General features: G+C 69.3%; 56 protein-coding genes and 1 riboswitch (1 of these 57 only partly in view). Of the genes, 25 read left to right on the forward strand and 31 right to left on the reverse strand.

The window, feature by feature from the left end:
- From AOM45_RS18270 to AOM45_RS18280, 3 genes are all read left to right on the forward strand, one after another.
- Window positions 1-715: transposase (locus AOM45_RS18270; RefSeq protein WP_174517916.1), on the forward strand; the 715-nt coding region annotated here is incomplete at its 5' end.
- Window positions 716-1,030: 315 nt separating this feature from the next.
- Entirely contained in the window at window positions 1,031-1,891 is an 861-nt protein-coding gene (locus AOM45_RS18275) for a patatin-like phospholipase family protein (RefSeq protein ID WP_030466487.1), read from the forward strand.
- 197 nt (window positions 1,892-2,088) lie between these two features.
- Window positions 2,089-3,792 (forward strand): discoidin domain-containing protein, encoded by a 1,704-nt coding sequence (locus AOM45_RS18280; protein ID WP_051782990.1) that lies wholly within the window; start codon window positions 2,089-2,091, stop codon window positions 3,790-3,792.
- Here the strand turns inward: AOM45_RS18280 and AOM45_RS18285 are convergent.
- Genes AOM45_RS18285 through AOM45_RS18300 form a run of 4 tightly spaced genes read right to left on the reverse strand, consistent with a single transcriptional unit; the run spans window position 3,789 to window position 6,829 of the window.
- Entirely contained in the window at window positions 3,789-4,646 is an 858-nt protein-coding gene (locus AOM45_RS18285; RefSeq protein ID WP_030466485.1) for an ABC transporter ATP-binding protein, read from the reverse strand. The two genes, AOM45_RS18280 and AOM45_RS18285, sit on opposite strands and share 4 nt — an antisense overlap.
- Entirely contained in the window at window positions 4,643-5,041 is a 399-nt protein-coding gene (locus AOM45_RS18290; RefSeq protein WP_201780010.1) for a GntR family transcriptional regulator, read from the reverse strand. Before AOM45_RS18290 ends, AOM45_RS18285 begins: the two co-directional genes overlap by 4 nt.
- A gap of 46 nt (window positions 5,042-5,087) precedes the next feature.
- On the reverse strand, window positions 5,088-6,086 hold the full coding sequence (locus tag AOM45_RS18295) for an ABC transporter permease (protein WP_030466483.1): 999 nt from the start codon (window positions 6,084-6,086) through the stop codon (window positions 5,088-5,090).
- The gene (locus AOM45_RS18300; protein WP_051782974.1) at window positions 6,083-6,829 is read right to left on the reverse strand and encodes an ABC transporter ATP-binding protein; all 747 of its coding nucleotides are present in this window, start codon (window positions 6,827-6,829) and stop codon (window positions 6,083-6,085) included. Before AOM45_RS18300 ends, AOM45_RS18295 begins: the two co-directional genes overlap by 4 nt.
- 226 nt (window positions 6,830-7,055) lie before the next feature.
- Here AOM45_RS18300 and AOM45_RS18305 point away from each other — a divergent pair, with 226 nt between their 5' ends.
- From AOM45_RS18305 to AOM45_RS18315, 3 genes are read left to right on the forward strand one after another with little or no spacing between them, the layout of a single operon-like run.
- A complete protein-coding gene (locus tag AOM45_RS18305) occupies window positions 7,056-7,634 on the forward strand; it encodes an RNA polymerase sigma factor (protein ID WP_030466481.1) in 579 nt (192 codons plus the stop codon).
- Window positions 7,631-8,485 (forward strand): hypothetical protein, encoded by an 855-nt coding sequence (locus tag AOM45_RS18310; protein ID WP_030466480.1) that lies wholly within the window; start codon window positions 7,631-7,633, stop codon window positions 8,483-8,485. Before AOM45_RS18305 ends, AOM45_RS18310 begins: the two co-directional genes overlap by 4 nt.
- Window positions 8,486-8,528: 43 nt before the next feature.
- Window positions 8,529-9,443: an alpha/beta fold hydrolase gene (locus tag AOM45_RS18315; RefSeq protein WP_051782973.1), complete on the forward strand. Its 915-nt coding sequence runs from the start codon at window positions 8,529-8,531 to the stop codon at window positions 9,441-9,443.
- Here the strand turns inward: AOM45_RS18315 and AOM45_RS18320 are convergent.
- Window positions 9,353-9,886, reverse strand: a complete 534-nt coding sequence (locus tag AOM45_RS18320) for a hypothetical protein (RefSeq protein WP_030466478.1) — start codon at window positions 9,884-9,886, stop codon at window positions 9,353-9,355. The genes AOM45_RS18315 and AOM45_RS18320 overlap by 91 nt on opposite strands.
- A gap of 20 nt (window positions 9,887-9,906) precedes the next feature.
- Window positions 9,907-11,346 (reverse strand): WS/DGAT/MGAT family O-acyltransferase, encoded by a 1,440-nt coding sequence (locus AOM45_RS18325; protein ID WP_236703736.1) that lies wholly within the window; start codon window positions 11,344-11,346, stop codon window positions 9,907-9,909.
- Between the two features lie 221 nt (window positions 11,347-11,567).
- Between AOM45_RS18325 and AOM45_RS18330 the strand changes: the two genes are divergently transcribed.
- The gene (locus AOM45_RS18330) at window positions 11,568-12,386 is read left to right on the forward strand and encodes an esterase/lipase family protein (protein WP_035909544.1); all 819 of its coding nucleotides are present in this window, start codon (window positions 11,568-11,570) and stop codon (window positions 12,384-12,386) included.
- 15 nt (window positions 12,387-12,401) lie between these two features.
- Here the strand turns inward: AOM45_RS18330 and AOM45_RS18335 are convergent, their stop codons facing one another.
- Both AOM45_RS18335 and AOM45_RS53505 read right to left on the reverse strand, forming a co-directional pair.
- Window positions 12,402-13,763, reverse strand: coding sequence for a glycoside hydrolase family 28 protein (locus tag AOM45_RS18335; protein WP_030466475.1), 1,362 nt, complete (start codon window positions 13,761-13,763; stop codon window positions 12,402-12,404).
- 67 nt (window positions 13,764-13,830) lie between these two features.
- Window positions 13,831-14,895 (reverse strand): helix-turn-helix domain-containing protein, encoded by a 1,065-nt coding sequence (locus tag AOM45_RS53505; protein WP_030466474.1) that lies wholly within the window; start codon window positions 14,893-14,895, stop codon window positions 13,831-13,833.
- A 19-nt stretch (window positions 14,896-14,914) separates the two neighbouring features.
- Here AOM45_RS53505 and AOM45_RS18345 point away from each other — a divergent pair, with 19 nt between their 5' ends.
- Both AOM45_RS18345 and AOM45_RS18350 read left to right on the forward strand, forming a co-directional pair.
- Window positions 14,915-15,868: an alpha/beta hydrolase gene (locus AOM45_RS18345; protein ID WP_308202534.1), complete on the forward strand. Its 954-nt coding sequence runs from the start codon at window positions 14,915-14,917 to the stop codon at window positions 15,866-15,868.
- Window positions 15,865-16,824 carry a serine hydrolase domain-containing protein gene (locus tag AOM45_RS18350; protein ID WP_035909542.1) on the forward strand — a complete coding sequence of 320 codons (960 nt, stop codon included), beginning with the start codon at window positions 15,865-15,867 and terminating at the stop codon, window positions 16,822-16,824. Before AOM45_RS18345 ends, AOM45_RS18350 begins: the two co-directional genes overlap by 4 nt.
- Here AOM45_RS18350 and AOM45_RS18355 read toward each other — a convergent pair.
- Window positions 16,815-17,783, reverse strand: coding sequence for a DUF2332 family protein (locus tag AOM45_RS18355; RefSeq protein ID WP_051782971.1), 969 nt, complete (start codon window positions 17,781-17,783; stop codon window positions 16,815-16,817). The genes AOM45_RS18350 and AOM45_RS18355 overlap by 10 nt on opposite strands.
- 59 nt (window positions 17,784-17,842) lie before the next feature.
- On the opposite strand from AOM45_RS18355, the gene AOM45_RS18360 reads away from it, so the two are divergent.
- On the forward strand, window positions 17,843-18,601 hold the full coding sequence (locus AOM45_RS18360; RefSeq protein ID WP_030466470.1) for an enoyl-CoA hydratase/isomerase family protein: 759 nt from the start codon (window positions 17,843-17,845) through the stop codon (window positions 18,599-18,601).
- Window positions 18,602-18,605: 4 nt separating this feature from the next.
- Here AOM45_RS18360 and AOM45_RS18365 read toward each other — a convergent pair whose 3' ends face one another.
- The 3 genes from AOM45_RS18365 to AOM45_RS50925 all read right to left on the reverse strand — a co-directional run bounded on the left by AOM45_RS18365 (window position 18,606) and on the right by AOM45_RS50925 (window position 20,233).
- Entirely contained in the window at window positions 18,606-19,343 is a 738-nt protein-coding gene (locus tag AOM45_RS18365; protein ID WP_030466469.1) for a thaumatin family protein, read from the reverse strand.
- 43 nt (window positions 19,344-19,386) lie between these two features.
- A complete protein-coding gene (locus AOM45_RS18370; RefSeq protein WP_030466468.1) occupies window positions 19,387-19,854 on the reverse strand; it encodes a MarR family winged helix-turn-helix transcriptional regulator in 468 nt (155 codons plus the stop codon).
- 217 nt (window positions 19,855-20,071) lie between these two features.
- Window positions 20,072-20,233, reverse strand: a complete 162-nt coding sequence (locus AOM45_RS50925; RefSeq protein WP_156093689.1) for a hypothetical protein — start codon at window positions 20,231-20,233, stop codon at window positions 20,072-20,074.
- Window positions 20,234-20,290: 57 nt separating this feature from the next.
- On the opposite strand from AOM45_RS50925, the gene AOM45_RS18375 reads away from it, so the two are divergent.
- Entirely contained in the window at window positions 20,291-21,433 is a 1,143-nt protein-coding gene (locus AOM45_RS18375) for a helix-turn-helix domain-containing protein (protein WP_030466467.1), read from the forward strand.
- Entirely contained in the window at window positions 21,393-22,379 is a 987-nt protein-coding gene (locus AOM45_RS52355; RefSeq protein ID WP_051782970.1) for a helix-turn-helix transcriptional regulator, read from the forward strand. Before AOM45_RS18375 ends, AOM45_RS52355 begins: the two co-directional genes overlap by 41 nt.
- A gap of 100 nt (window positions 22,380-22,479) precedes the next feature.
- On the opposite strand, the gene AOM45_RS18385 is transcribed toward AOM45_RS52355, so the two are convergent.
- The 11 genes from AOM45_RS18385 to trxA all read right to left on the reverse strand — a co-directional run bounded on the left by AOM45_RS18385 (window position 22,480) and on the right by trxA (window position 31,025).
- Complete coding sequence (locus tag AOM45_RS18385) at window positions 22,480-22,872, reverse strand: cysteine/serine endopeptidase inhibitor (protein ID WP_030466465.1); 393 nt, start codon at window positions 22,870-22,872, stop codon at window positions 22,480-22,482.
- A 55-nt stretch (window positions 22,873-22,927) separates the two neighbouring features.
- Window positions 22,928-24,907, reverse strand: a complete 1,980-nt coding sequence (locus AOM45_RS18390; protein WP_030466464.1) for an alpha-L-arabinofuranosidase family protein — start codon at window positions 24,905-24,907, stop codon at window positions 22,928-22,930.
- Between the two features lie 2 nt (window positions 24,908-24,909).
- Window positions 24,910-26,421, reverse strand: a complete 1,512-nt coding sequence (locus AOM45_RS18395; protein ID WP_030466463.1) for a sulfatase family protein — start codon at window positions 26,419-26,421, stop codon at window positions 24,910-24,912.
- A 69-nt stretch (window positions 26,422-26,490) separates the two neighbouring features.
- Window positions 26,491-27,090 (reverse strand): MBL fold metallo-hydrolase, encoded by a 600-nt coding sequence (locus tag AOM45_RS18400; protein ID WP_030466462.1) that lies wholly within the window; start codon window positions 27,088-27,090, stop codon window positions 26,491-26,493.
- Window positions 27,090-28,178, reverse strand: coding sequence for an S-(hydroxymethyl)mycothiol dehydrogenase (locus AOM45_RS18405; RefSeq protein WP_030466461.1), 1,089 nt, complete (start codon window positions 28,176-28,178; stop codon window positions 27,090-27,092). The genes AOM45_RS18400 and AOM45_RS18405 overlap by 1 nt, the downstream gene beginning before the upstream one ends.
- 13 nt (window positions 28,179-28,191) lie before the next feature.
- Entirely contained in the window at window positions 28,192-28,710 is a 519-nt protein-coding gene (locus AOM45_RS18410; protein WP_030466460.1) for a VOC family protein, read from the reverse strand.
- A 38-nt stretch (window positions 28,711-28,748) separates the two neighbouring features.
- Complete coding sequence (locus tag AOM45_RS18415) at window positions 28,749-29,609, reverse strand: chorismate transformation FkbO/Hyg5 family protein (RefSeq protein WP_030466459.1); 861 nt, start codon at window positions 29,607-29,609, stop codon at window positions 28,749-28,751.
- Between the two features lie 74 nt (window positions 29,610-29,683).
- Window positions 29,684-29,953 carry a DUF4235 domain-containing protein gene (locus AOM45_RS18420; protein ID WP_030466458.1) on the reverse strand — a complete coding sequence of 90 codons (270 nt, stop codon included), beginning with the start codon at window positions 29,951-29,953 and terminating at the stop codon, window positions 29,684-29,686.
- Window positions 29,950-30,237 (reverse strand): DUF3618 domain-containing protein, encoded by a 288-nt coding sequence (locus tag AOM45_RS18425; protein ID WP_030466457.1) that lies wholly within the window; start codon window positions 30,235-30,237, stop codon window positions 29,950-29,952. Before AOM45_RS18425 ends, AOM45_RS18420 begins: the two co-directional genes overlap by 4 nt.
- Window positions 30,234-30,623 (reverse strand): phage holin family protein, encoded by a 390-nt coding sequence (locus AOM45_RS18430; protein WP_030466456.1) that lies wholly within the window; start codon window positions 30,621-30,623, stop codon window positions 30,234-30,236. The genes AOM45_RS18425 and AOM45_RS18430 overlap by 4 nt, the downstream gene beginning before the upstream one ends.
- 33 nt (window positions 30,624-30,656) lie before the next feature.
- A complete protein-coding gene (gene trxA / locus AOM45_RS18435; RefSeq protein WP_030466455.1) occupies window positions 30,657-31,025 on the reverse strand; it encodes a thioredoxin in 369 nt (122 codons plus the stop codon).
- A 134-nt stretch (window positions 31,026-31,159) separates the two neighbouring features.
- On the opposite strand from trxA, the gene AOM45_RS18440 reads away from it, so the two are divergent.
- From AOM45_RS18440 to AOM45_RS18465, 6 genes are all read left to right on the forward strand, one after another.
- Entirely contained in the window at window positions 31,160-32,065 is a 906-nt protein-coding gene (locus AOM45_RS18440) for an ABC transporter substrate-binding protein (RefSeq protein ID WP_030466454.1), read from the forward strand.
- Complete coding sequence (locus AOM45_RS18445) at window positions 32,055-32,882, forward strand: amino acid ABC transporter permease (RefSeq protein ID WP_035909539.1); 828 nt, start codon at window positions 32,055-32,057, stop codon at window positions 32,880-32,882. Before AOM45_RS18440 ends, AOM45_RS18445 begins: the two co-directional genes overlap by 11 nt.
- The gene (locus tag AOM45_RS18450; protein WP_030466452.1) at window positions 32,869-33,627 is read left to right on the forward strand and encodes an amino acid ABC transporter ATP-binding protein; all 759 of its coding nucleotides are present in this window, start codon (window positions 32,869-32,871) and stop codon (window positions 33,625-33,627) included. Before AOM45_RS18445 ends, AOM45_RS18450 begins: the two co-directional genes overlap by 14 nt.
- 1 nt (window position 33,628) lies before the next feature.
- Window positions 33,629-35,290 (forward strand): aminotransferase class V-fold PLP-dependent enzyme, encoded by a 1,662-nt coding sequence (locus AOM45_RS18455; RefSeq protein ID WP_030466451.1) that lies wholly within the window; start codon window positions 33,629-33,631, stop codon window positions 35,288-35,290.
- 191 nt (window positions 35,291-35,481) lie between these two features.
- Complete coding sequence (locus tag AOM45_RS18460) at window positions 35,482-36,549, forward strand: trypsin-like serine peptidase (protein ID WP_156093687.1); 1,068 nt, start codon at window positions 35,482-35,484, stop codon at window positions 36,547-36,549.
- A 9-nt stretch (window positions 36,550-36,558) separates the two neighbouring features.
- Window positions 36,559-36,789 carry a hypothetical protein gene (locus AOM45_RS18465; protein WP_030466449.1) on the forward strand — a complete coding sequence of 77 codons (231 nt, stop codon included), beginning with the start codon at window positions 36,559-36,561 and terminating at the stop codon, window positions 36,787-36,789.
- 65 nt (window positions 36,790-36,854) lie between these two features.
- Here AOM45_RS18465 and AOM45_RS18470 read toward each other — a convergent pair whose 3' ends face one another.
- Together AOM45_RS18470 and AOM45_RS18475 are read right to left on the reverse strand one after the other, a co-directional pair.
- Window positions 36,855-37,037: a DUF397 domain-containing protein gene (locus AOM45_RS18470; protein WP_030466448.1), complete on the reverse strand. Its 183-nt coding sequence runs from the start codon at window positions 37,035-37,037 to the stop codon at window positions 36,855-36,857.
- Window positions 37,012-37,851, reverse strand: a complete 840-nt coding sequence (locus tag AOM45_RS18475; protein ID WP_030466447.1) for a helix-turn-helix domain-containing protein — start codon at window positions 37,849-37,851, stop codon at window positions 37,012-37,014. The genes AOM45_RS18470 and AOM45_RS18475 overlap by 26 nt, the downstream gene beginning before the upstream one ends.
- A gap of 155 nt (window positions 37,852-38,006) precedes the next feature.
- Here AOM45_RS18475 and AOM45_RS18480 point away from each other — a divergent pair, with 155 nt between their 5' ends.
- From AOM45_RS18480 to AOM45_RS18500, 5 genes are all read left to right on the forward strand, one after another.
- Window positions 38,007-40,280, forward strand: coding sequence for a pectate lyase-like domain-containing protein (locus tag AOM45_RS18480; RefSeq protein WP_301313435.1), 2,274 nt, complete (start codon window positions 38,007-38,009; stop codon window positions 40,278-40,280).
- A 70-nt stretch (window positions 40,281-40,350) separates the two neighbouring features.
- Window positions 40,351-40,740 (forward strand): PPOX class F420-dependent oxidoreductase, encoded by a 390-nt coding sequence (locus AOM45_RS18485; RefSeq protein WP_030466445.1) that lies wholly within the window; start codon window positions 40,351-40,353, stop codon window positions 40,738-40,740.
- Complete coding sequence (locus AOM45_RS18490; RefSeq protein WP_030466444.1) at window positions 40,721-41,902, forward strand: bifunctional cobalt-precorrin-7 (C(5))-methyltransferase/cobalt-precorrin-6B (C(15))-methyltransferase; 1,182 nt, start codon at window positions 40,721-40,723, stop codon at window positions 41,900-41,902. Before AOM45_RS18485 ends, AOM45_RS18490 begins: the two co-directional genes overlap by 20 nt.
- Window positions 41,899-42,639, forward strand: a complete 741-nt coding sequence (cobM, locus tag AOM45_RS18495; RefSeq protein WP_030466443.1) for a precorrin-4 C(11)-methyltransferase — start codon at window positions 41,899-41,901, stop codon at window positions 42,637-42,639. The genes AOM45_RS18490 and cobM overlap by 4 nt, the downstream gene beginning before the upstream one ends.
- Window positions 42,636-43,406: a cobalt-precorrin-6A reductase gene (locus AOM45_RS18500; RefSeq protein WP_081901941.1), complete on the forward strand. Its 771-nt coding sequence runs from the start codon at window positions 42,636-42,638 to the stop codon at window positions 43,404-43,406. Before cobM ends, AOM45_RS18500 begins: the two co-directional genes overlap by 4 nt.
- On the opposite strand, the gene AOM45_RS18505 is transcribed toward AOM45_RS18500, so the two are convergent.
- The 5 genes from AOM45_RS18505 to AOM45_RS18525 all read right to left on the reverse strand — a co-directional run bounded on the left by AOM45_RS18505 (window position 43,347) and on the right by AOM45_RS18525 (window position 53,106).
- Window positions 43,347-46,160: an AfsR/SARP family transcriptional regulator gene (locus AOM45_RS18505; protein ID WP_051782967.1), complete on the reverse strand. Its 2,814-nt coding sequence runs from the start codon at window positions 46,158-46,160 to the stop codon at window positions 43,347-43,349. The genes AOM45_RS18500 and AOM45_RS18505 overlap by 60 nt on opposite strands.
- Window positions 46,161-46,480: 320 nt before the next feature.
- Complete coding sequence (locus AOM45_RS18510) at window positions 46,481-48,577, reverse strand: ATP-binding protein (RefSeq protein ID WP_051782966.1); 2,097 nt, start codon at window positions 48,575-48,577, stop codon at window positions 46,481-46,483.
- Window positions 48,577-50,919, reverse strand: coding sequence for an ATP-binding protein (locus AOM45_RS18515; protein WP_030466439.1), 2,343 nt, complete (start codon window positions 50,917-50,919; stop codon window positions 48,577-48,579). The genes AOM45_RS18510 and AOM45_RS18515 overlap by 1 nt, the downstream gene beginning before the upstream one ends.
- Window positions 50,920-51,037: 118 nt before the next feature.
- Window positions 51,038-52,489 carry a precorrin-2 C(20)-methyltransferase gene (locus tag AOM45_RS18520; RefSeq protein ID WP_030466438.1) on the reverse strand — a complete coding sequence of 484 codons (1,452 nt, stop codon included), beginning with the start codon at window positions 52,487-52,489 and terminating at the stop codon, window positions 51,038-51,040.
- A complete protein-coding gene (locus AOM45_RS18525) occupies window positions 52,486-53,106 on the reverse strand; it encodes a precorrin-8X methylmutase (RefSeq protein ID WP_030466437.1) in 621 nt (206 codons plus the stop codon). Before AOM45_RS18525 ends, AOM45_RS18520 begins: the two co-directional genes overlap by 4 nt.
- 62 nt (window positions 53,107-53,168) lie before the next feature.
- Between AOM45_RS18525 and AOM45_RS18530 the strand changes: the two genes are divergently transcribed.
- On the forward strand, window positions 53,169-54,395 hold the full coding sequence (locus tag AOM45_RS18530; RefSeq protein WP_030466436.1) for an RNA-guided endonuclease InsQ/TnpB family protein: 1,227 nt from the start codon (window positions 53,169-53,171) through the stop codon (window positions 54,393-54,395).
- Here AOM45_RS18530 and AOM45_RS18535 read toward each other — a convergent pair.
- Window positions 54,377-55,417, reverse strand: a complete 1,041-nt coding sequence (locus AOM45_RS18535; RefSeq protein WP_030466435.1) for a ferredoxin-like domain-containing protein — start codon at window positions 55,415-55,417, stop codon at window positions 54,377-54,379. The genes AOM45_RS18530 and AOM45_RS18535 overlap by 19 nt on opposite strands.
- 26 nt (window positions 55,418-55,443) lie before the next feature.
- Window positions 55,444-55,584: riboswitch (adenosylcobalamin (AdoCbl) riboswitch) on the forward strand.
- Between the two features lie 8 nt (window positions 55,585-55,592).
- Between AOM45_RS18535 and cobN the strand changes: the two genes are divergently transcribed.
- Window positions 55,593-55,659, forward strand: the start of a protein-coding gene (cobN, locus tag AOM45_RS18540) for a cobaltochelatase subunit CobN (RefSeq protein WP_030466434.1). It continues 3,497 nt past the right edge of the window; the window shows 67 of its 3,564 coding nt (coding positions 1-67); its start codon is at window positions 55,593-55,595; its stop codon lies off the right edge, out of view.

Consider the following 55,659-nt stretch of genomic DNA (forward strand, 5'->3'; position numbering starts at 1 on the left):
CGCCGACTCCGGCGGATGTTCCCAGGCGCTGCTGCACTATCTCACCGAGCTGGGCCTGGAGTACTCGATCGGGTTTCCCGCCCAGGACGGGGTCAAAGCGGCGATCGACGCGATCCCGGCGCAGGCCTGGCGCGCCGCGATCGACAGCGACGGCGGCCCGCGCGACGGCGCCCAGGTCGCCGAACTCACCACCTGGATGCCCACACCGAGCCGGGCAAGCCATTCCGCCGCGCGGACCTGGCCGCCCGGGATGCGGGTGATCGCCCGCCGTGAACGCCCGCATCCCGGCGCGCAACTACGCCTGACCGACCGCGACGGCTGGCGGATCACCTGCTTCGCCACCAACACCCGCGCACCCGGCTGGACCCTGCCCGATCTGGAGGTCCGTCACCGCCAGCGCGCCCGCGCCGAAGACCGCATCCGCGGCCAGAAAGACACCGGGATGCGCAACCTGCCCTTCCACGGCTTCACACAGAATCAGATCTGGCTCGAGATCGCCGCCCTGGCCGCCGACCTGCTCGCCTGGACCCAGACCCTCGCCTTCGACCAACACGAACCGGCACGGCGCTGGGAACCCAAACGACTACGGCTACGCGTCCTCACCGTCGCCGGACGCATCATCCACAGCGGACGCCGCCACCGACTCAGGCTGCCACGCGACTGGCCCTGGAACCATCTCATCCACACCGGCTACACCGCGCTGCACACCAGCTGAACCCAGCACCCCGACCCCACGACAAGGACCAGGAGAACCGGCGGCCCAGCGCCGGAAACCACCCCTGCCCAACACAATCGAGCACAGCACCCCGTCCACCGGCACCTCAACTAGGCGCCACGTGAAAGATCGAGGTTAGTGCCGTGACCGGCAGCCTTTGCCCCGTATTTCGACGTCCAGACGGGTGCATCGTGGTGCCGGCCCCGCGTCCTCATCCTGGTTGGCTTCGGACGTGGGGCCGGTGCCGCGAGGCGCCCTGCTGGGCGCCGGAAGACGCGGCGAAGGCTGCCGGTCACGGCACTAGGATCATCCGACGTGACGATCTCATTGCCCGGACCGGTCGCCTTCGTGCTCGGCGGCGGCGGAAGCCTCGGCGCCGCGCAGGTCGGCATGCTGCGCGCGTTGCAGGAGCACGGCGTGCGCCCGGACCTCGTCGTGGGCACCTCGGTCGGTTCGGTCAACGGTTCGCTGCTCGCTTTGGATCCGGAGAAGGCGGCGTCCAGGCTGGCCGTGCTGTGGGAGGGCATGACCCGCCAGCGCGTGTTCCCCGGTGGCCCGATCGCGCAGCTCCGTTCGTTGCGCACCAACAAGACCTACCTGTTCCCGAACACCGGCCTCGCGGACGTGCTGGCGGAGGGGCTGGACGGATGTGCCTCGTTCGACGGCCTGACGCTGCCGTTCGGCGCGGTGTCGGTCGACTGCGTGACCGGTGAGGCCGTCAACATCACGTCGGGCTCGCTGATCCCCGCGATCCTGGCCAGCGCGGCGATCCCGGGCGTCTACCCGCCCGTGCGGATCGACGACCGCGTCCTCTACGACGGTGGTGTGCTCGCCAACGTTCCGATCCGCCAGGCGCTGGCGATGGGCGCGAAGTCGTTGGTGGTGCTGGACTGCGCGTTCCCCGGCCACCTGCCTGGAGTGCCGGAGACGCTGGCCGAGACGCTGCTGTTCTGGGCCACGCTGGGCATGCGCAACCAGGCCGTGCTGGAGGTGGAGCTCGCGTCGCAGCAGGCGCCCGTGCTGTACCTGCCCGGTCCGCCCGTGCAGGCCGTGACGCCGCTGGACTTCTCGCACACCGCGGAGCTCGTCGAGGCCTCCTACGCGGCTTCGGCGGCGTTCCTGACGACGCTGGAGATCACGGGGGCCGGCCTGTACGGCCACCCCTCCCACGGCTGAGACATCGGCTCATTTGGAGCCTTTATCGATTCGGTTGGCCATGTAACGCCCTCATACCTCCGATGACCTCTTGAGTGCGGCCGCGAATTGGCGTAGACCTTTCCGCGGTAACACCGAGCACGTCTTCCTCCCGCCGCAGGAGGCGTCCACCAGGAGGCTGGCTCGTGCGCAAAACGTTGCGTCGTCTCGGCGTGTTGATGACCGCCGCTCTACTCGTTGCAGGCGTGAGCTCTCCGGCGCGCGCCGAGGTGCTGCATCCCCGTCAGGACTGGCTGCGGGCGTCCACGTCGGGGCTGTTCCTGCACTGGGGGATGCGGACGAATCCGGGCTACACCAGTTGCAGCGCTTGGGAAGCCGCGGTGACCGGTGGTGGCTGGTCCGCCAAGTACTGGGTGGACGAGGCGAAGAAGCTGCACGCGCAGTACCTCGTGCTGGCGTCGTTCCACTCCCGGCTCGGCTACGCGCGCGCGTGGCCGTCGGCGATTCCCGGCAGCTGCTCGACCAAGCGCGACTTCCTCGGCGAGCTGATCGACGCGGCGTCGGCGCAGGGGCTCAAGGTCATCAACTACATGACCGACGACCCGAAGTGGCACGACGAGGGCGGGCACGAGTGGCTCGACTCGGCCGCCTACTCGAAGTACAAGGGCAAGACGGTCGACCTCCAGGAACGGCCGGGGTTCGGGCAGTTCAGCTACGACAACTTCGTCGAAGTCATGCAGCGCTACCCCAAGCTCGCGGGGTTCTGGATCGACAACGACAACGCGTACTGGGAGCAGAACGGCCTGTACGAGCGGATCCGGCGGGAACGGCCGGACATGGTCCTCAGCAACAACAACGAGGACACGCCGATCATGGACACGATCAGCAACGAGCAGAAGACCGGCATGACGCCGTCGTACGACTACCCGCAGGCGGTGTACACGGCGGCGCCGCGGTTGATCGAGGCGTGCTTCAAGCTGCCGAGCGGCGGGGCGTGGTGGTACTCCGGCTCGAACTCCACCGTCGACTACAAGCTCACGCTGGGCAGGCTGATCACCAACGCCGGGTCGGACGTCAAGGCGTTGATGGCCGAGACCGCGATGGTCAACGGCAAGTTCCCGTCGAACCAGGCTTCCTTCAACAACTTCGCTTCGGGGTACCTCGGCGACATCTGGGAGTCGATCGGCGGCACGTACGGCGGCGGCTACCTGCACGACGGGTTGAAGCCGGGGTTCTGGAACGACGGCGCGCACGGCGTCACGACCGTGTCCAAAGTGGATCCTGATAAGCACTACGTCCACGTGCTGACGAAGCCGTCGGGCACGACGTTGAAGGTGCGGGACAACGGGTACAAGGTCTCGCGCGTGACGAACCTGCGCACCGGGGCGGCCGTGTCGTGGGCGCAGTCGGGTGGAACGCTGACCCTGAACGGGATTTCGTCGTGGGACCAGTACGACACCGTGTTCAAGGTCGAGACCGCGGGGCGTGAGGGGATCATCCCGGCGTCGTCGTACACGATGAGCGCGTCGGCGTCCGGGTCCGGCCACCCGGCCTCTGCCGCGGCGGACGGCAACTACCAGACCTACTGGGACGCAACGGGTGCGGGCACGGTGTCGTTGCGCTTCGACCTGGGCTCGGCCCGGCAGGTCTCGTACGTGGCGTTGAACCAGCGCGAGGACTCGACCACCTATCCGGCGTCCGGTTCCGCGCGCATCAAGAACTACAACGTCTACACGTCCAGCGACGGTTCCAACTGGACGAAGGTGAAGTCCGGGTCGTTGGCGAACCACCGCGGGGTGCAGTTCATCGACCTGCCCGCGAACACGACCGCACGGCACGTCCGGGTGGAGAAGACGTCCACGCAGGGCAAGGCGCAGCTGCGGGTCGACGAGGCGTGGCTCGGGTCGGCGTATCCCAGCTAGGTCGACGAGCGTCGTTCGCGCGACGCCCGCAGGTAGCCCATGACCAGGGATTCGAGGTCAGGTTCGGTGCCGGCCCAGCCTTTCGGCGCCGGCCTGGCCTCGCGCACCAGCAGGGTGGCCTGGCGTTCGGTGCGGGTCGCGTTGATCAGCGTTCCCTCCACAGCGGACTCGTCGGCGGCCGGGCCGACCAGGATCCGGTGCTGTGCAAGGACTTCCTCGATGTCACCGTCGACCTGGACCCGGCCCTCGTCGATCAGCAGGAGGTGGTCGCACACCTCGCGCAGGTCGCTGAGCAGGTGCGAGGACATCACGACCGTGGTGCCGCGCTCGGCGACCTCGGTCATGATGATCCGCAGCGTCTCGTCGCGGGCCAGCGGGTCCAGGTCGGACAGCGGTTCGTCCAGGAGCAGCAGCCGGGGGAGCCGTCCCAGCGCCATCGCGATGGCGACCTGGGTGAGGGCGCCCGCGGACAGCGTGCCGACCTTCGCGTCGTGGTCCACGCCGGCCAGCAGCCCGAGCACCTCGCGGACCCGGTCGGCCGACCAGCGGTCGTTCATGGCCGCGCAGGCCCGCGCCAGTTCGCGCACCGTGAGATCGCGGTAGAGGGAACGGTCCTGCGCCAGGAACGACACGTCCGGGTGGATCCGGCCCCGCACCGGAGTGCCGAAGGCGCTGATCTCACCGGTGGTCGGCCGGACGATGCCCGCCGCCATGCGCAGCAGGGTGCTCTTGCCCGCGCCGTTCGGGCCGACGAGCGCGACGACCTTCCCCCCGGGGACGGTGAAGTCGCAGTCGCGGACGGCCCAGCGGGCGCGGTACCGCTTGCCCAGTGCGGTGGCGGTCAGGGGATTCATGATCGTTCCTCGGCGGGGTAGTGCTCGTCGCGGACCGCCACGTACAGCGCGTCGACGTCCTCGACGACGAGCCCGCCTTTCTGGGCGCGGTCCATCCAGCCCGACAGTTCCTGGCGCAGCGGTGCGTCGTCGCCGGTGGTGGCCTCGGACGACAGCGACTTGGTCACGAAGGTGCCCAGACCGCGGCGGCCCTCCACCAGTCCGTCCCGTTCGAGCTCGCGGTAGGCCTTGAGCACGGTGTTGGGGTTGATGGCGGTCGCCTCCACCACCTCACGCGCCGCTGGCAGCCGGTCGCCGGGGTTCAGCAGTCCCAGTCGCATGGCTTGTTTGACCTGCTGGACGATCTGCATGTAGGTGGAGACCCCGGAGCGCCGGTCGATCCGGAACTCGATCACGTCGGTCAGCATAGGTGCTCGCGCGGTTGGAGGACCTGCGCAGTCCTCAGCTCTGACGCCGCAGCGCCCAGGTGGTACCGGCCAGCAGCAGGACGGCGAGCGCGCCGAAGATCGCCGCGTCGACGAGGTGCACCTGCCACGCCTGGCTCTCCGGGATGAAGTCCGCGTACCGCTTGGCGAGACCGGACTTCGGCAGGCACGCCAGGAACTCCTGTTGCGACTCCGCCGTCCCCGAGCCTTGCGGCACGCTCTTGCACGCCGCGGTCAGAGCGTTGACCTTGTCTTGCGCGACCGGTTGCCCGGCGGCGTCGAGATAGCCGTGGTCGAGCACGAGGCTGCCGTCCGTGTACACCGTCAGTTCCTTGTCCGGCGACACCTCCACGCGCTGGGCGGGAACCAGCCGGTCCACCAGACCGGCCAGGGCGAAGCGCACGACGACGAACGCGCCGAGCCCCGCGGTCATCGCCACCAGCGTGCGGCGCGACATGACACCGATGAAGGTGCCGAGGGCGAAGGCGAACAGCGCGTACCCGGCCGGGGAGACGTGCCCGATGCTGAAGTTCAGGGCCGTGAACGGACCGTTCATGAGCGGGCCCAGCGTGCCGGCCGCGGACAGCCACCACGAGACCATGGACTGGAGCACGGCCAGCACCACCAGCGCGGGCACCAGCGCCATCACCAGTTTGCTGACCATCCACCGGGTACGACTCACCGACTGGGTGAAGGCGAGCACGTGGGTGCCCTGTTCCAGCTCGCGGGCGAACAGGGGAGCCCCGATGAAGACACCGATCAGTGCAGGTCCGAAGAGGATCGACATCCGCGCGATGTCCAGCGGGTTCGCCCACGCCTCCGCGAAGCTCTTCGCCGCCGCCGCCGGTGCCGTGCACTGGTCGAGAGGCACCGACACGCAGCCGGTGAGCCCCGCGGAGGTGAGGGAATCGATCATGCTCGACCGCAGCAGCGTGATGACGCCCGCGCCGACGACCAGCAGGCCGAGCAGAGTGAGCAGCTGCGCGCGCTGCCGCCGCCAGGAAACCCAGATCATGCCGCTTCCTCCAGTGCTGCCTGACGCATGCGGTTCAGCACCAGCTCGCCGAGCGGGGTGCCGTTGGGGCTCAGCCGGTCGACGTCCCCGGCCAGCAGGATCCGGCCTCCGTGGAGCAGGACGAGGTGATCGCACACGCCTTCCAGCTCCGCCAGCACGTGCGACGACAGCACCACGGTAATGCCCTGGGTCCTCGCCTCGATCATCAGCGCGCGCAGCACGGCCTCGCGGGCCAGCGGGTCCAGATCGGCCAACGGCTCGTCGAGCAACAGCAACCCGGGCCGCTTGCCCAGCGCCAGCGCCAGCGCGACGCGGGTGCGCTGCCCGCCGGAGAGGGTGCCCACCCTGGCGTTCATCGGCACCTGAGCCTGCCCGACCAGGTACTCGGCGTAGCCCTGGTCCCAGGTCGGGTTGGTCCGCGCCCCGAACGTGAGCGTCTCGGTCACCGTGAACTGCGGGTACAGCGGCTTCTGCTGAGCCAGGTAGGACACCGCGGGGTGCAGCCCTTTGCCGGTCGGACGGTCGCCGAAGACGGAGATCCGCCCGGTCGTCGGGCTCAGCAACCCGGTGATCAGCCCCATCAGCGTGCTCTTGCCGGCGCCGTTCGGGCCGACGAGGGCCACGACCCGGTTGCTCGGGATCACCAGGGACGTCTCGCGCAGGGCCCAGCCGCGGCGGTACTTCTTGCCCAGGCCCTCGGCGATGACCGGAGGTGCCTGGTCAGGGTGCCTTCGCAGGTTCAAGGCAGTCTCCTTTCCGTCGTGGGATACGGCGCCAAGGTAACACCTTTCACTAGTGAAGTAGTGAACCGGTGATCAGTGCCTCGGGCGCGCAACCCGGCGGCGGGATGGGAGTCCGGGGGCGCGGTATCAGCTGTGTCGGCTGGGGAGGTCCGCCACGCTCCGCCCGCTGGAGCGGGGTGCGTGAAACTGGTGCCAACACCGACGGGGCGAGCGGACACGAACAGGTATGACGAGCGAAGACCCTGACGACCGCTCCCTGTGGTCGCAGGCCGCTGGGGGCGGTGCGCACGCCTTCGGGGTGCTGTTCGACCGGCACGCCAAGGCGGTTTACAACCACTGCTTCCGGTTGACGGCTTCCTGGGCCGAGGCCGAGGACCACCTGCAGGCCACGTTTCTGCTGGCCTGGCGCAAGCGGGCGGAGGTGCGGCTGGAGCGCGAGTCGGCGCTGCCGTGGCTGCTCACGGTGGCCACGAACGTCGTGCGCAACGAGCAGCGGTCCCTGCTGCGCAGGCTGAAGAACCTGCGGCGCGTCGGTGAGGAGCCGGCCGTGCCCGACCACGCGGATCTGGTGGTGGAACGGCTGGACGACCAGCGGCGGATGAAGGAGCTGCTCCGGGCGGTGGCGCGGTTGCCGCGCAACGAACGTGAGGCGCTCGCGCTGTGCGTGTGGTCCGAGGTGTCGTACGCGGATGCCGCCGCGGTCCTCGGGATCGCCGAGGGCAGCGTGCGGGCTCGGGTCAGCAAGGCCAAGTCGAAGCTCCAGCAGCAGCACCGCGAGCTCGTGCACACCGGGGAGGACCGATGACCAGCATGCTTCCGCCCACTCGCGACCTGCCGCCCGGCCGGCAGACCCGGATCCGCGCCGAGCTCGAACGGGCCGTCGCCGGACGCCGCAGGACCTCGCGCCTCACCGTGCCGCTCCTCGCCGCGGCTGCCGCGGTGGCCGTCGTCGCCACGGGCGTGGTGCTGCTGCGGCCCGCCCCCACGGACCCGACGCCCGCCATCTACACCACCACCTTGCCGCCGACAACGACGACCAGCATCGACTTCGGTGTGTCGCAGGAGACGGTCGCCGCCATCGAGGAGGGCTGCGCCAAGTCCGCGGGCGTGGGCAAGGCGAAGCTCTACCAGCTCCGGCACGAGGACACCCGGTGGGCGCTGCTCTACACCGACAAGGAGGCGCTGACCTGCAGCATCGGAGTGGGCGGCATCGAGTACAACTCGGGTTTCGGGCAGACCAGCGTGCCGTGGCTGCCGGGGCACTTCTCCATCGACACCATGGGGGCGAGGGCCGGCGGTGAGAAGACCATCGATCCCGCCTCCGCTGGTACGCGCGGCTACCGCCAGGTCGTCGGCCGGGTCGACAGCAGGGTGGCGCGGGTGACGTACACGGCCGACGGGGAGACCGTCGACGCCAAGATCGCCAACGGCACGTACGCCGTGCGCATGTACAAGCCGCCGAACTGGGCTCCGAGCTTCGACCCGAGGCAGGACCCGCCCGAGTTCGTGCAGGCCTACGACTCGGCGGGCAACCTGCTCGGCAGCAGCGCCGACACCGCGACCAACTGCTACTACGAGCCGTCGAGCCGCACGATCGTGTACGGGGACCGGCGGCTGGACCCCAGCACGTGCAAGCCCGCCCAGCCGTGGCGCTGACAGCGGCTACCCATCGGTAGCGTCAACCGACATACTGGTTGGTATGACGACTGTGGCGAACTTCGGCGGCACCAGCCACTACGCGGACCTCGACGGGCCCGTGCACTGGGTCGACTTCGGCGGACCTGAGGACGGGCCGTGGGTCGTCCTCGTGCACGGGCTCGGCGGGTCGCACCTGAACTGGGCGCTGCTGGCGCCGTTGCTCGCGGAGAAAGCCCGTGTCACGGCCGTCGACCTCGCCGGGCACGGCCTGACGAACCCGGAGGGCCGCGAGACCACGGTCCAGGCCAACACCCGGTTGCTGGGCCGGTTCGTGCGAGACGTCGTCAGGGAACCTGTGGTCCTCGTCGGCAACTCGATGGGCGGGCTGATCTCGCTCTTCCACGCCGCCTACAGCCCGGAGCTGGTCAAGGGCCTGGTGCTGGTCGACCCGGCCCTGCCGATGGTGTTCGGCACGCGGCCGGACCCGACCATGCTCGCCACGTTCTTCATGTACTCGGTGCCGGGCCTGGGCGAGCGGTTCCTCGCGAAGGCCCGGGCGGTGCCGGCCCGCAAGCAGATCGACCGCCTGCTCGAGATGGTGTGCGCGGATCCGTCGGGCATCCCCGAGGAGCTCAAGCTGGCCAGCGAGCACCTGATCGACGAGCGCGCGAAGGTCGACGGCCTGGACAAGGCGTTCCTCGCCGCCGCCCGCAGCACCGTGTTCACGACGTCGCGGCGCGGCGCCTACTACGCGGCGATGTCCAAGGTCCGCGTGCCGGTGTTCCTGATGAGCGGCGACCGGGACCGGCTGGTCAACGTCGCCGCCGCCCGGTTCGTCGCGCGCAGGCACCCGCACTGGCGCTACGACGAGTACGCGGGCATCGGTCACGTGCCCCAGATGGAGATCCCCGAGGTCGTGTCCGAGCGGGTCCTCGACTGGATGGATGCCAACCGTTTGAGCACCTCCGCGAGCTGACCGAGCGTGAGCCGCTCCCGCAGCACGGGGGCGGCTCCGGTCAGCACGAAGTGGTCGTCGAACTGCTCGACGCCGGTGAGCTCGATGCCGCGCGGCAGCTCCGGCACGGCGAAGACGCGCGCCGGCAGCCACCTGTGGAGCTTGACGTGCAGCTCCGAGCCGACCAACTGGACGGTCAACGGCAACCAACTGACCCGTTGGTACTCCGGAATGTCCGAGAAGTTCACCTCGACCCGGAACTCGACGGGGGACGTCACCAGCGTCGCGGGCGGGTTCACGTGCACGTCCCGGCACACGACGGTCGCGCGGCGAGCACGCCAGCGCGACCACCGCACGTTCTCGAGCTCGATGCGGACGTCGTCGAGCTGGCCGAGTGCCAGTCCGAGGGCACCCAGCCGTGCGTCGAGTCCTACTACGGTCAGGTGCAGGTCGTGCGCACCCACCTGAACCGTGACGTCGTGTCTCAGGCCGTGGTCTCCGGCTTCGCGTCGACGACCTTCTGCGCCGCTGCCGTGCTCTCGGCCGCCTCGGCGGCCAGCGCGACCATCTCGTCGAACCCGGCGCGGATGCCATCGGCGAGCAGCTGCACGTCCGGCACACCGTCGAAGTCGGCGTTGATGCCGAACGTGAACCTGTCCAGGTACGAGAAGATGCCGACGGTGATCCGGATCGTCGAGGCGACCGGCACGTACGGGAACATCTCCACCAGCGGGCGGCCGAGCATGTAGAGCGGGATGCGCGGGCCCGGCACGTTCGTGGTGACGGTCTGCAGGATCTGCTGGGGGAACCGCATCGCGGTCCGCGAGCCCAGCGCCATCAGCGTCGGCGCGGCGAAGTTCGACAGGTTCGTGATCACGTCGGCGCCGGCGGCCTGGCGGGAGCTCTTCAGATCGTCCATCTGCGCGCGGATCGACGCGAGCCGCTTCACCGGGTCCGCCTCGCCGACCGGCAGGTTCACCAGCACGGCGCTGACGCGGTTGTTGAGCTCGTTGTGCTGGTCGGCCTTGCGCATCGACACCGGCACCATGGTCCGCACGACCATGCCCTCGGTCAGCTCGCCGCGCTTCTCCAGCAGGTCGCGGAAACCACGCGTGATCGCCGTGAGGATGACGTCGTTCACGGTGCCACCGGCGGCCGTGCGGATCTGCTTGATCTCGGCCAGGTTCGCGCGCGCCCACACCCAGCGGCGGTGAGGCCCGATAGGACCGTTCAACGACGTCGCGGCCCGCGTGACCAGACGTCGCGCCGTGCCGGGCAGCGATCCGAGCACCGACTTGCCGAAGTCGACGATCTCGCTGAGCGAGCGCAGGTTCCGCGCGACCGCGGGCAACGCGGCGAGGTGCTGCACGGGCGTGACGACCGCGTCGCGCACACCGTCGACGACCAGGTCGAGGGTCGACGGCTGCCGCGCCGGCGTCCACTCCTTGGGCTCCGGGATAGCGCTGTCCTGCTTGAAGTCCAGCATGAGCTGGAGCATGTCCGTTCCGGACACTCCGTCGATCATGCAGTGGTGGACCTTGGAGATGATCGCCCAGCGGCCGCCTTCGAGACCCTCGACGAGCCAGGCCTCCCACAGCGGCTTCGTGTCGTCGAGCTTCTGCGCGAAGATCCGGCCCGCGAGGTTGCGCAGCTGGTCCTCGCCGCCCGGCGACGGCACCGCGGTGTGGCGCACGTGGTACAGGATGTTGAAGTGGTCGTCGTCGACCCAGACCGGACGGCCGACGTGGAACGGCAGGGCCTTCACCTTCTGCCGGTAGCGGGGAACCTGGTCCAGCCGCGACACGAAGAGGCGGATCACGTCACCGTAGGACGGCACCGGGCCGTCGAACACGAGGACGGAGCCGACGTGCATGGGCACGTTCTCGTCCTCGATGAAGTAGAAGCCTGCGTCCAAAGAGCTCATCCGATCCACTCGAAAAATGCTAGAGGACGAGAGCATCTGAATCGACGTCCATGCAGGTGAGAGGCACTGCACACGTGTGAGGTTGCCAACGCGTTACCTGGCGGTGGCGAATCGAGACTCGAAAGTACTGGCGAAAAGATCGTTCACGAAACATCATGGACTCACTGGGCAACGCCGCCCAGGGCGCCGGCTCGGGGTTGTCGACGTGTGGGGAGGCTCCTATGTCCGCTGTACCTTCGGACGAAGTCTTCGAAGTTCCTGCTGCCTCTCCGCTCCACCTCGTCAGAGGATCGGCACCGGGCCTGTTCTGGTACCTCACCGAGCCCACCCGCTGCGCCCTCGACGTCGGCGAGTTCGTCGCCACCCGTTCGATGCTGCGCGGCGCGCCTTCCGGTGACGGCCACCCGGTCCTCGTGTTCCCCGGCCTCGGAGCCGCGGACTCGTCCACGGTGATGCTGCGCCGGTTCCTGTCCGGTTTGGGCTACGACGTCCACCGGTGGGGCCTCGGCCGCAACATCGGGCCGACGCGCAAGGCCGTCGACGGCATGCACGCGTTGGTGAAGAAGGTTTCCGACTCCCACGGCGGCCCGGTGTCGATCGTCGGCTGGTCGCTCGGCGGGATCTTCGCGCGCGAGATGGCGCGCGACCACCCGCACCGCGTGCGCCAGGTGATCACGCTCGGGTCGCCGTACAACATGAGCGATCCCGTGCAGTCACGGGCGATGCCGGCCTTCGCGTTGTTCTCGCGCCTGCACATCCCGCGCGACGAGTTCCCGCCCCTGGAGTCGACGCGGCCGCCGATCCCGGTGCCCGCCACGTCGATCTACTCCAAGACGGACGGGATCGTGTCGTGGGAGTCGTGCGTCGAGGAACCGGGACCGCGGCGCGAAAGCGTGCAGGTGTCGTCCTCGCACCTGGGCTACGGCTTCAACGCCACCGTTCTGTGGGTGGTGGCTGACCGGCTGGCGCAGGCGGAGGGCACGTGGGCACCCTTCGCCGCGCCGCCCGGCATGGCCCGCATGTACCCGCGGGCCGCCTGATCTGCCCAGGAGGAGTTACTTCGTCATCGGCTTGCCGTTCGCCGTGACGTTGGTGAACTTCAGGCCGTCGACGTTCTTGACGGTGTTGGTGGTGGAGCCGACACCGTTGAACTTGCTGTCGCGCACTTCCAGGCCCTTGACGTGTTCCTGCGCGAGACCGGACACGTCGAGGACCTTGGAAGCCTTGGTGCAGCTGGAGTTCGAGACGGAGAACGGGCCGAACTTGGGCACATTGCTGCCCGTCTGCGAGTTGTAGGTCGTGGTGACGTAGACGAAGGCGCGCTCGAACGTGCCGGAGACGCTGTCCAGGTTGATGTTCTGCGAGAAGCCGCCGCGTTTGGTGTTGGACTTGACGTACAGCGCGAACTTGGTGGCGTTGACGCAGTTCAGCTTGTAGCCGTAGACGTTGCGGATGCCGCCGGTCTGCTCGGAGCCGCACGTGATGGCGCCCCAGTTGCCGTTCATGCGGCAGTTGACGACGACGATGTTCTGGCACGGCACGTTGATCCGCCGGCCGTCCTCGTCGCGGCCCGACTTGATGGCCACGTTGTCGTCGTGCGCGCCGAGATCGCTGTTGGAGATCACGACGTGGTCGCACGACTCCGGGTCGCACGCGTCGGTGTTGTTAGCGGCCGTTGACGGGTCGGTGTGCACGTCGTCGACCGTGACGTTCTTGCAGAGCGTGGGGTGGATCTGCCAGAACTTGGGGTTCTTCAGCGTGATTCCCTGGATCAGCACGGTGTCGCAGTCGTAGGGCTCGACGAACGTGGAACGCATGTTCTTGCCGGAGCCGGGAACCACGCGCTTCTCCGGTGGGGTTCCCTTGGCCACCAACGACTCCAGGTACGAGCGGTCGCTGCCCTTGTTCCAGCTGCCGGTGGCGCCCGCGTCGAGCGTGCCCTTGCCGGTGAGCGCGATGTTGGTCTGCCGATGGGCGTAGATCATGGGGGAGCGGTTCATGCACTCGATGCCCTCGTAGCGCGTGAGCACGGTCGGGAACTTCGAGGCGTCACCGGAGAACTTGAGCAGCACACCGTCCTCCAGGTGGAAGTCGACGTTGCTCAGCAGGTGGATCGCGCCCGTGACGTAGGTGCCCTTGGGCACGATGACGTGACCACCGCCCGCCGCGTTGCAGGCGGCGATGGCCTTCTTGAAGGCTTCGGTGTTGTCGGTCTTGTTGTCGCCCTTGGCGCCGTACGCGGTCGCGTCGAAGTTCCTGTCCGGGAACGACGGGAGCTTCGTGTTCCGCACGATCTCGGTGGCGGCCGGCCAGGGCAGGTCGGGCACAGCGACCGCGGCCGGGGTGAGCGCGGGTGTGGCGATCGCGGCCACGACGGTGGACTTCATCAGCAGCCGACGTGTGATCCTGCCGTCCATTCGACGTCCTCTTCCTCGGAGGCGAACGGCGGCGTTGCGTAAAAACTGTAAACGTTTTCGGCGAGCCTCACAACAGGCGGAACGCGGCGAGGGCGAGCTTGGCGCGGGCCAGGTCGGTGACGTCGAGGACCTTGCCGATCTGCTCCAGCCGGCGGGAGACGCTGCTGTGGTGCAGGTGCAGCAGGTCGGCGGCGCGGCGCAGCGATCCGGTGGCGCAGTAGGCGTCCAGGGTGTCGAGGTCTTCGGCGGACAGCGTGGCGACCGCGGTGACGTCGGCGTTGGCGCGCAGGGTTTCGGTGGGCACGTGGGCGAGCAGCGCGAGGGCGCCCAGGTCGGGGTGGTGGACGACGGGGGTGCGGGCGGTGGTGAAACGCAGCGCGGTCCGGGCCTCTGACCAGGCGCGGGCGGGGTGGGGGTCGGTGCCGATGCCGGCGCGGACGGCGGGTGGGAAGTCGCCCAGACGCGTGGCGAGCAGGACGCCCACGCCGGACGCCGGGTGGGGTGGGGCGGCAGCCGCGCCGACTGCCGGTGCGGCCTTCGCCGGGTGGGGTGGGCCAGCCACCTGCGCCGCCTTCACCAGGTGGCCCGGACACACCACGGCCGCCACCCGGTCCAGCGCGAGCTCCGAGCTCACCGCCACCACGTGCACCCGCTGGCCCGGCGCGAACCCCAGCAGCCGCAACGCCCGCGCGCGACCGGCCTCGTCGCTGTCGGCACTCACCACCAGCTCGACGAGCGCCGGATCGGCCATCGTCGTCCGGGCGGGTCCGTAACGCTCCACGACGGCCGCCGCCGCGATCGCGAGCCGGTCCAGCACCACCTCGTCGAGCGGGCCCGCGACGTCGCGTTCCAGCCAGACCTCGCCGATCTCCTCGTCGTCCAGCAGGATCGGGCTCCGCGACGACACCGCCGCCTCACCGTCCGCCGGCGTGCCGCCCGGTGACATGCGGATCACCTGACCTGTGCTGTGCAGGCGGATGCCCGCCACGCACTCCGCCAGGCCCGCCGACGCCCGTGCCAGAGCGGGGAGGTCGACGCGGCGGCGCATCAGGGTGTCGTAGAACATCACGATCCTGATCGCGCCCTCGACGTGCGAGTCCAGGTTCGACAGCCGGGTCGCCAACGCCTCCATGCCGCGACCATAGCGACGAATGGCGCGCCACGACGCCGGATCGCGCGACACGCGTCGGCTGAAGCGCGGCCGGAAGATCGTGAAGATGGTCGGCATGGATCCCGAGTTGGAAGCGTTCATCCCGTTCTTCCCGAAGGCCGAGCTGACCGACGTGGTGAAGGAACGGGCGGTCCTGGCCGAGCTCGCGGCCGGCATCCCGGCGGAGACGGACGGGATGCGGGTCGAGGACCGGCTGGTGCCCGGCAGTCCCGACGTGCCGGTGCGGATCTACCGGCCGCACGACGCGCACGGCACGGTTGTGTGGATGCACGGCGGTGGCTGGTGCATCGGTGACGTGGAGACCGAACACCCGTGGGCGTCCCGTGTTGCCGCGCGGTCGCAGGCGACGGTGATCTCCGTGGGCTACCGGCTGGCACCCGAGAACCCGTTCCCCGCCGCGCTGGACGACGCGTGGACGGTGCTGCTGTGGGCGCACGAGAACGCCGACGACCCGGACCTCCTCGCGGTCGCCGGGCACAGCGCGGGCGGTGGCCTGGCCGCGGCACTGGCGCTCAAAGCCCGCGACGAGCAGGGGCCGCCCATCCGGTTCCAGCTGCTGCACCAGCCGGGTCTCGACGACCGGCTCACGACGTGGTCGGCGCGGCACTTCACCGACACGCCCTGGTACACCCGCGCCAAGGCGTCCCAGGCGTGGGCGCACTACCTGAGCGGGCAGCCCGCCACGCCGTACGCGGCACCGGCGCGCGCCGAGGACCTGTCCGACCTGCCGCCCGCGTACGTCGCGAGCGCCGAGTTCTGCCCGAACCGCGACGAGAACATCGCCTACGCGACCAGGCTCATGCAGTCGGACGTGCAGGTCGAGCTGCACCAGTGGCCGGGCACCTTCCACGGCTCACAAGCACTTCTGTCCGCCGACGTGTCGCAACGCCAGTTCGCCGAGATCGGCGCCGTGCTGAGGAGGGCGTTCGCGTGAAGGCCGAACTGGAGGCGATCCACCGGGCCGGAGTTCCCGGTGTGTGGGCGGAAGTGCGGGAGAACGGCGAGGTGTGGCGCGGCGCCGCCGGCGACGTCACGCCGGACGTGCGGCACCGGATCGGCAGCGTCACCAAGACGTTCACCGCCGCCGCGATCATGCAGCTGGTGGAACGCGGCAAGATCGGGCTGGACACCCCGGTGCACGGCGACGCCACGGTCCGCACGCTGCTGAACATGACGAGCGGCCTGGCCGACTACCGGTTCCTCGCCTTCCCGTCGCTGCTGGAGGGGTCGCCGCAAAGCCTGGAGGACAACCAGTTCCGGCACTTCTACCCACGTGAGCTGATCAAGCTCGGCGTCGACGCGCCCGCGGTCCCACCGGGCACCTACTCCAACACCGGGTACCTGTTGCTGGGCAGGCTGATCGAGAAGGTCACCGGCACGACCGCCGAGCGGTGGATCACGCGCCACGTCATCGAACGGGCGGGCCTGCACAACACCATGTTCCCCACCGGAACGCGCATCGAGGGGCCGCATCCGCCGATGTTCGAGGCGTTGTTCGGGTTGCTGGACCCGCCGCGCGACTACAGCGTCTACGACATGTCGTGGGTCGGCGTGTCGGCCTCACTGATCTCGACCGTGGAGGACCTCAACCTGTTCTTCTCCGCGCTGCTCGACGGCAAGGTCGTGTCCCGGAAGTCGTTGGCGGAGATGCAGAAGACGGGGCCGGTGGTCGCTTTCGACGGTTCGACCGTCGAGTACGGGCTCGGGCTGCACCGGCACGGGGAGTTCTGGGGGCACGACGGTTCGGTGTGGGGCGCGGGCACGTGGTCGTTCCACAGCGCGGACGGCAGGCGGCAGGTGACGCTCGCGATCAACCTCCAGCGGTGGAACGACCCGGCGATCGACGAGGCGCTGAAAGCCTTCCAGCAGAAAGCGTTGTGTCAGCTGTAGATCGTGACCGTCAGGCGCGGGGTCGAACGGAAGTCGGTGGACTCGTACGACACCCGCGCCAGCGGCATCGCGCCCGCCGCCGCGGTCAGCGTCGTCTCGATCTCGTTGCGCTCGTCCTCGGTCAGGTACGCCCAGAACGAGCTGTGCCAGATCACCGTGTACGTGCCAGGGTCGACGGGTGGCACGAGGTTCTCGCGCAGCCACCGTCCGGCGGGAGAGCGTTCGACCTTCACGCCGACCTCGGCCGCGAGCTCGATGGCGTCGTCGAGGTCCCAGCGCAGCGAGTCGTGCTCCGGCGGGATGAACGAGTGCAGGATCATCGCGTGCCGGGGGTCGGCGGGGTCGCGCGGTTGCAGGTCGCAGCCTTTGCGGTCGACGATCTCGAGCTTCGGCGGGCGCGGGCCGGCGGCGGCCAGGCGCACCGGCGAGTCCTTGTCGCCCCACTCCCAGCCGAGGCCGAACCAGCGGTAGTGGTCGAGGATCAGGTTGAGGCCCGCGCAGGCGCCCAGTTCGAGCAGCCGGACCTTCGGCGCGCCGATCATGGTCAGGCCGCGCAGCAGGAACCCGGCCGTCTTCGGCTGGTGCTGCTGCACCGTGCGGTCCAGTGCCGCCAGGATCTCGCCGGGGTTCTCGACGATCGCGCGCTTGGCCGCGAGCCACGCGAGCAGCGCCGCCGAGTCGGAGTCCCCGGCCATCGCGGCGGCGTGGGCGCTGGCGAAGCGCTGGCTCAGGTCCGGCGCCTTGCCCGACAGCATCAGCAACCGCACCCCGGCCAGCGCCTGGATGCCGAACAACGGGCTGTGCACGGCGCTGTGCGAGCAGATCAGGTCGGCCACCGGGCCGCCCCGGTCGAGCTCGCTCGCGAGTTCGGAGAGGATGCGCGCCGAGACCGGCGCACTGGTGCGCAACCGCACCGCGAACGTGCGCAGTGTCGAGGCGCCGATGCCTGCCGCGGTCACGTGTCCTCCCGTCTCCGCCAGGGGACTTTACAAGGCGGGCGGTCGGTATCGTGCGGCCTGTGAGCGAGTTCCTGGAGCTGTCCGCGGCCGGTCCGGTCGCCACGTTGACGATCAACCGGCCGGCCAAGCGCAACGCGATGAGCTACGAGATGTGGTCGGCTCTGCCGGGCATCATGGCGCGCGTTTCCGCTGATGAGAGCGTCAGGGTGCTCGTCATCCGGGGTGGTGAGCACTTCTCGGCGGGGGCCGACATCGCCGAGTTCTCGACTTTGCGCCGGGGTCCGGAAGGCGCAGCGCACTACGGCGAGGCCGTCCACAACGGAGAGCGCGCGATCGCACAACTGGACAAACCGACGATCGCCGCGATCTCCGGTTTCTGCGTCGGCGGCGGGTGTGAGATCGCCCTCGCCTGCGACATGCGGGTGGCGGCGGCGGACGCGCGGTTCGGCATCACGCCCGCGAAGCTCGGCATCGTCTACAACTTCACGTCCACCAAGGCGCTCGTGGACGCGGTCGGGCCCGCGTGGGCGAAGCAGATCCTCTTCTCCGCCGACCTGATCGACTCGGCGACGGCGCTGCGGATCGGGCTCGTCAACGAGGTCGTGGAGTCGCTCGACGCCCGCGTGAAGGAGCTGTCCGAACAGATCGCGGGACGCGCGCAGGTGAGCGTGCGGGGCGCCAAGAAGATCATCAACTCGATCACCGACGGCGGGCACGAGGACGACTTCGTGCGGGCGCTGTACGCGGCGGCCGCCTCCAGCGCCGACTACGCGGAAGGCGTGTCGGCGTTCCTGGAGAAGCGGCCCCCGCGGTTCTAGCCGGCTAGTGGAACGTGACGGTCAGTTTGTTGCAGTCGCGGCAGCTGAACATGACGCGGTTGCCGGGTTCCTGGTCGTGCTTGGACCAGCTGTAGGCCTTCGGGCAGTTCCTGGTGATCGCGTTGCTGTACGGGGTCTTCGCATCGCGGTTCGGGTTGACGCACAGCATCGGCTTGCCGGTGACGGGGTGCCTGCGCAGGTTCGCGGCGGGGCAGTCGGGCAGCAGCGCGCCGGGACATCCGGCGGTGCCGCAGAACTGGCCGTTCGGAGGTGGTCCGTTGGTGGGGTTGATCGTGACGGGCACGTTGACGGCGTTGACGTAGCTGACGTTGTACCAGGGCGCGGGCGCGTCGGCGGGGTCGAAGTTGAACTCCGCCAGGCTGACCGGCTGCTCACCGGTGGTGCAGTGGCTCGGCCGGGCGCCGCAGTCACCGACGAGGCAGTGGAAGTTCGAGCCCGGTTCGCCGGTGCAGTGCTGGCGGGCGAAGAACTTGCCGCGCCAGTGGTTGCGGGGCCCGAGCGGGATGCGGACGGTCGCGGACTCGCCGGCCTTGAGCATCGGCAGCCCGTCGAGGTTCTGCGAGCCGTCGGCGTTCACCGCGGCGCCCACCCAGATCGGGCCGCCGGTGGAGTTGACGAGAGTGACCGAGTACGGCGGTGCGGCCGAGGCCGGTGACGCCAGCAGTGAGGCGGCGAGCGCCAGCAGCAGGACTATCCATTGTGGACGTAAGAGTGTTCGCACGGTTCGAAGCTAGGGTTGTCGAGGCTCGTGCGGAACTTCGGTGCTACCCCAGCATGTGCGCCAGCGCCCGCTGGAACACCTCGCGTTCGTCGGCGTCGAGCGCCGCGAGCGTGCCCGCGTCGACCTTCTGGATCGCGGCCAGCAGCACCATGGCCGCGCTCCGCCCCTCGGCCGTGGAACGCAGCAGCACCTGCCGCCGGTTGGTCTCGCTGCGTTCGCGGTCGCAGTAGCCGAGCGCCACGAGCTGGTCGGCGAGGCGGCTCGCGGCCTGCTTCGTGATCTCCAGCCTTCTGGCCAGGTCGCCGACCGTGCCTTCCTGGCGTGCCAGCTCGATCACGAACCACAGCGCCGTCGGCGGTACGGGGCGGTAGTCCTGTGCTTCCAGGGCCTGGTGCATCGCCTCGCGGTAGCGGCGCAGCACGACGGCCAGGCGTTCCGGCGTGGTCCGTGCTCCTCGGTCACCCGTGACGGCCTCCGCGTGCGGCGAACTGGGGAACGACCTGGGCTGCATGCGCCGACGATACCTCCAGATGCGGACTGTCTCATAGTGCGACTGTCCTGAGTATTGACAGTTCGCTGGGCCGCTCGTACGGTCCGTGCGTGCTGCACTACAGATTCGCCATGTGTGTGAGCGCTCTCGCGATCGTGTTCGGCTCTGCCGTGCCGGTCAACGCGTCAGCGGTCACCGCCCTGCGCGCAGAGTTACTCAAGCCGGCGAAGGCCGGCTGTCAGAAGCTCGTCGCGGCAGGCCGCAAGGCTCCGCCGCGCTGCCGTCCGTGCCCGAAGAAGCTGCTGGGGAGAGCGGTGAAGGGCAAGACGGTCCAGAAGAAGAAGAGGGTGAGGCCGCCGAGCCGATGCGTTCCCGTGCCGGATCTCGTGGTCCTGCCCACGGCCGCCGAAGGTCCTCCGACCCGCAGGCGCCGAGTGCTGACTTGGGGAAACTCAGCATGTTGCTTCGCACCAACGCCCAGCAGGCCCGCTGTCCCGCAGCGCTGGCGATCCGTCAGACGATCGGCGGTACCGACTTCCCGGAGGCCGCTCGTCTCGCCCACGCCGCGCTGGACGCGCCCGCGTGCCGCGATGACCCGGTCTGCCTCTGGAGAGCCCTGATCGTCCTGATCGCCGCGGGTGACCTGGTCACGGCCGACGCTCACGCGGACCGCCTGCCCGACCACGCCGTGCGCGCCCAGGTCCGGTCCCAGATCGCCCGCCTCTCCGGCGACCTCGGCGCCGCCCGCGACCTGCTGGCGAACGCGCCGCCGGCGGTGAAGTCGTCGCAGCTGCTGTCCGTGGCGCTGCTCGTCGAGGTGCTGGTGGACTCCGGTGACGTGGACGAGGCCGAGAAGACGTTGCTGGCCAACGAACTCGACCACGCGCTCCGGCGGCCGTCCAGCCTGCGCCCGGCACTTCTCGCCGCACGTGCGGCGGTGAATCGGGCGAGGGGCCGTCCGCTGGCCGCGTACGTGGACCACCTGGTGTGCGGTGACGACCTGCTGGCGATGGGGGTCACGAGTCCCGCGATCGCGCCGTGGCGCGGAAAAGCCGCACTCGCCGCCCACGACGCTCACCGCGAGGAGCTGGCGCGGCGGCTCGCGGTGGAGGAACTGGCCGCGGCCCGCCGCTGGGGCGAGCCGCGCACCGTCGGCACCGCCCTGTCCACACTCGGCCGCGTCGGCGGCGACGACGGCACGACGCTGCTCTCCGACGCGGCCGATCTCTTGGCCGTGGCCGGGGCCCGGCACGAGCTGGCCGCGATCCGGCTGGAGCTCGGCCACCGGCTGGCGGCCCGCGGTGACGACAGCGCGGCGCGGGGCGAGTACGCCTCCGCGCGTACCGCCGCGGCGCGCACCGGCGACGAACGGCATCTGCGGCAGGCATCCGAGGCGCTCGCCCGACTCCCTCCCGTGGCCGTGCGGGCGTTGACCCGGCAGGAAGACCTGGTCGCGAGCCTCGCCGAGGCCGGGCTGAGCAACCGTGCCATCGCCCAACGCCTGTTCCTGACCGTCAGCACCGTCGAGGTTCATCTGTCCAATGTGTACCGAAAGCTCGGTGTCAACGGCCGCAAGGACCTCGCCGGAGCACTGCGATGAACGCACTCTGCGCGCGGTCGGGCTGACCCGTCGCGGTACGGACCGCGCCACCGCCATCGCTCTCGCCCGCGAGGTCCTGCGGTCCGGTGCCGCGGACGACGACGTCCAGTACTGCCTGCACGTGCTGACGTACGCGGGCAGACCGGCGGGCAAACCGGACCTCACCGCACCCCGGCAGGCCCGCGAACTGGTCGACCAGGGGCGCTGCGAAGAGGCGCTGGAGGTGCTGCTCGCCTGTGACGAGTCGGGGGAGTCGCTGTTCGCCAGGGGACGGCTCAACCAGGCGGAGGGCCGGCACGACCGCGCCTACGCGGACTTCCTCGCCGCAGGCCGCGCGGCAGAGGCGGTGGGCATGACGAATCCCGCCATACTGCCGTGGTGTTCCGCGGCGGCCATCAGCGCGCACGAGGTGGGAAGGCCGGTGGTGGCACGGGCGCTCGCGGAAGCCGAACTGGTCGCCGCCCGCCGCTGGGGTGACGCGCGCACGGTCGGCCGAGCCCTGCACGCGGTCGCCCTGACCGGCGACGCGGATCGTGCCGTCACGCGGTTCACCACGGCGGTCCGGCTGCTCTCGGACGCGGAAGCGCTCGCCGAACTGCTGCCCGCCCGGCACCACCTGGCGCAAGCGCTTGCCACGCGAGGAAGACACGAGGAGGCCGTCGCGGTCTGCGCCTCCTCGCTCGCCATCGCCGCCGGAAATCCACTGTGGACCCGACAGGTGGAGGAGCTGGGCGCCCGCCTGGAACGTCTCAGCAGGCTCACCCCGCAGGAGTCCCGCACGGCGGCGCTGGCGTGCGGGATGAGCAACCGGGAGGTCGCGGCCGAGCTGGGCGTGACGACCAGGACCGTGGAGCTGCACCTGACTCAGGTGTACCGCAAGCTGGACGTGAAAGGGCGGCGTGAGCTGAACCGGGTGATCCTCCGGTTCGGCGTCACGCCGCCCTGACCGTTGGCGAGGTCGATGAACGGCGCATTCGTTCACCTGAGGTGGACAAATGCGCCGTTCATCGTGGGGGATCGGGCGGTTAGCCGCGGACGAACTTCCACTAGAGGTTGATGACACCCCGGTCGGGGTCGGCGAGCTTGCGGAACGCGGGCAGGCTCAGGTCGATGTGGTCACGGCCGCAGCCCATGCACTTGTCCTCGACCTTCGCCTTGACCTTCTTGCCGTTGAACGTCGCCACGACGAACACGTTGCGGCACAACGGGTCGTTGTTCGGGTTCGCTGCCGTCCAGTAGACCGGCGACACGGCCACCAGCACCTCGCTGCTCGCATCGATCGGGTCGCCGCACGCACCGGTGCCCCGGTCGTCGTAGAAGGTCGCCTTGCCGTCGACCACCTGTCCGAACGGGATGGCGGCGTTGGCGTCCACCGCGGCCACCAGCGACACGGCGGTGGCCGTACCGAGAACGGTCAGGAGCTTTCGAGTGAATGTCATGCGCCCCAAGCTATTCACCGGAACTCACCCTGCACATCTCGGTGCGACCCCAGACTCAGCAGCCGGGACTTCCCTGCCGTGACAACGTGAACAGCGTGACCGAGTGCGGCGGAACACCGGCGTTGAACGAGTTCGCGCCGACGTCGCGGCACGATTCGGTCATCCTCACCGCGCCGGGGTGCTCCCTGGTGTTGGCCGACGAGAAGCGTTCGGGCGCCACCGTGCGAACCCGAGCGCGCCCGTTGCCCGTGAACCCCCGCAGCAGGACCCTGGTGTCGACGGCGTCACTCGCCACCGGCGACCGGTTCACCACCATCAAGTGCACGGTGCCGTCCGGTGCCCGTGTCGCCGTCACGGCCAGCTTGTCGTACTTCTCGCGGCACCGGCCCTGCGGAGTGCCCGGCCCGTCGCACATCTCGGCCTCGGCCGGGCTGCGTTGCGGGTTGCCGGTGACGCTCTGCCGCACGCGCACCCCGCCCGCGTCGAACAACGGTCGCACCGCCTCGCGAGCCCACGCCTCGGCCGAGTAGACCCGGCCGCGGCCCAGCAGCGTGTACATGCCGTCCGAGCTCAGGTCGTTGCCCTCGATCCACGGCAGACCCAGTTCGAGGAAGTCCATCCACTGCGTCGCCATGTACAGCGCGTGGGTCATCGAGTAGGTGTACTCGGGATACACCCCGCCGCCGTCAGGACCCCACAACGCCCCGAACTCGGACACGGCGACGTGCGGGTTACCGGCGGCGCTGCGCCGAACCGCGTCGCGCAATTGCGCGAGCTTCCGCCGTTCGTTCGCCGCGCCCAGCACGTGCCAGTCGTGACCTTCCACCGCGGAGTCCCAGTCGGCGGTTCCGCTGCCGGTGAAGTGCGTGTACGGGTGCGCGGTGAGGCAGTCGTACCCGCTGTCGGCCGGAATCCCGTTGCCCTTCAACGCCTCGAACCTCGACACGAACGTGAGCCCGCCCCACGAGGCGCACACCTCGAGGCCTGGGTCGACCTGCCGCATCGCGTCCCGGAACTGCACGTATCCCTTGTGGACGGACGTGTACGAAGCCGCGATCCCCGCGCCACGCGGTGGAATCATGCCGCGCTGCCCGTCGCCGAACGTCACCGTCCCGCGGAACTCGTCGAGCACGAACTGCTTGGCCTGTGGGCTGCCCAGCGAGTCGACGCGTTGCCACACCTCACCGCCCACTCGGAGCTCGAAGTCGTCGAGCTGCGCGGCCGGGTAGTTGAGGTCGAACACCTGGTTCGCGGTCCCGTCGCTGGGCGCGTCCGCGGTACTGCCGCCGCACTTCCCGTCCGGCGTGGCGAGCTTGCCCAGCCGTTCGCCGGAGATCCGCCGCGTGCCGCCCCGGATGTACTGCTCCAGCGCCTCGTCCTCGTTCTGCGACATCCAGTACCGCTGGTTGGCGTGGTAGTTCTCGTTGCCGAGCTCCCACCGCGTGACGTGGTACGGCTGTAGGTGGTCCGCCGGGCGGCGCTCGGCCCAGTCCACGCCGCCGTTGGGGTTCACGCCGTCTCCCGCCGGCGTGTTGAGGTATTCGACCAGGTCGGCCGCGTCCGCCGCGGTGCCGATGGCCATCGGGACCATGATCTGGGCCTGCGCGCCCACCGCCGCCGTGAAGCGCATGTGTTCGTCGAGCCCGTACGACGGCAGCCGTCCGTTGAGCACGTCGTCCGCAGGTGTGCCCGGGTTGCCGAGCTCGATCCGGCCGTCGCGTTGGCACCTCCGGCCGGAGCCGATCGTGCCCTTCCACTGGGTCGTGTTGGCCACCGTGCCGCCGGGCCAGCGCAGCACTTTCACGCCCATCGACCGCGCTTTCTCCACCGCGTCGGGCACCGGCCGGTCGTTCACCGGGTCCCACGTGCCGTACCCGTCGAACGGATACCGGTGGTTGGCGCCGAGGAACGCGCCCGGCACCGGACCTTCGTCCTCCGCGGTGAACACGGTGATCTCGGCCGGTGCCGCCGAACTGCTCGGCGCCGCCACGACCATCGCCGCGAGCGCCACCGCGAACGCGTTGTGCAGTCTCATCTTCAGCCTCCCTGCACGTGTGCGGCGGCCCAGCAGTTCTGGGCGCAGGCCGCCAGCTCCCGCAGCGGTCCCGCCAGCTGTCCCGACCGTGGCGCGTTCGGCTTGTTGTTGTGCTGCAACGGATCGGCCTTCAGGTCGTAGTACTCCTTTTCACCGTTCGCGTATTCGACGTAGAGGTCGTTCCTGGTGCGGACGGCTTTGTACGACGGAGTGCCCGCGGCCAGGTCGTCGACGTCCGGATCCTCCGGACTCGCCTGGGGTTCGCGGTGCTCGACGAGCGCGGCGTTGCGCCAGTCCGGCTGGTTCTGGTTCCTGATCAGCCGCAGGAGGCTCCGGCCGTCGCGGTTCGCCGGGTTCGCTCCCGCCAGGTCGAGGAACGTGGCGAACAGGTCGACGTTCTGCACGACCTCGTCCCGCACGAAGTCACCGGTGTCCGCCCTGCCCGGCCTCCTGACCAGCAGTGGCACGTTCACGTCGTGGTCGTAGGCCGTGCCCTTGCCGCGGATCAGCCGGTGCTGGCCGAGGTGGAACCCGTTGTCCGAGGTGAAGACGATGAACGTGTCGTCGCGTTCGGCCGCCGTCAGCTTGGCGAGCACCCGTCCGACCAGGTCGTCGACCGACTGCACCATGCGAATGCGGTTGCGGAAGTCCTTGCGCAGTTCGTCGGTGATGCCCGGTCCGAGCGGTTCACGCCGCACCCAGCCGGGCTTGTCCGCGGTGTCCTCGTCGAACGACGGCAGCTCCTGCGCCACGTCGATGCTCGGGCAGCTCGGACCGCCGCAGTCGCCCCGGGGGAACTCGCCACCCGGCCGGTCGCGGGGCGCCGGCGGGAACCGCGGTTCGTCCTCGCCCGGCTGGAACGGCACCCGTGCGTGCGGCGAGAACGGCGCCACCTGCAGGAAGAACGGGCGGTTCGGGGCCAGCCGGCGGGACCGGTCGATGAAGTCCTCCGCGGTGCGCGCCAGGCGGTCGGTCAGGTAGACGTCCTGGCCGGGCTGCAGCCGCTTCGTGCCGGTCTCACGCACGTAGTCGCTGATGCTGTAGTTGAACTCGTTGTAGCCGCCGCCACCTGCGACGTGCCACTCGTCCCAGCCCTGCGGCACCTTGAAGTCCTCGCCGAGCGGGTACTCGTTGACGTACTTGCCCAGGTAACCGGTGCGGTAGTTCTGACGTTGCAACGCCGGCGCGTACGTGCGGCTCTCGTGGCGTTCGAAAGCCGGATAGCCGCCGTTGTCGGTGCCCACGTTGGTGAGCACGCCGGTGTTGTGCGGGTGCTCGCCGGTGAACATCGAGGCCCTGGACGGACAGCACAGCGAGTTCGAGACGAAGTAGTTGGTGAACCTGGTGCCGTTGTTCGCCAGCGACCTGGTCCTGCCCATGTACTTCAGCAGGTCGGCGGACAGGTCGTCGACCAGGAAGAAGATGATGTTCGGGTGGGCTGCCTGCGCCTGCAACGGCGTGGCCGTGGTGACGAGGCCCGACAGGAGCACGAGGACTAGCGCGAACCTTCTCATGCTCTCGGGACGCTAATGACGGCGCAGGCAGCCCGGTACTGCGGTGCGACCCCAACGTTTCCGCGGGGGTCAGAACACCTCGTCAGCGATGGTGGTGTCCGGGCCGTGGCCCGTGTGCACCACCGTGTCGCCGGGGAGCGTCAGCAGCTTCTCCCTGATCGACTTCTCGATCGTCGGCCGGTCCGAGAACGACCGGCCCGTCGCGCCCGGCCCGCCCTGGAACAGCGTGTCGCCGGTGAACACCGCGCCGAGCGACGGCACGTAGAAGCACACCGCGCCGGGCGAGTGGCCCGGCGTGTGGAGGACTTCGATCCGTTCGCCGGCGACGGTGATGACCTGGCCGTCCTCCAGCGCCTGGTGCGGGATCACGCCGGTGTGGGTCAGCGACCACACCACGTGGTCCGCCTGGTGCAGCGCGAGCGGCGCGCCCGTGGCGTGGGCCAGGTCCGGCGCGACGCGGACGTGGTCGTCGTGAGCGTGCGTCAGCAGGATCGCCACCACGCGACGGCCGTCCACGACCTTGAGGATCGCGTCGACGTCGTGCGGGGCGTCGATGACGACGCACTCCGAGGAGTCCCCGACGACCCAGACGTTGTTGTCGACGTCGAAGGTCTCGCCGTCCAGCGAGAACGTGCCGGACGTGACGGTGTGGTCCACTCGCAACGACATCAGAAGACCACGACCGATCGCAGCACCTCGCCGTGGTGCATCTTCTCGAACGCCGCTTCCACGCCGTCCAGCGGAATCTCCTCGCTGACGAACGCGTCGAGGTCGAACCGGCCCTGCTGGTACAGGTCGACGAGCATCGGGAAGTCCCGCGAGGGCAGGCAGTCGCCGTACCACGAGGACTTCAGCGCACCGCCGCGCGAGAAGAAGTCGATCAACGGCATCTCGAGCTTCATGTCCGGCGTCGGAACGCCCACCAGGACGACGGTTCCGGCGAGGTCGCGGGCGTAGAAGGCCTGCTTCCACGTCTCCGGGCGGCCGACCGCGTCGATCACGACGTCCGCGCCGAACGAGTCGGTCAGCCGCTGGATCTCGGTGATCACGTCGTCGACGTCGCGGACGTTGATGGTGTGCGTGGCGCCGAAACCCTTGGCCCACTCCAGCTTCCGCGGGTCGGTGTCCACCGCGATGATCTTCGCGGCACCGGCGATGCGGGCGCCCGCGATGGCGCCGTCACCGACACCGCCGCAGCCGATCACGGCCACCGAGTCGCCGCGGGTGACGCCACCGGTGTTGATCGCCGCGCCGACACCGGCCATCACGCCGCAGCCCAGCAGGCCGACGGCGGCCGCCCGCGCGGACGGGTCGACCTTCGTGCACTGTCCCGAGTGGACGAGCGTCTTCTCGACGAACGCGCCGATGCCCAGCGCCGGTGACAGCTTCGTGCCGTCGGTCAGCGTCATGGGCTGCGAGGCGTTGAACGTCGAGAAGCAGTACCAGGGCTTGCCGCGACGGCACGCACGGCACGTGCCGCACACCGCGCGCCAGTTCAGCACCACGAAGTCGCCTGGTTCCAGGTCCGTGACGCCCTCGCCGACGGACTCCACGACACCCGCGGCCTCGTGTCCCAGCAGGAACGGGAACTCGTCGTTGATGCCGCCCTCGCGGTAGTGCAGGTCGGTGTGGCAGACGCCGCACGCCTGGACCTTCACCACGGCCTCGCCGGGTCCTGGATCGGGCACCAGCACCGAGGTCAGCTCGACGGGTTGTCCTTTGCCACGGGCGACGATGCCCTTGACCTCTTGCGCCACTGCGACTCCGTTCTCACCTGATCAGGGTCGTGCCTTCGAACTCGCCGAGCTTTTCCCGGTAGAACTCAATCCCTACACCGTTGGGGTCGCGGATGTACAGGCTGTCCTCGACGCCCCGGTCCGGTCCCAGGTACTCGATCCCGGCGTCGTCCAGCTTGGCCTTGATCTCGTCGAACCGCTCGGGGGAGATGGACAGCGCGAGGTGCTGCACCGCGCCGATCGTCTCCGAGAACGGCGGGTGGTCGTGGCCCGGAAAGTCGAAGAACCCCAGCAGGTTCTTGCTGCCGAGGTCGAAGAAGAAGTGGCTGGAGCCGCGGTAGTCGCGGTTCTCCACCAGCTCCACGAGCGGGAAGCCGAGGAACTCCTGGTAGAAGCGGATCGTCTCCTCGACGTCCTTGCAGATCAACGCGATGTGGTGCACGCCCTGCGTGGGCGAGCCGCCGCGTTCGTCGAGCGGCTTCACGTACTGCTTGCGCAGCTCGTCGCGCTTGGCCCTGATGGCTTCGAGCTCCGCACCTTCTGGCTGTGGCATGCGAGCCAGAATAGTTGACTGTTCAAGCGGTCGCTGAACTAACCGGCGACGCCCTCGAACTCCGTCGCGTGGTCCTCCCGCAGCAGCGTGGCCCGCAGATGTGCCACGCTGGCCGCGGGATCCAGGCGCGTGCCGGCCTCCACCCGCGCCAGCAGCAGATCCGCCGGCTGGGGGCCGAAGACCTTCAGCGACGTGACGTCGTGCAGCCCGAACCCGTCCTCGACGCCCCAGTTCGCGAGGTTCCGCGCGCTCATCAGGTGCTCCGCGTCGTCCAGCGTCGGTGCCGAGAAGTACAGCCGTCCGTGCAGGTAGACGCCGCGCGCGCCGCTGGGCGCGATGATCGTGACGGGCTTGGGACTGCGGCAGGCGAGGAAGTGGAACGCGATCCCGCCACCGCGCGTGCCGACCACCGTGGCCGCGGTCAGGCCGCTCCAGGTCACCGGGCGTTTCGCGAACGCTTCCGCCTGGCCGAGCAGGAACTCGCGGTACATGCGCGGGGTGAGGTCCTGCAGGTAGTTCCACATCCGGAAGACGTGGTGGTAGCCGAGCTTGCCGGCGAGCTCCAGCGCCGCGCGGAACGCGAGCCGGCCTGCGTAGGTGTGCTCGTCGCACGGGGGAATCCGCCCGGCGCAGAACAGGTACTCGCCGTCGTGGGCGTACGCGATCGCCTTGTGCTCACCGGATTCCACGCCCCGCGAGCTCGTCCAGACCTCCGCGAACTCGCGGCCTTCCTCGGCCAGGTGGACCGTCAGCTCCGGATGCCCGGCCCGCAGCACCGGGTTGAACGACGTGCCGGCGAACCGCACGACGCCCAGCCGCGCGCGAGCCGGGTCCTCCGGAACGGCGGTGAGCGGCTCGAACTTCGACGACAGCGCCCGAGCCCGCAGCTGACGAGTCATCGCGGGTCAGGTTAGGTCGCGAAACGACCGACGTGAACCCGCGCGTCTCGTTTCGCGCGCCGTAGTGGCGTGGCTCAGTCCTCTTCGTCGCCTGGCCACTCGCCGGTCAGCTTCTGGAAGCCCTTGGCGCCGCCGCGGTCGATCGCGGCCTTCACCAGGCCGAAGATCGCGCCCTGCAACGCCGCGGCCGCCAGCACCTCGGTCCAGGCGCGGTTGCGCATCGTGGCACTGGGCGCTTCCTTGTCGCCCGCGACGAGCTTCCAGATCTGGCCGAAGATCGCGGTGGCGAGGAAGCCTCCCAGGGCGCCGAACAGCATTCCCAGTGGCCGGTACAGGAGCTTCATCGGTTCCTCCTGGAAATCGCCCAGATCGCCACGACGAGCGCGATCAGCGCCGCCGCGACGGCTCCGGGGTGACGGCGTGCCTTCTCGACCTGCTGCGCCACGGGATCCGGCAGCGACTCGATCGCCTGGTTCGTGGCCGCGGTCATCCGCACGACCGTCTCGTGTGCCTGTTCCTTCACGCGACCGGGCACGTCGACCTTGTGCGCCAACGCTTCCACGGTCTCGCCGAGCTCGCGGCGGGTGCGCTCGACGTCGCGTTGCAGCTGTTCCTTGGGGTCGCTCATCGGTGTGCGCTCTCCTTGATCGTCGCGATGTCACGCTGGACGTTGTCCATCGCCTGCCTGGGCACCGGGGGCGCGGCCTGCTTGACCTGCCCGCGGCCGACGAGCGCGAAGATGCCCGCGAACAGCAGAAGGGCGGCCGCGACGATCAACGCGGCCGCCCACGGCGGTACGACGAGGGCGAGCAGCAGGATCAGGCCGGCGACGACGCTCAGCCCGCCCCACCACGCGAACACCCCGGCCACGCCGAACATCCCGGCGCCGACACCGGCGTGCTTGCCCTTGTCCTTCAGCTCGGCGACCGCGAGACGGATCTCATCGCGCGCGAGCCTGCTCACCTGCTCGGACAGCTGGTTCACCAGCTGAGCGGTCGACGTGTCGGTGTTCATGCAGGTCGATTACCCACCGTCGACCTGCGTCAATCAGCCCTGCTGCTGGGCCTCGGCGACCTTCGCGTGGACCTCTTCCATGTCCACCTTGCGCGCCTGCTCGATCAGGTCGTCCAAAGCGTTGCCCGGCAACGCACCCGGCTGCGAGAACAGCACGACACCTTCCCGCACGATCATCAGCGTCGGGATCGACCGGATGCCGAACGTGGCCGCCAGCTCCTGCTGCGCCTCGGTGTCGACCTTGCCGAAGGTGATGTCCTCGTTCTTCTCGGACGCGGCCTCGAACGTGGGCGCGAACGCGCGGCACGGACCGCACCACTCGGCCCAGAAGTCGACCAGGACGATGCCGGAGCCGCCGACCACGTCGTTGAAGTTCTCGGTGGTCAGCTCGACCGTCGCCATGTTGGTCCTCCTCGTTTGCTGGTGGCACCACGTTCAACGAAGCAGGTGTCAACGGAATTCCCCCGGGTGCCGCCGGTCACGCCCGTTTCAACTTTTTGTGGACGTCTTCAACTCGGCGTTGTACGGTCCCCGCCATGATGCCGCGCCTGCTCGTGACCTCGCTGCTCGTACTGGGGCTCGCCGCCTGCGGGTCCACGTCTGACAGTCCTTCGCAGACGTCCACGCCCCCGTCCTCCGACCTCGGCTCGGTCAAGAAGGACGACAAGCTCGCCGCGCTGCTGCCACCCGAGATCGCGTCGGCCGGCACGTTGAAGGTCGGGTCGAACATCCAGAACCCGCCGAACAACTTCTACGACCAGGACGGCAAGACCCCGCTCGGGTCGGAGGTCGACCTGATCAAGGCGATCTCCGCCAAGCTCGGGCTCAAGGCCGAGCACAGCGACATGGTGTTCAGCTCGCTGATCACCAGCCTGGAGACCGGCCGCGTCGACGTGACGATGGCCGCGATGAACGACACCGCCGAACGCCAGCAGAAGATCGACTTCGTCGACTACTTCACGTCCGGCATCATGATCATGGTGCAGAAGGGCAACCCGCAGGGCGTCAAGGAACCCGACGACCTGTGCGGCAAGGGCGTCGCGGTGAACCTCGGCAGCTCGCAGGAGCAGTACGCCAAGGAGCAGAGCCAGAAGTGCCTCGACCGGGGCAAGCCCGAGGTGCAGCTCAGCGTCACCGACAGCGACACCGGCAACCAGAACCAGCTGCGCACCGGCCGGGTCGCCGCGATCCTCAACGACCTGCCGACCGCCGTCTACGTCGCGAAGACCGCCGGTGACGGCCAGTACTTCGAGGTCGTGCCGCTCGCCCCGATCAACGGCGGCCCGTACGGCATCGGCGTGGCGAAGAAGAACGCGAAGCTGTCCGAGGCGATCAAGGCGGCGTTGCAGTCGCTGATCGACGACGGCACCTACACCAAGATCCTCACCACGTGGGACATCAAGCAGGGTGCGATCACCAAGGCCGCGATCAATGGCAAGTGATCTCCGTGATGATCTCAGGGATGATCTGGTCGTCGTGCCGTTGCGCCACCCGTGGAGGTGGTTCAGCGGCGCGGTGATCCTGCTGATCATCGCCGGACTCGGCTGGGCGATGGCCGAGGCGCAGATCCAGTGGGAGGACGTGCCGGGGTTCTTCACGCACCCCGTGATGCTGGAAGGCCTGCTCAACACCATCGTGCTCACCGTCTGCGCGCAGGGCGGCGCGATCGTGCTCGGGGTCGTGGTCGCGTTGATGCGGCTGTCGGCGAACCCCGTCGCGCGGTGGTTCGCGGTCGGCTACATCTGGTTGTTCCGCGGGCTGCCGGTGCTGTTGCAGATCCTGATCTGGTTCAACCTCGCGCTGGTGTTCAAGAACATCAGCATCCCGATGTTGTTCACCGTGCCCACCAACGTCGTGATGACCGCGTTCGTGGCGGCGTTGCTGGGTCTCGGCCTGAACGAGAGCGCGTACATGGCCGAGATCGTCCGTGCGGGCCTGACCAGCGTCGATCCCGGTCAGACGGAGGCGGCGAAGTCGATCGGCATGACCCCGTTGACGACGTTGCGCAGGGTGGTCCTGCCGCAGGCGATGCGGGTGATCATCCCACCGACCGGCAACAACTTCATCAACATGATCAAGGGCACCTCGATGGCGTCGGTGATCGCCTTCCTGGAGCTGATCCACGCCGCGAACAACATCTCCTCGCGCAACCTGGAGATCATGGAAACCCTGTTCGCCGCCGCGGCCTGGTACCTCGTGATGGTGTCCCTGGCGTCGATCGGGCAGCACTACCTGGAGCGTGCGTATGGCCCTCGTTGAGGCGGTGGGAGTCCGCAAGTCGTTCGGCCACACCGAGGTGCTGCGAGGCATCGACCTGGAGGTCGGGCGCGGCGAGGTCGTGTGCCTGCTCGGGCCGTCCGGCGCGGGCAAGAGCACCTTCCTGCGCTGCGTGAACCACCTGGAGACCATCGACGCCGGCCGGATCTGGGTCGACGGCGTGCCGGTCGGGTTCCGCGCGTCCGGCGGGAAGCTGTTCGAGCTGCGCGAACACGAGGTGGCTTTTCAACGCCGTGACGTCGGGATGGTGTTCCAGCGGTTCAACCTGTTCCCGCACCGCACGGCGCTGGAGAACGTCATGGAGGGCCCGGTCCAGGTGCTGCGGCGGGACCGGGCCGAGGTGCGGGCGGAGTCGCTGGCGTTGCTGGAACGGGTGGGCCTCGCGGAGAAGGCCTCGGCTCATCCGGCGCAGCTGTCCGGCGGTCAGCAGCAACGTGTTGCGATCGCCCGCGCGCTGGCGATGAAACCCAAGCTGATGCTGTTCGACGAGCCCACGTCCGCGTTGGACCCGGAGCTGGTCGGCGAGGTGCTCGACGTGATGACCTCGCTGGCCCGCGACGGCATGACGATGATCGTGGTCACTCACGAGATCGGTTTCGCCCGCTCGGTCGCCGACCGCGTGGTGTTCCTCGTCGACGGAGCGGTGGTGGAGACCGGCACTCCGGCCGACGTGCTGGACAATCCGCAGCAGCCACGTACGCAACAGTTCCTCGCAAAGGTGCTCTGAGTTGATCGACGCCTCGTACCTCGCCCAGTTCCGCGAACCGGAGGGGTACCTCGACTTCGCCCGCTTCGGCCCGCCGTCGCTCCCGGTGGTCACGGCCACCTCGCGCCTGATGGACCAGGCTTCCCTGGCCGGTCCCTCCACAGTAGACACGCTGATGCGCGAGGAACAACGGGTGAAGGCCGCCGTCGCGCGGTTGTGCCGCACCGACACCGATCACGTGGCGCTGGTGCCGAACACGTCGATCGGCCTGTTCCAGGCGGCGTTCGGGCTGTCCGGCACGGTCATGTACAGCGCGGCGGAGTTCCCGTCCAACACCTACCCGTGGGTGCGGGCGGGCCTGCCGTCGGTGGTGCTGGACGGCCCGGTGACACCTGATGCCGTCGCCGCCTCGGTTTCGGGCGTCTCGGCGTTGTCGGTGTCCGCTGTGGACTTCCGTACCGGCTACCGCGCGGACCTGGCCGCGTTGCGCGAGGCCGTCGGCGACCGGCTGCTGATCGTGGACGGCATCCAGGGCTTCGGCGTGGCCGACGAACCGTGGGAGCTCGCCGACGTGCTGGTGGTCGGCGGTCAGAAGTGGTTGCGGGCGGGGTGGAGCACCGGTTTCGTCGTGCTGTCGGACCGCGCATTGGAGCGGCTGTCTCCCGTGCTGTCGGGCTGGACCGGCGCGGTGGACGCGGGCCTGTTCGACGACGAGGTCCACGAGCCTGCCGCGGACGCCGCCTCGTGGAACATCACGAACCTCTCGCCGGTCGTGTCCGGTGCGTTCGCGGAGGCACTGGAACTCGTCGAGCTCGCGGGCGTTCCGGCTCTGGACTCCGCGGTGTCGGAGGTCGTCGCCGAACTGGAGGAGATCGTGCTGTCGTGCGGCGGCGAGATCGTCTCCGCGCGCGACCGGCGGGCGGGGATCCTGGCGTTCACGATGCCCGAGGCCGCTTCCGTGGTGGGGGAGGCGTTGAACGCGTTCGGTGTCACGGCGACCGTCCGGCCCGAGCACGTCCGGTTGTCGCCGCACGCCACGACGTCGCGCGGAACTCTCGAACGGGTCCGCGCCGCCCTGAAGTCGTTGTCCCGGACCGCTTCCTCGCCGGTGCCGGCGGCGTTGTCGGCGCTGGTGCCGACGGTGGACTCGCTCGCCTCGGCGCTCGGCCCGGACACCGAGGTCGTGGTGCACGACCTGTCCCGGTTGCCGAACTCCATCATCGCGATCGCGGGCTCGCTGACCGGCCGCCGGGTGGGCGGCCCGATGACGGACCTGTTGCTGGGCCTGGTTCGGCGCGGCACGACCACGGACATGCCGGGCTACGAGACGTACGCGCCGGACGGGCGGGCGATCTGGTCGTCGACGACGTTCGTGCGCGACGCCTCCGGTGTTGCCGTGGGTTGCTTGTGCGTCAACAAGCTCGCGGCGCACGAGGCGTCCGGGCCGGTGGAGTCCTTCCCGCAGGACGTGGACACGTTGCAGCGGGTGCTGGTGGAGAAGGCCATCGCGGACGTCGGCGTGCCCGTCGAGCTGATGAAGAAGGTCCACAAGTCGCAGGTCGTGCGGGTGCTGGACGAGGCAGGGTTCTTCCTGATCCGCGACTCGGTCGACCACCTGGCGGGAGTCCTGGAGGTCACCCGCTACACGATCTACAACTACCTCAACGAGAACCGGGGCACCTGATCACCTTCGGTTGCAACCTGCGGCTGTACGCGTGTGCCGCCGATCCGACGCACCAGCACGTCGCCAAAAAGCAGTAGGCGGATTCGTTCGGGCGTGAAGGGTTCTTGCAACTTTCGTCTTCCTTTCTGTGCGACACGGAATAACCCCATTGCGCCAGTAGGCGGTTGTTGGGCCGAAATCGACTCGTTACCGTGCTGTACTGGCTGGCGAGTGCCAGTGTGAAATCAGTTCCTGAGGGGGGAACAATGATATTCGCCCGAAGATCGATCATTGGCGTTTTCTCCGGACTGACGCTTGTCGCGTCAATAGCGGTCGCCGTTCCGGCGAATGCCGAATCTGCGGCGAAAACGGACTCGATCGCCGGCACGTCCGCAGTCGTGTGGGACGAGAGCGCTCGCGCCGAGCGCAAGGTTTCCTCCGCCGAAGCCCAGCGGATCGTCAACGAGTACTGGACACCGGAACGGATCGCCGCGGCCAAGCCCGCCGTCGCCACCGCCGGCCCGACGGCGAAGTCGAACGCGACGACGTCGGCCGTGACGGGGAAGGCCGCGAACGGCTCCGCCCCGGCGGCACCGACGGTGACCGGCGGCCCGTCGGCCCAGGACGCCTGGTTCTCCTACACCACCGGCAAGATCTACTTCGTCGACCCGCGGAACAACGGCGGCTACCAGTGCTCCGGCAGTGCCGTGAACAGCGCCTCCAAGAGCCTCGTCGTCACCGCCGGCCACTGCGCGGTCGTGGGCGGCGGCAACGGGCAGGTCATGCGGAACTGGGTCTTCATCCCGGGCTACCAGAACGGCTCCGAGCCGCGTGGACGGTTCGCCGCCTACTGGTTCCACTACTCCACGGGCTGGTCGGTCCGCAACGACTGGCAGCGCGACTTCGCGTGGGTCGTGACCTACGCCAACAGCTCCGGCCAGAAAGTGGTCAACGCGGCGGGCGGCCACGGCTTCCGCTACAACGGCAGCTACAGCCGTTACGTGCACGTCGCCGGGTATCCCGGAAACAAGGACAACGGTCAGGTGCAGTGGTACTGCTGGGGAACGACCGACCGGTGGCCGAGCGCGAATGCCTATCGACTCGGCTGCAATTTCGGCGGCGGTGCCAGTGGTGGGCCGTGGCTCGAGGACTACCAGTCCAACGGCCTCGGTTACGTGATCAGTGCGACCCAGGGACTTCTCGACGGCAACAATTCCGGGCCGTATTATGACAGCCACGTGAATGACGTCTTCAACAACGCGAAGAACCAAACGCCGTAAGGAGCCTCCATGAGCACCCGCACGGTTGTGGTGGTAGCGCTGGTCGCGGCGACTGTCGTGGTGGGCGCCTCCGTGATCGCGGGGTTGCGGGGCACGGCTGGTCCGGCCGCACCGGCGGATCCCGCCGGTGCGGAGGTCGCCGATTCGCCGGCGGAGCACACCGACCCGGACTACTGGACCGAGGAACGCATGCGTGACGCGAAGCCGGTCCCGATGCCGCAACCGCCTGCGGGTGGCTGAGGGCGCAGCGAAGTACGAGTGAGGCCCATCCCCGCCGCAGGGGGTGGGCCTCCGTGCTGTCGTGATCAGCGCGAGGCGATCCAGCCGACGAGCGCGCTCCAGGCAGGGGAGGAGAATGCGAGGACGTCGCCGCTCGCGTTCTTCGAGTCCCGAACCAGCGCGTCGTGGGCCAGCGACACCTCGACGCAGTTGCTGTCCTCCGACCCGCCGCTGTAGCTGCTCTTACGCCAGAGGCGCTCCTGAGTCATCGTGTTCCCTTCGCGGTCGGCCGACGTAGTCCGCCAGCATGCTCCGCGATTGTTCCGCACCCAAGGCGAACTGATCCAGGCGATCGAAGATCAGCCGGGACCGTGCGATGGCACCGGGATCCTGTACGAACACCTTCGCGTGGTCGGTGTCGCTGAAGATCACCGGCCGCGACTTGTCGAACTCCCACAGGACGCAGTCGCTGGCGAGCACTGGTGCGTTGGCCGGGACGATTCGAATGACGTGGGTGTCGAACAGCAACCTGGCGTACTGGTCCTCCATGATCTCGCTGTTGCCGACCTGCAGCTGCAGCGCATGCTGATGGACGTAGAACAAACAAGTCGGCCGATTGTGTCGGCGCAGGATCGCTTGGCGATCGGTTCGGAACTGCACCAGAGTCGGGATGCGCTCCTCAGTGATCATTCCGGTCATCCGGTAGATGCCTTCGGCGTACTCCGGCGTTTGCAGGAGGCCGGGCACCGCTTGCGAGTCGTAGCTGATGATCGTCGTGGCGGTGGACTCGGCCATGGCGAGCGTGCGGAGGTTGCCGGACACCTGAACGAAGTACTCGTCGAACGCGTAGTGGTAGCGGCGCTTGAAGTCCGTCACGTAGTCGATGTCCTTGCCGCACATCGACAAGTACTGGATGAGGTCGATCTCGCTGGCGCGCGCCTTGCCGTGCTCGATGGTTGACATCTTGCTGGGGTCCCAGCCGAGCTTCTTCGCGAGCTCGTTGCTCTTGAGGCCGGTGCACGTCTCTCGCAGCCTCCGGAGCTCGTCGCCCAGGTCCCTGCTGTACGCGGTGGAGGGAGTCATGCGTCGACGCTATGGGTTGTATTCAATACAAGAAGCCGCTCGTTCGGGTGAAAACGGTGGCGGACCGGTTCTTCTTTCCCGCAGCTTGCATCTTTCGCTTAACGACATCTCGTGTTTACCGTTCAGGTGTGAGAGCGCTCTCAAAGGTGAGATGGCTGGCCGGCCTGGCCGCCGCAGCGATTGCCCTGTCGTCACTGGCGTCGTCCACCGCCGCGTCCGCGGCCGAGGACTACACGCAGAACGTGACGGCGCTGGACGCCACTCAGGCGAGGATCAACTTCACGCCGACGACCCCTGCCCTGTACGTCGACGTGCACTACCTGATCACCGGTACTCCGCAGCAGAACTTCCGCATGACCAACAACGCCGGCACCTGGCAGAAGACCGTCGGGTCGCTGTCGTCGGGCACGGTGATCGAGTACTGGTTCACCTACGAGAAGAGCGGGCCGCAGTACGACACCCCGCACTTCACCTACACGCACGGCAGCGCGCCGCAGCAGGTCGCGACGCCGTCGTTCAGCCCGCCCGGTGGCGCGTACACGTCCGGGCAGACCGTGACGATCACGACCGCGACGAGCGGCGCGACCATCCGGTACACAGTGGACGGTTCCACGCCGACCGCGAGCTCTCCCGTCTACAGCGGGCCGATCTCCGTGCCCACCAGCCGGACCGTCAACGCCATCGGCATCAAGGCGGGTCTCACGAACTCCGCCGTGGCGAGCGCGACCTACACGATCGGCACGCAGCAGGGGTGCGTCCAGTCGGACACCCCGAACTTCGGGCCGAACACGCGGATCTTCGACCCGAGCATGTCGGCTGCCAGCATCCAAGCGCAGCTCGACACCGACTTCAACAACCAGAAGGACACGCTGACCGCGCAGATGGCGCCGCGCCGGGTCGCGCACCTCTTCAAGCCCGGCACCTACAACGTCCACGACGACGTCGGTTACTACACGTCGGTCTCGGGTCTCGGGCGCAACCCCGGTGACGTCGTGATCAACGGCGACATCACTGTCGACGCGTTCAACGAGTCCGACAAGGGCGTGGCGCTGCAGAACTTCTGGCGCTCGGCCGAGAACATGGCGGTCAACCCGAGCAGCGGCACCAACCGGTGGGCCGTGGCGCAGGCCGCGCCGTTCCGCCGCATGGACATCCGCGGCAACCTGGCGCTCTACCCCGCGAGTTACGGCTTCGCGAGCGGTGGCTACACGGCCGACACCCGCGTGTCCGGTCAGACGGCGTCCATCTCGCAGCAGCAGTGGTACACGCGCGATTCCAACTACGGCAGCTGGGACGGCGGCGTCTGGAACATGGTGTTCTCCGGAACGCCTGGTGCGCCCGCGAACACGTTCCCGTCGCCGCCGGAGACGACGCTCGCGACGACGCCGGTCTCGCGTGACGTGCCCTACCTCTACTTCGAGACGGGCAAGTACCGGGTGTTCCTGCCCTCGTTGCGCACCAACGCTTCCGGGGCTTCGTGGATCAACGGCGGCACGCCGGGCACCTCGTTGCCGATGAGCCAGTTCTACGTCGTCAAGGCAGGTGACACCGCCTCGACGATCAACGCGGCGCTGGCGCAGGGCTGCAACCTGTTCTTCACGCCCGGCATCTACAACGTCGACCAGACGATCAACGTGACCCGCCCGAACACCGTCGTCCTGGGCATCGGGTACGCGACGATCGTGCCGCAGAACGGCGTCACCGCGATGCAGGTCGCCGACGTCGACGGCGTGCGGATCAAGGGCATCCTGTTCGACGCGGGCACGACCCTGTCTCCGTCGCTGCTCACCGTCGGCCCGTCGGGTTCGTCGGCGTCGCACGCGTCCAACCCGACGACGTTGCAGGACGTGTTCTTCCGGGTCGGCGGGGCCGTGGCGGGCAAGGCGACCAACAGCCTGGTCGTCAACAGCCACAACACGATCATCGACCACACCTGGATCTGGCGCGCCGACCACGGCAACGCCGGCACCTGGGGCTGGAACGAGGCGATCGGTGACACGGGCCTGGTGGTGAACGGCAACGACGTGCTGGCGACCGGGTTGTTCGTCGAGCACTACCAGAAGTACCAGGTGATCTGGAACGGCGAGCGCGGGCGGACGATCTTCTTCCAGAACGAGATGCCCTACGACGTGCCGAACCAGGCGTCTTGGAACAGGCCGAACGGGCAGGCCGGGTACGCGGCCTACAAGGTCGGCGACAACGTCACCACGCACGAGGCGTGGGGGCTGGGCAGCTACTGCTTCTTCAACGTCAACCCGTCGGTGCGCGCCGAGAACGCGTTCGAGGTGCCGCAGCGGTCCGGAGTGAGGATGCACAACCTGCTGACCGTGTCGCTCAACTACCAGGGAACGATCACCCACGTGATCAACAACGTGGGTGCGGTGACGCCGCCGGGCACGGTGCCGGTGAACGTCGTCAACTACCCGTAGCGTCAGGACGTCGGGCCCGCCGGCAGCCGTCGGCGGGCCCGATTTCGTTTCACGGGTGCGGCGTTGCATGATGCGTGGCATGTCGATCGAGCGGGGCGCCGAGTTCGCCGAGTTCTGGGCAGAGCGGCACCTGTGCACGCTGTCCACCGTGCGTCCGGACGGGACTCCCCACGTGGTTCCGGTGGGTGTGACGCTCGACGCCGAGGCCGGCATCGCGCGGATCATCACGCACGGCGCGTCGTGGAAGGTCAAGCACGTGCGCAAGGCCGGGTACGCGGCGGTGTGCCAGGTGGACGGTCGCCGGTGGTCGACGCTGGAGGGGCCCGCGGTCGTTCGCGAGGACGCGGCGTCCGTGGACGAGGCCGTGCGGCGGTACGCGCTGAGGTACCGGCAGCCTCGGGTCAACCCCGAGCGCGTGGTGATCGAGATCCAGGTGAAGCGTGTCACCGGCACCGTCTGACGTCGTCGTGGTCGGCATCGGGGCCGACGGGTGGGACGGGCTGTCGCCGGCCGCGCAAGCCGCGATCCGGTCCGCGCGGGTGTTGATGGGGAGCACGCGGCAGCTGGATCTGGTCCCGAGGGAGCTCGGGCGGGCCGGCGGGTCGTCGGCGCCGGGTGACCAGGAACGCGTGGCCTGGCCGTCGCCGCTGGTCCCGGCGCTGCCCGCGCTGTTCGAGAAGTACCGGGACGTCTGCGTGCTGGCGTCCGGCGATCCCATGTTCCACGGCATCGGCACCACCCTGGTCCGGTTGCTGGGCTCCCGTGTTTCCGTCATCCCGCACCCGTCGTCGGTGTCGCTGGCCTGTGCGCGGCTCGGGTGGGCGTTGAACGAGGTCGAGGTCGTGTCGCTCGTCGGGCGGTCGCCTGACCTGCTGCGACCCGCGTTGACGCCGGGGCGTCGGGTGCTCGTGCTGGGCGGTGACCCGGCTGCGGTCGCCGCTCTGGCGAGGCCGGTCACCGTGCTGGAGCAGCTGGGTGGGCCCGCCGAACGGGTGTACGAGTGGTCCGGGCAGGACGCGGACCCGTTGTGCGTCGTTGCCCTGGAGCCCACCGGCGACGCATACTCCCGCGTGCCGGGTTTGCCGGACGACGCTTACGAGACCGATGGTCAGTTGACGAAGCGCGAGGTGCGGGCGATTTCGCTGTCGAGATTGGCGCCGCTGCCGGGGCAGCTGCTGTGGGACGTGGGAGCCGGGTCGGGCTCCATCGCGATCGAGTGGGCGCGGACGCATCCGACGTGCCGGGCGATCGCCGTTGAGCAGTCCGCCGAACGTGCCGAGCGGATCGTGCGCAACGCGGCGTCTTTGGGCGTGCCGGGTGTGGACGTCCACATCGGACGCGCGCCGGAAGCGTTGCAGGGGCTGGAGAAGCCCGACGCGATCTTCATCGGTGGCGGGCTGACCGTGCCGGGTGTGGTGCAGGCGTGCTGGGACGCGCTGGCCTCCGGCGGGCGGCTGGTCGTGAACGCCGTGACGCTGGAGTCCGAGGCCGTGGTGGCGCAGTGGTACGCGCGGCTCGGCGGCGACCTGGTCCGGATCGCGGTCAACCGCGGGTCGGCGGTCGGCGGGTTCACCGGCTGGCGCCCGCACATGCCCGTGACGACGTGGAGCGTGCTCAAGTGACCGTGCACTTCATCGGGGCGGGCCCCGGTGCCGCCGACCTGATCACGGTGCGGGGCCGCTCGTTGATCGAGTCGTCGCCGGTGTGCCTGTACGCGGGCGCGTTGGTGCCCGTCGAACTGCTGGACTTCTGCCCGGACGGCGCGCGTCTCGTCGACACGGCGTCGCTGACGCTGGACGAGATCGTCGCCGAGCTGGCCGAGGCCTCGTCGCGGGGCCTGGACGTGGCTCGGCTGCACTCCGGGGATCCCGCGGTGTTCAGCGCGATGGCCGAGCAGATGCGGCGGCTGGACGCGCTGGGAATCGAGTACGACGTCACGCCCGGCGTGCCCGCCTTCGCGGCCGCGGCGGCGTCGTTGCAGCGCGAGCTGACGGTGCCCGGTGTCGGGCAGACCGTGATCCTCACGCGGACCTCGCAGCGCGCCACGCCGATGCCTCCCGGCGAGGACCTGGACACGTTGGGGCGCAGTCACGCGACCCTCGTGCTGCACCTCGCGGTGCGGCGGATCGCCGACGTGGTCGCGGAGCTGGTGCCGAACTACGGCGCGGACTGCCCGGTCGCCGTGGTGGCGTACGCGTCCCGGGCCGACGAGATCGTGCTGCGGGGGACGTTGGACGACATCGCCGCGCAGGTGGCCGCGGCCGGGATCAAGCGGACCGCGGTGATCATCGTGGGGCGGACGCTGGGGGCGACGCAGTTCCCGGACAGCCACCTGTACTCGCCGACGCGCGTTCGATGATCCTGATCCTCGGGGGCACGGGAGAGGCGCGGGAACTCGCGTCGCGCGTGACGGGGATGTTGTCGGCGGGGGACGGGAAAGGCGCGTCCGGGGTGGGTCCGGCGGGTGCGCTCCGGCTGCCTCGCGGCCCGGTCGTCTCGTCCCTGGCGGGTCGGGTGAGCAATCCCGCTCTTCCGGTCGGCGACGTCCGGATCGGCGGCTTCGGAGGGGTCGACGGGCTCGCCGAGTGGTTGCGGGACAACGACATCCACGCAGTGATCGACGCCACCCACCCGTTCGCGCGGCAGATCACCTCGAACGCCTTCGAGGCTTGCCAACGGGTCGGTGTGCCGTTCCTGATCCTGCGTCGGCCTGGCTTCACCCCTCAACCAGGCTGGTTCTGGGTGGACAGCGTCGCCGAGGCCGCGCGGAACCTGCCCGGCGAGAGGGTCTTCCTCACCACCGGGCGGCAGGACCTCGCGGAGTTCGCCGACTGCCCGCAGTGGTTCCTGGCGCGCATGGTCGAACCGCCGGAACCACCAATGCCGCACCGGATCGAGGTGCTGCTGTCGCGCGGACCGTTCACTGTGGACGGTGAGCTGGAGCTGATGCGCTCGCACCGGATCGACGTGCTCGTCACCAAGGACAGCGGTGGCTCGATGACCTCGGCCAAGCTCGAAGCCGCGCGTCAGCTCGGGATCCCGGTCGTGATCGTGCGACGGCCACCGCTACCGCCCGCCCAGGTGGTCCACACGGTGGAGGGCGCGCTCGGCTGGTTGGGCCGCTGAGGAGTCGAGGTCGTCGAGCTGCCGCTGGACGCGGGCGACATCGTTGTCGCGGCCCTGTTGCCGGTACAGCTCCAGCGCTTCCCGCCACACCGTGCGGGCCTGCGCCACCTCACCGAGGGCGACGTGGGGATGGCCGAGGTTGTCGAGGGTGTCGGCGGCTTCGGTGGTGTTGCCGCCCGTGCGGTAGCGGGCCAGTGCTTCCCGGTAGTGGTCGACGGCTTCGCGGTGGTCGCCGGTGTGGTAGGCGATGAACCCCAAGCTGTCCAGGTCGTCCGCCTCGCCGTCGTGGTCCTGTCGGCGCCGGTGCAGCGTGAGGGCTTCCTGGCAATGCACGCGGGCGGTGTCGTAGTCGCCCAGGTGCGCGGCGAGCCAGCCGACCGCGTTGAGCGCGTCGGCTTCCCACTGCGGCTCGTTCTGGCCGCGGAGAAGTGCCGCGGCACTGATGGCATGTGCCAACGCTTTCCGGTTGTCGCCCTGCTCCTCCCAGGCCCAGGCGAGGGCGTGGTGCGTCCGGGCCTGCTGGACGGGTACCTGGTGGCGTTCGGCCACGGCGAGGGCGCGGTGCAGGAAGGTGATGGCGTTCTCGTGCTGTCCGAACTCGGCGTGCGCGTGGCCGAGCTGCCGCAAAGCGTGCGGGAGAGCGGTCGGATCGGGCAGGTGTTCGGCTGCTTCGACCGCGGCCTGCCAGACGGCCAGGTTGTCATGGCGGTGCCCTCGTCTGATGTGGAACACGGCCAGGGTCGAGGCCACGTTCCACACGGCCTGGTGGCGGTCGTGGGCGGCCGCGATGTGCTGGGCGGCCAGCAGATGCGGGTGGTGAGCGTCCAGCCAGGCCAGAGCGGCCGCGTGGTCGGGCAGTGCGAGGGGCCGGGTACCGGGAGCGGGTGGGCCGAGCGGGATCGGTGGGCGGTGGGAGATCAAGCTGTGGGCGGTGTTGGCAGTGTGCAGGTAGAACTCGGCCATCCGCTCGAGCGCTGCTTCCCGTACGGGCTCGGACAGGCCCTGAGCGGTCGTGGTGGCGTAGGCGCGGACCAGGTCGTGCATCCGGTACCGGCCGTGCGGGTGCCGGTCGAGCAGTGAGTGCTCCTCCAGGGTGCGGAGGACTTTGCGGGTCTGTGCCTGGGAAAGACCGGTGAGGGCCGCGGCGGCGGGCAGGTCGATGTCCGGGCCGGGGGCGATTCCCAGCAACGCGAACGTGACGCGTTGCTCGTCGGTCAGCCGGTGCAGGGACCACGAGAGCACGGCCGGGAGGCTGGCCGTGGGGTCGATGTCGTGGTCGAGCACCGCGAGGCCGAGGTCGCGCAGTTCGGCGGCGTGTTCCGCGAGTGGGACGGTGGGGTGGGTGGTGGCGTGGCGGGCCGTGATCGCCAGGGCCAGGGGGTGGCGTCCGCACAGTTCGATCAGGTCGTCGGTCAGACCGGGCTCGGCGTTGATCCGCTGGTCACCGATGCGGGTGGCCAGCAACGAGCGGGCCTCGCCGGGGCTGAGGACGCCGAGGGACAGGTGACGGGCACCGTGGCGGTCGATCAACGAGGACAGGGTGGTGCGGCCGGTGACCAGCACGGTGCAGGTCGGGCTGCCGGGCAGCAGAGGGATCACCTGGTCCGCGGTGGCGGCGTTGTCCAGGACGACGAGGATCTGCTTGCCCGCCACCAGGCTCCGGTACAGCGAGGCCGCCGCGTCCAGGTCCGGCGGGAGGTGGTCGGCGTCCTGGCCCAGGGCGCTGAGGAACCCGCGCAACGCGTCGGCGGGGTCGGTCGGGCGGCCGGTGGGGCTGAACCCGTGCAGGTCGACGAACAACTGGCCGTCGGGAAACCGGTGCAGGTTGCGGTGCGCCCACGTGAGGGCCAGCCACGTCTTGCCGATCCCGCCCGCGCCACCGATCACCGAGATCACCACCGTCGCCTGGCCGTTCGTGGAGAGGGCCCGGTCCAGCTCGGCCAGTTCGAGGGCGCGGCCGGTGAACAGCGCGGGAGCGGCCGGAAGTTGGCGCGGCACGTTCGCGGACTCGGTGAGACCGGGGTCGGCGGCCAGGATCCGCTGGTGGAGCTCGCGCAGAGGCGGCCGGGGATCGACGCCCAGCTCCTCGGCCAGCCGGGCGCGCAGCCGCTCGTAGTGCTCCAGCGCGTCGGCCTGGCGACCGCTGCGGTACAGGGCGAGGACGAGCTGGGCCGCTACCTGTTCGTCCAGTGGATGCGCCTGGGCACGCGTGGTCAGCTCGGGCAGCAACGCGGCGTGCCGGCCTCGGCGCAGCGCCAGGTCGAGGCGGTCGGTGTCGGCGGCGAACCGTTCACGCTCCAGTTCCTGGCGCACCGCGGCGATCCACGGCGTGTCCAGACCGGCCAGCGCCTCACCCCGCCACACCTGTGCCGCCTGCTCCAGCAGTTCCGACGCGTGGGCCTCGTCGACGGCGGCATCGGCGACCAGGTGCCGGAACCGGTGCACGTCCACGCGGTCGGGTTCGACCAGCAGGACGTAGCCTCCGCCGCGCCGTTCGATCACCACCTCGTCCGCGACGCCGCTGGCGGACAACAGGGAGCGCAGCCGCGACAGGTAGTTGCTCACCAGCTGCCGGGCCCGCCGGGGTGGGCGTTCTCCCCAGATCCGGTCCACCAGCCCGTCGGTGGAGACCACCTGGTTGGCCTCGATCAGCAGCATCCCCAGCACGTACCGCTGGCGGGCGTGCCCGAGGTCCACTTCCGTTCCGTCGACCGACACCTCGACCTGACCCAGCACCCGCAGCTCCACCCTCACCCGCGCAGGTCCCCCTCCGATCGCGGCACGGCGCTGCTTACGGTTTATGCCCGAAGGACCCTGCACGGCACCACTGAACAGCCGATTCGCAGAACGTTGTGTGACCGGACGAAACCGGGCGTCCACGCTGGCCCTCGCCCCGGCCGCCGTGACGAACACAAGGAGAAGCGCATGTCAGGTGGACTCAGGCGACTCGCCGGGGGATTCCTGTCCGCCGGAAAGATCATCACCTGAGCCAGGACCGCTGACGGCGCTGTTCCGGCAGCGACCGCCTTGCCGTCGAGGGGACGGCAAGGCGGTCACTGCTGCGTCACGAGTGACTATTCGCCCAGTGCGCAGGCGATGGCCTGCTCCGGGGTCATCCGCGCCCCCTCCTGAAGGGCGTCGTGGTAGGCCCGTTCACCGAGTGCTTCGCGAGTTCTCGTCCGCCAGTCCTGCCTCTGGTCGAGCAGGAGGTCGAAACCGAACAGCGGCCGGCCGATCGGCTCCCACATCTTGTCCGCCGCCCCCTGCAGCACGGCCGCCCGAGTCCAGTCGCTCTCCGTCGCGGCGACCCACGACAGGAGATCCACACCGAACGGGTAGCCCAGCTGGTCCGTCACGTCACGTTTGACGCGGAGGCACTCGCACAGGTGAGTCGCCGCTTGCCGGGGATCGCCCGCGGTCAGCCACATGATGCCGATCGCGTTCAACGCCCAGGACAAGGCCCAGCGTTCGCCCAGTGACGCACAGATGTTCCGGCACTCGTCGAGCAGGTCCATGGCACGGCCGGTGTCGCCGGCCATACCGGCGACGAAGATCTGGATCGGATAGATGATCACCGCCGGCGCGGTCCACCGGTCCGACGCCCGGCGGCGGGCCAGCACGTCGTCGAGGAGCGGGATCGCCTGCGGCGGGTCGCCGGCCACCACACGCGCCCAGCCGAGGTGCTGGGTCGCATCGGTCAGGGCGGTGTCGTCGGCCAGCGCCAGGGCGAGGTCCCGGCTTTCCTCCAGCAGAGTCAGACCGCTCTGGTAGTCGCCCTGCAAGCTGGCGATCCAGCCGTTGATCCACAGTGCTCGGGCGCGTTCCCGGCTGGGTTCCGGGCTGGCCCGCAGGGCCCGGTCGAGCCAGTACCGGCCGTCGCGGACGAACCCGCACGCGATCCAGTAGAACCACAGGGCCGCGTTCAGCCGCAGGCCCTCGCGTTCCTGCCCCGGCACCGTCAGACAGTGGTCCAGCGCCGCGAAGAGGTTGGCCCGCTCTACCCGCAACCGCTCGGCCCACTCGGGCTGGCGCGGGCCGCTCGAGTCCGCGTCGGCCTGCTCGGCCAGGCGCAGGTAGTAGTCGCGGTGCCGGTTCTGCGGTCCAGCCGTGTCATCGATCTCGGCCAGCCGTTGCCGCCCGTACTGGCGGATGGTCTCCAGGACCCGGTACCGCACCCCGGTAGCGCGCTCCTCCCGGATCAGCACCGATTTGTCGATCAGTCCCGTCACGGCCTCGAAGACCTCGTCGGGGGCCAGCCCCGGGCCTGCGCACACCTGTTCGGCCGCATCCAGGTCGAAATCCCCGGCGAACACCGAACACCTGGCCCAGAGCAGCCGTTCCGGCTCCGAGCACAGCTCGAAGCTCCAGTCGACCGTCGTCCACAGGGTGTGATGGCGCGGCAGGGCCGCGGGAGCTCCACCCTTCAGCAACGCGAACCGGTCTTCCAGCCCGGCCAGCAACTCCTCCACCGACAACACCCGCAGCCGGACCGCGGCCAGCTCGATCGCCAGCGGCAGTCCGTCCAGCCGCCGGCACAGTCGCGCCACCTCCGGCCTGTTGTCCTCGGTCAGCACGAAACCGGGGGCGGCCGTGGCCGCCCTGTCCGCGAACAACGCCAGCGCGTCGCACAGGGGCGCCGGCACCGATGCGCCGGGCTCGGTGGAGGGCAGTGACAGCGGTGGGACCGGCCAGCGGTGTTCACCGGGGACGCCGAGCGGTTCCCTGCTGGTGGCCAGCACGGACAACCCCGGCGCGGCCTTCAGCAACCGGCTCACCAGCCGGCCGCACCCGTCCAGCACGTGCTCGCAGTTGTCCAGGATCAGCAGCAGGCGCTTGTCCGTCAGGAACGCGGTGAGCACGCTCAACGGATCCCGCCGCGAGTGGTCGCGCAGGCCCAGCGCGGCGGCGATGGTCTGCTCCACCAGTGCCGGATCGCCGAGCGCGGCCAGTTCCACCAGCCACACCCCGTCGGGAAACCTCCGGCGAACCGCGCGCCCGACGCGCAGGGCCAACCGGGACTTGCCCACCCCGCCGACCCCCGTCAAGGTCACCAGCCGGGCCGTCGACAGCACGCGCCGCACTTCGGCCGTGTCCTGCCGTCGACCCACGAAACTCGTCATGTCGGCCGGCAGATTGCCCGCCGCCCGCGTCTGTCCGACGTCAGCGGTCATCAGGCCCGGCTCTCTTGTCGTTCGGCGACCCACGTGGCCACCTGGGTGCGTGTGGTCAGCCCGAGTTTCGCGAGGATGTTCTCGACGTGGCCCTCGGCGGTGCGCTGAGAGATCACCAACCGGGCGGCGATCTGCTTGTTGGTCAGGCCCTGGGCGACCAACTCGGCAACCTCCTGTTCGCGCGGGGTCAGCCTCGTGGCGGCGCCGGCGGGGGCCGGCACCCCCTGTGGTTTCTCGTTCAGGGCGCAGGTGATGGCCTCTGCCAGGGCCAGGTCTCCGCCGCGCTGGAAAACGGTGCGGAAGGCACGCTCGCCCAGCGCGAGACGAACCCGCTTCTCGCACTCCTCGTGGTAGGCGAGCATGGGCCGGACCGTGGCGGGGGACGCGCCGATGGTGTGCCACAGCGCCTGCGCGGCGCCGAGAAGTTGCGCGGCGTGGCGTGGATCCGGCGCGCCGGCCGCGATCCAGGCCAGTGCCTCCAGGCACCAGGCGATCCCGAGCAGGTCCTCGATCAGGCGCTTGAGACGCAGACTCTCCCGCACCAGCCCGGCCGCTCGCGGGGAGTCGCCCTGCTGCCAGACCGCCAGGCCGAGGGCCCACAGTGACAGCGACCGGTACCAGACCTCCCCACGGGGTTCGGTGATCGCCAGCACCTCCTCGTGGCAGGCCAGGGCCCGTGCCGCGTCACCTCGCACCCCGCTGTACACGGCCAGGGCGAAGAGGGCGTCGAGCAGCCGAGGAAGATCGTTCCCGGCACGGAGCGCATCGAGGACCGTGTCCAGCAGCGCGACCGAGCGGGACAGGTCGCCCTGGTACCCCGCCACGTACCCGGCGGCGAGGGTGAACAACACGTGCGTCGAGGCGTCGTCCAGCTGCTTCGCGACCTCCTCGCCCTCGTCCACCAGCGCCGCGGCGGCCGCGACATCGTTCTGCTGTCCGGCCAGCATGGAGTCCGCGTAGAGGGCCCGGGCCCGGTCCACGCTGGGGCGGGACTGCTGGGCCAGGGCGTGGTCGAGCCAGTACCTGCCCTCGCTGAGCTGCCCCCGTCCGAACCAGTACGGGTACAGCGACGTGGCCATCCGCAGGCCGGCCCCTGCTTCGCCGGGTTCGGCGAGGCAGAACTCCAACGCGGCCCGCAGGTTGGGGTACTCCCGCTCCAGGCGGGTGAACCAGTCCACCTGCCGGTCACTGATCCACTCGGCCTCGGCGCCCGCCACCAGCGCGGCACACCAGTCTCGATGTCGCCGGCGCAGCGCGGTCTCCTGGCCGGATTCCCGCAGCCTGTCCTGGCCGTACTCGCTGAGGGTGTCGAGCATCCGGTACCGCACGTGGGCGCCGTCCTGCCGGATCAGGATCGACTTGCTCACCAGTGAGGTCACCAGGTCGAGCACGTCCTCCGGCGCCAGGCCGTCCCCGGCGCAGACGTCTTCCACCGCGGCCAGTTCGAAGCTGCCGGCGAACACCGTCAGTCGAGCCCAGAGCCGCTGTTCCGCGCGCGTGCACAGCTCGTAGCTCCACTCGATGCTGGCCTGCAGGGTCCGCTGCCGCGTCGGCGCGCTGCGCGGACCGGCGGCCAACAGCCGGAACCGGTTGGACATCCGGTTCAGGATCTCCTGCGGCCCCAGCGCCGCCAGCCGCGCCGCCGCGAGTTCGATCGCCAGTGGCAGGCCTTCCACCCGGCGGCAGATCTGTGCGACCGCGTCCAGGTTGTCCGCGGTGAGGCAGAACTCCGGCACCACCGCCACGGCCCGCTCGACGAACAGGGCCACCGCCGGGACCTGGGGCAGTCCTCGCAGGGTGGGTGGCTGTGCCAGGTCCGGTATCGGCAGCGGCGGTACCGGCAGCGTGACCTCCCCACCGACACCCAGCGCCTGCCGGCTGGTGGTCAGCACCCGCAACCCCGGGCAGGCCCGCAACAGCGCGTCGACCAGTTTCGCGACCGGGTCCACCAGGTGCTCGCAGTTGTCCAGCACCAGCAGGACGTGTCGTGCCGCCAGGTACTCGGTCAACAGCGTCATCGGCGGGCACGCCGAATGGTCTCCCGGTCCCACGGTGGCCTGCTCCCGCAGTCCCAGAACGGCGGCCACGGTGTGCGCCACCAGCTCCGGATCCCGCAGCTCGCCCAGTTCGACCAGCCACACCCCGTCGTCGAAGGACCGCCGCACCTGTGCGGCCACCCGCAGTGCGAGCCGGGACTTGCCGATCCCGCCGAACCCGATCAAGGTCACCAGGCGCGAGACCGACAACACCCGCTTGGCCTCGGTCACCTCCCGCCGGCGGCCGACGAAACTGGTCAACTCCACGGGCAGATTCCCGGCCTCGCCCGGAGCGATGAGCGACATGACACCTTCATCCCTGCGACCACGGTTGCCGGTCGACTTTTCGGGGCCAGTCGAACCCAGACGGGCCTACCACGTCAATCGACGATATACATGACCCGTATGGTCGCAGGGAAGGCGGCTAATCGGCAGGGTAGCGGCGCGGCGTGAACACCACACCCGCGTCGGTCACCACCGTCTGGGACGAGCCGATGATCAGCAGGCAGCGCATGTCGATCGTGTCCGGGTCGAGGTCTTTCAGCGTCCCGACGCGGATCTCCTCCTCGGGACCGCCCACGTCACGTCCGACGACGACCGGGGTCTCCGGGGCGCGGTGCTGGAGCAGCAGGTCGCGCATCTCGTGGACCTGGTGCGTGCGGGCCTTGGACGCCGGGTTGTAGATCGCGATCACCAGGTCGGCCTTGGCGGTGGCTTCCAGTCGTGAGGCGATGACGTCCCACGGCTTGAGCCTGTCGCTCAACGAGATCACCGCGTAGTCGTGGCCGAGCGGAGCACCGGCCTTGGCCGCCACGGCGTTCGCGGCCGTCACGCCCGGGATGACCCGCACCGGGACGTCACCGGCTTCCGCCGCGACCTCCAGGACGGCCGTGGCCATCGCGAAGACGCCGGGGTCGCCGGACGACACGACCGCGACCCGCTTGCCCTTGCGCGCGAGGTCCAGGGCGAAGGCGGCGCGTTCCGACTCGACCTGGTTGTGGGAGGCGTGTTTCGTCTGGCCGGGCCGGTCGGGAAGCCGGTTGAGGTAGGTGGTGTAACCGACGAGCTCGTCGGCGGCCTCGAGCTCCTGGCGGGCTTCCGGGGTGAGCCAGGCGGTCTTGCCGGGGCCCAGGCCCACGACGGTCACCTCGCCCTTGCGCGCCTCGGGCTTGGAGTTACTGGGCAGCAGCGCCAGGGAGAAGTAGGGGACCTCGGTGGGGTCGACGTCGGCCAGTGGCGACATCTTCTGGCGGCCGGTGGTGGCGCGCTCCACGTACCAGGCGCCGTCGAGCCTTCCCGACGCTTCGAGGGCCTCGCGGACGTTGCCGAAAGTGCGGCCGAGCTTGAGGATCGCGGCCGAGTCGGTGTCGGCCAGGCGGGTCGCGAGCTCGGCGGGGGGCAGCGTGCCGGGCAGGATGGTGAGGACCTCGTCGCGTTCGACCAGCGGGGTGCCGAGAACGGCACTCGCACCGCTGACGCTCGTGACGCCGGGCACGACCTCCCACTCGTAGCGGTCGGCGAGCCGCTTGTGCATGTGCATGTAGGAGCCGTAGAAGAACGGGTCTCCGGCGGCGAGGACGACGACGTCACGTCCGGCGTCGAGGTGCGCGGCGAGCTTGGCCGCGGCCTCCTCGTAGAACGCGTCGATCTCTCCCTGGTAGTCGTCGGTGTCCTCGGTCGTGACCGGGTAGACGAGCTGTTCGGTGATCTGGCCGTCGCGGAAGTACGGTGCCGCAATGGTTTTGGCGACACTGCGCCCGTGCCGCGCGCTGTGGAACGCGATCACGTCGGCTTCCCCGATGAGCCGTGCGGCCTTCACCGTCACGAGTTCCGGGTCACCAGGACCCAGGCCGACGCCGTAGAGCTTGCCCGTCATTCTTCCTCGCTCGCGATCGCGTTGATGGCCGCCGCCGTCATGGCACTGCCGCCGCGCCGGCCGTGCACCACGAGGTGCTCCAGATCCGTTGCGGCCAAAGCTTCTTTGGACTCTTTCGCGCCGATGAAGCCCACCGGGATGCCCAGGATCGCGGCCGGCCGGGGCGCTCCTGCCTCGATCAGGTCGATCAGGTGGAACAGCGCGGTCGGGGCGTTGCCGATGGCGATCACGGCACCCTCGAAGCGGTCCTGCAGCAGCTCCAGGGCGGCGGCGCTGCGGGTGTTGCCGATCTCCTTCGCCAGCGCGGGAGTGCGCGGATCCTGAAGGAAGCAAAGGACTTCGTTGTCCTTCGGCAGGCGGCGGCGGGTGACGCCGGACGCGACCATGTTGGCGTCGCACAGGATCGGCGCACCTGCCTGGAGCGCTTTGCGGGCGTTGCGGACGACGCCGGGGGAGAAGGCGACGTCGTTCGGCAGATCCGTCATGCCGCACGCGTGGATCATGCGGACCACGACTTTCGCGACGTCCTCGGGGAACCTGGTGAGGTCCGATTCCGCGCGAATGGTGGCGAAGGACTGGCGGTAGATCTCCGCGCCGTCCTTGATGTACTCCGTCACCTGTACCTCCGCTGCCTGTCCTGCTTCAGGCTGGTCATTTCACTCCCGGTATGTTGTGGGTCGTGCGAACGGCGTACAAGTGCCGGGCTTACCCCACTTCGGATCAGGTCGCGTTGTTGAGCCGTACGTTCGGCTGTGTGCGGCTGGTGTGGAACAAGACCTTGAGCGAGCGGAACCATCGCTACCGTGAGGCCGGTGCACGTACCTCGTACCGGGAGACTGATGCAGCGCTCACGGAGTGGAAGCGCACCAAGGAACTTGCCTTCTTGTCGGAGGTTTCCTGCGTGCCTTTGCAGCAGACGCTGCGTCACCAGCACACCGCATTCCAGAACTTCTTCGCCGGACGTGCTCGCTTCCCGAGGTTCAAGTCGCGAAGTGGTCGCCAGAGTGCACACTTCACCCGTTCGGCGTTCCGCATGCGGGAAGGCGTGCTGGTACTCGCCAAGAGCAGCGAGCCGTTGCATTTCGTGTGGTCGTTCGCCGACAAGGCCGTGAGGGGGTTGGAACCGACGATGGTCGTCGTGTCCCGCGACCCGGATGGCCGTTGGTACGTGACGTTCGCCGTGGACACCGACACGCCCGCTCCGAACGAGCCAACGGGGCGAGCGATCGGTATTGACCTGGGTTTGAAGGACTACCTGGTCACCAGCGACGGTGAACGCGTCCAGAATCCGCGGCATCTGGTCAGAAAGGCGCGGAACCTCGCTCGCTACCAGCGAAGGATGTCTCGTTGTCAACGCGGCGGGTTGAACCGCCGCAAGGCGAAGGTCAAGGTCGCTCGTGCGCAGCGCAAGATCTGCAACGCGCGGCAGGACTTTCTGCATCGAACAACCGCGCGACTGGTGCGCTCGGCTGACGTGATCGTGATCGAAGACCTCAACGTTGCCGCCATGGTGCGCAATCGTCGTCTTGCGCGTGCCATCCATGACAGCGGCTGGGGTGAGTTCCGTCGTCAGCTGGAGTACAAATGCGCTCGCGCCGGCCGTGCTCTTGTCGTGATCGATCGTTGGTACCCGTCGAGCAAGACCTGTTCGAGCTGCGGGCACAGGCTGACCGAGCTCCCATTGGCCGTCCGTTGCTGGACGTGTCCAGGTTGCCGCACCCGGCATGATCGGGATTTGAACGCGGCCAAGAACATTCTTGCGGTTGGTCGAGCCGCAGTCCGAGACAACTCGGGCGATGCCTGCGGAGCTGACGTCAGACGGCAAGGGGTCTCCCTGCCGCAGTCGGCTGTGAAACAGGAACCCCTGTGCTCCAGTGCAGGGGACAGTCAACTGATCTCCTCGTAGCCGTCGCCGGTCGCGACGAACTCGATCACATCACCGGCGGGCCGACCACATCGGCGTGCACAGCCCGACCAGTGCACCGCGCCGGGAGTGTCGGACCTGCTCCCTAGAATTGAAATTGGGGGTACCCGGCCGGGCACGTGTGTGTGGTGGGACGCATCTACCCAAGCGCGCGCATCGGCTCGTACGTCGGAGAGCGACTTGGCGCAGCCGGGTCGGCCGGTGCAGGCGCTGACGCCGTGCCACGGCGAGTCCGGATCCGTGATCAGCTCCGAGACGTCGGTTCCGGCGGGCACGACCAGGCTCCGCCACGGCGTCAACCGGAGCGGGACTCCGGGCAGCTGCCGCGCATCGAGTCGGCCCAACGGCACGCCGGGGGTTGTGGGCGAAGGTGCGACAGGCGTCACAGCCGGGGCGAACAGGACGTCGGAGGAGACACCGAAGTGCTCGGTGATCTTTCGCACACCGCCGTCCACTTCGGACAGGCGCCAGGCGGTCCCGCGCATCTCCTGGAAGAGGCGGGCGGCGGTCACCACGGCGTCGACCGGGTCGTGAACTCGGACACCTGTATCGGTACCGGCGAGCAGGAGCACCTCTCCGACCAGCCCGAAGTCGCCGCCCAGGCCACTCACCGCGTGGCCCACCGTCACCAGGAAACGCCCAGGCAGCGAAGCCAGCACCGGGTCCGCGCACAACGCCGCGTCCAGCGCGTCGACCAGCGACTGGTTGTCCTCCAGCGGCGCCGCGATGATGTTGCGGATCCGCTCGTGCGTCGCGGACGGCAACAGGCCCGCCGCACGCAACCGCTCACCCAGCTCCACGCCGTCCGCGAGGCCCCTGATCTGGAGGTTCGCCCGCGAGGTCAGCTCCAGCGAGCCGGATCCGAGCTCCAGTGCCGCGGCACGCACGACGTCCCACTGAGCAGCGGAAAGGGTGCCGCCGGGAACCCGGATGCGCGCCAGCCCGCCGTCGGCCGCGGCGTGCAGCTCTACGGCGCCGGGGCAGGCATCCGGGTGACTACGCATAGGTCGGACTGTAACCCGCCGGTTAGGGTGAGCCCGAACGACGAAGCGCAGGAGGAAGCCGGTGTGAATCCGGCGCGGTCCCGCCACTGTGACCAGCGGACGCTGGAAGTCAGGAACTCCGCTTCGCCTGTCACCCGCAACCTGGGGCGAGGACCCCACGAGGGATGGAGCCTGCGTGATCCTGCTGCTGTCGACCTCCGACACCGACCTGCTGTCGGCGCGTGCGAGCGGTGCCGAGTACC

Origin of the sequence: Lentzea aerocolonigenes, from assembly GCF_000974445.1 — a bacterium.
Taxonomy (GTDB): domain Bacteria; phylum Actinomycetota; class Actinomycetes; order Mycobacteriales; family Pseudonocardiaceae; genus Lentzea; species Lentzea aerocolonigenes.

Bases quoted from the DNA above. Each gene is read 5' to 3' on its own strand.
- AOM45_RS18500 (WP_081901941.1), top strand. From the start codon at position 42,636: ATGATCCTGATCCTCGGGGGCACGGGAGAGGCGCGGGAACTCGCGTCG.
- AOM45_RS18425 (WP_030466457.1), bottom strand. From the start codon at position 30,237: ATGAGCGACCCCAAGGAACAGCTGCAACGCGACGTCGAGCGCACCCGC.
- AOM45_RS18440 (WP_030466454.1), top strand. From the start codon at position 31,160: ATGATGCCGCGCCTGCTCGTGACCTCGCTGCTCGTACTGGGGCTCGCC.
- AOM45_RS18400 (WP_030466462.1), bottom strand. From the start codon at position 27,090: ATGTCGTTGCGAGTGGACCACACCGTCACGTCCGGCACGTTCTCGCTG.
- AOM45_RS18420 (WP_030466458.1), bottom strand. From the start codon at position 29,953: ATGAAGCTCCTGTACCGGCCACTGGGAATGCTGTTCGGCGCCCTGGGA.
- AOM45_RS18465 (WP_030466449.1), top strand. From the start codon at position 36,559: ATGAGCACCCGCACGGTTGTGGTGGTAGCGCTGGTCGCGGCGACTGTC.
- AOM45_RS53505 (WP_030466474.1), bottom strand. From the start codon at position 14,895: ATGGAGGCGTTGGCGACCCGGCTGTCGAACCTGGACTCGCACGTCGAG.
- AOM45_RS18345 (WP_308202534.1), top strand. From the start codon at position 14,915: ATGGCGCGCCACGACGCCGGATCGCGCGACACGCGTCGGCTGAAGCGC.
- AOM45_RS18310 (WP_030466480.1), top strand. From the start codon at position 7,631: ATGACCAGCATGCTTCCGCCCACTCGCGACCTGCCGCCCGGCCGGCAG.
- AOM45_RS18335 (WP_030466475.1), bottom strand. From the start codon at position 13,763: ATGGACGGCAGGATCACACGTCGGCTGCTGATGAAGTCCACCGTCGTG.
- AOM45_RS18370 (WP_030466468.1), bottom strand. From the start codon at position 19,854: ATGCAGCCCAGGTCGTTCCCCAGTTCGCCGCACGCGGAGGCCGTCACG.
- AOM45_RS18395 (WP_030466463.1), bottom strand. From the start codon at position 26,421: ATGAGAAGGTTCGCGCTAGTCCTCGTGCTCCTGTCGGGCCTCGTCACC.
- AOM45_RS18470 (WP_030466448.1), bottom strand. From the start codon at position 37,037: ATGACTCAGGAGCGCCTCTGGCGTAAGAGCAGCTACAGCGGCGGGTCG.
- AOM45_RS18430 (WP_030466456.1), bottom strand. From the start codon at position 30,623: ATGAACACCGACACGTCGACCGCTCAGCTGGTGAACCAGCTGTCCGAG.
- AOM45_RS18330 (WP_035909544.1), top strand. From the start codon at position 11,568: ATGTCCGCTGTACCTTCGGACGAAGTCTTCGAAGTTCCTGCTGCCTCT.
- AOM45_RS18445 (WP_035909539.1), top strand. From the start codon at position 32,055: ATGGCAAGTGATCTCCGTGATGATCTCAGGGATGATCTGGTCGTCGTG.
- trxA (WP_030466455.1), bottom strand. From the start codon at position 31,025: ATGGCGACGGTCGAGCTGACCACCGAGAACTTCAACGACGTGGTCGGC.
- AOM45_RS18475 (WP_030466447.1), bottom strand. From the start codon at position 37,851: ATGACTCCCTCCACCGCGTACAGCAGGGACCTGGGCGACGAGCTCCGG.
- AOM45_RS18325 (WP_236703736.1), bottom strand. From the start codon at position 11,346: ATGAGCTCTTTGGACGCAGGCTTCTACTTCATCGAGGACGAGAACGTG.
- AOM45_RS18315 (WP_051782973.1), top strand. From the start codon at position 8,529: ATGACGACTGTGGCGAACTTCGGCGGCACCAGCCACTACGCGGACCTC.
- AOM45_RS18305 (WP_030466481.1), top strand. From the start codon at position 7,056: ATGACGAGCGAAGACCCTGACGACCGCTCCCTGTGGTCGCAGGCCGCT.
- AOM45_RS18485 (WP_030466445.1), top strand. From the start codon at position 40,351: ATGCGTGGCATGTCGATCGAGCGGGGCGCCGAGTTCGCCGAGTTCTGG.
- AOM45_RS18375 (WP_030466467.1), top strand. From the start codon at position 20,291: ATGTTGCTTCGCACCAACGCCCAGCAGGCCCGCTGTCCCGCAGCGCTG.
- AOM45_RS18385 (WP_030466465.1), bottom strand. From the start codon at position 22,872: ATGACATTCACTCGAAAGCTCCTGACCGTTCTCGGTACGGCCACCGCC.
- AOM45_RS18520 (WP_030466438.1), bottom strand. From the start codon at position 52,489: ATGACGGGCAAGCTCTACGGCGTCGGCCTGGGTCCTGGTGACCCGGAA.
- AOM45_RS18390 (WP_030466464.1), bottom strand. From the start codon at position 24,907: ATGAGACTGCACAACGCGTTCGCGGTGGCGCTCGCGGCGATGGTCGTG.
- AOM45_RS18410 (WP_030466460.1), bottom strand. From the start codon at position 28,710: ATGCCACAGCCAGAAGGTGCGGAGCTCGAAGCCATCAGGGCCAAGCGC.
- AOM45_RS18280 (WP_051782990.1), top strand. From the start codon at position 2,089: ATGACCGCCGCTCTACTCGTTGCAGGCGTGAGCTCTCCGGCGCGCGCC.
- AOM45_RS18450 (WP_030466452.1), top strand. From the start codon at position 32,869: ATGGCCCTCGTTGAGGCGGTGGGAGTCCGCAAGTCGTTCGGCCACACC.
- AOM45_RS18515 (WP_030466439.1), bottom strand. From the start codon at position 50,919: ATGTCGCTCATCGCTCCGGGCGAGGCCGGGAATCTGCCCGTGGAGTTG.
- AOM45_RS18510 (WP_051782966.1), bottom strand. From the start codon at position 48,577: ATGACCGCTGACGTCGGACAGACGCGGGCGGCGGGCAATCTGCCGGCC.
- AOM45_RS18415 (WP_030466459.1), bottom strand. From the start codon at position 29,609: ATGACTCGTCAGCTGCGGGCTCGGGCGCTGTCGTCGAAGTTCGAGCCG.
- AOM45_RS18295 (WP_030466483.1), bottom strand. From the start codon at position 6,086: ATGATCTGGGTTTCCTGGCGGCGGCAGCGCGCGCAGCTGCTCACTCTG.
- AOM45_RS18535 (WP_030466435.1), bottom strand. From the start codon at position 55,417: ATGCGTAGTCACCCGGATGCCTGCCCCGGCGCCGTAGAGCTGCACGCC.
- AOM45_RS18285 (WP_030466485.1), bottom strand. From the start codon at position 4,646: ATGAATCCCCTGACCGCCACCGCACTGGGCAAGCGGTACCGCGCCCGC.